This window comes from Brevibacillus centrosporus (assembly GCF_003710815.1).
In the GTDB taxonomy this organism is placed as follows: domain Bacteria; phylum Bacillota; class Bacilli; order Brevibacillales; family Brevibacillaceae; genus Brevibacillus; species Brevibacillus centrosporus.
Map to the genome: position 1 here is coordinate 1 of NZ_RHHP01000004.1, position 57,671 is coordinate 57,671.

General features: G+C 50.4%; 58 protein-coding genes, 1 tRNA gene, 3 pseudogenes and 1 riboswitch. Of the genes and pseudogenes, 12 read left to right on the forward strand and 50 right to left on the reverse strand.

The genetic code is table 11. From position 1 onward, the window contains the following. Positions 1-24: 24 nt before the first annotated feature. Positions 25-117: transfer RNA gene (locus EDM55_RS05850), tRNA-Ser, on the reverse strand. Between the two features lie 264 nt (positions 118-381). Between EDM55_RS05850 and EDM55_RS05855 the strand changes: the two genes are divergently transcribed. Beyond that, positions 382-627, forward strand: a complete 246-nt coding sequence (locus EDM55_RS05855) for a phospholipase A2 family protein (protein ID WP_092267912.1) — start codon at positions 382-384, stop codon at positions 625-627. Between the two features lie 436 nt (positions 628-1,063). Here the strand turns inward: EDM55_RS05855 and thiM are convergent, their stop codons facing one another. From thiM to EDM55_RS05910, 10 genes are all read right to left on the reverse strand, one after another. Next, a complete protein-coding gene (thiM, locus tag EDM55_RS05865; RefSeq protein WP_122959840.1) occupies positions 1,064-1,873 on the reverse strand; it encodes a hydroxyethylthiazole kinase in 810 nt (269 codons plus the stop codon). Between the two features lie 21 nt (positions 1,874-1,894). Continuing rightward, positions 1,895-2,377, reverse strand: a complete 483-nt coding sequence (locus EDM55_RS05870; protein WP_246071060.1) for a hypothetical protein — start codon at positions 2,375-2,377, stop codon at positions 1,895-1,897. 306 nt (positions 2,378-2,683) lie between these two features. Continuing rightward, positions 2,684-3,166, reverse strand: coding sequence for a hypothetical protein (locus EDM55_RS05875; protein WP_122959841.1), 483 nt, complete (start codon positions 3,164-3,166; stop codon positions 2,684-2,686). A gap of 178 nt (positions 3,167-3,344) precedes the next feature. Continuing rightward, positions 3,345-3,998 carry a YitT family protein gene (locus EDM55_RS05880; RefSeq protein WP_092267666.1) on the reverse strand — a complete coding sequence of 218 codons (654 nt, stop codon included), beginning with the start codon at positions 3,996-3,998 and terminating at the stop codon, positions 3,345-3,347. 276 nt (positions 3,999-4,274) lie between these two features. Further along, positions 4,275-4,841 carry a bifunctional adenosylcobinamide kinase/adenosylcobinamide-phosphate guanylyltransferase gene (cobU, locus tag EDM55_RS05885; protein ID WP_122959842.1) on the reverse strand — a complete coding sequence of 189 codons (567 nt, stop codon included), beginning with the start codon at positions 4,839-4,841 and terminating at the stop codon, positions 4,275-4,277. 18 nt (positions 4,842-4,859) lie between these two features. Further along, a complete protein-coding gene (locus EDM55_RS05890) occupies positions 4,860-5,636 on the reverse strand; it encodes an ABC transporter ATP-binding protein (protein WP_092267664.1) in 777 nt (258 codons plus the stop codon). 5 nt (positions 5,637-5,641) lie between these two features. Then, positions 5,642-6,679 (reverse strand): FecCD family ABC transporter permease, encoded by a 1,038-nt coding sequence (locus EDM55_RS05895; RefSeq protein ID WP_122959843.1) that lies wholly within the window; start codon positions 6,677-6,679, stop codon positions 5,642-5,644. A 1-nt stretch (position 6,680) separates the two neighbouring features. Beyond that, on the reverse strand, positions 6,681-7,667 hold the full coding sequence (locus EDM55_RS05900) for an ABC transporter substrate-binding protein (RefSeq protein ID WP_092267662.1): 987 nt from the start codon (positions 7,665-7,667) through the stop codon (positions 6,681-6,683). A 182-nt stretch (positions 7,668-7,849) separates the two neighbouring features. After that, a riboswitch (cobalamin riboswitch) is annotated at positions 7,850-8,009 on the reverse strand. 121 nt (positions 8,010-8,130) lie between these two features. Next, complete coding sequence (locus EDM55_RS05905; protein WP_092267661.1) at positions 8,131-9,078, reverse strand: MBL fold metallo-hydrolase; 948 nt, start codon at positions 9,076-9,078, stop codon at positions 8,131-8,133. 76 nt (positions 9,079-9,154) lie between these two features. Continuing rightward, positions 9,155-10,093 carry a phosphotransferase family protein gene (locus EDM55_RS05910; protein WP_092267660.1) on the reverse strand — a complete coding sequence of 313 codons (939 nt, stop codon included), beginning with the start codon at positions 10,091-10,093 and terminating at the stop codon, positions 9,155-9,157. A gap of 56 nt (positions 10,094-10,149) precedes the next feature. Between EDM55_RS05910 and EDM55_RS05915 the strand changes: the two genes are divergently transcribed. Beyond that, positions 10,150-10,728 carry a pyridoxamine 5'-phosphate oxidase family protein gene (locus tag EDM55_RS05915; RefSeq protein WP_092267659.1) on the forward strand — a complete coding sequence of 193 codons (579 nt, stop codon included), beginning with the start codon at positions 10,150-10,152 and terminating at the stop codon, positions 10,726-10,728. Here EDM55_RS05915 and EDM55_RS05920 read toward each other — a convergent pair. Both EDM55_RS05920 and EDM55_RS05930 read right to left on the reverse strand, forming a co-directional pair. Further along, positions 10,717-11,472 carry an SDR family oxidoreductase gene (locus tag EDM55_RS05920; protein ID WP_092267658.1) on the reverse strand — a complete coding sequence of 252 codons (756 nt, stop codon included), beginning with the start codon at positions 11,470-11,472 and terminating at the stop codon, positions 10,717-10,719. The genes EDM55_RS05915 and EDM55_RS05920 overlap by 12 nt on opposite strands. A gap of 319 nt (positions 11,473-11,791) precedes the next feature. Beyond that, on the reverse strand, positions 11,792-13,030 hold the full coding sequence (locus tag EDM55_RS05930; RefSeq protein WP_092267657.1) for an APC family permease: 1,239 nt from the start codon (positions 13,028-13,030) through the stop codon (positions 11,792-11,794). Positions 13,031-13,223: 193 nt separating this feature from the next. On the opposite strand from EDM55_RS05930, the gene EDM55_RS05935 reads away from it, so the two are divergent. Then, on the forward strand, positions 13,224-13,583 hold the full coding sequence (locus EDM55_RS05935; RefSeq protein ID WP_092267656.1) for a nuclear transport factor 2 family protein: 360 nt from the start codon (positions 13,224-13,226) through the stop codon (positions 13,581-13,583). 409 nt (positions 13,584-13,992) lie between these two features. On the opposite strand, the gene EDM55_RS05940 is transcribed toward EDM55_RS05935, so the two are convergent. The 10 genes and pseudogenes from EDM55_RS05940 to EDM55_RS05985 all read right to left on the reverse strand — a co-directional run bounded on the left by EDM55_RS05940 (position 13,993) and on the right by EDM55_RS05985 (position 22,576). Then, a complete protein-coding gene (locus EDM55_RS05940; protein WP_092267655.1) occupies positions 13,993-14,877 on the reverse strand; it encodes a hypothetical protein in 885 nt (294 codons plus the stop codon). Between the two features lie 158 nt (positions 14,878-15,035). After that, a complete protein-coding gene (locus tag EDM55_RS05945) occupies positions 15,036-16,007 on the reverse strand; it encodes an aldo/keto reductase (protein WP_092267654.1) in 972 nt (323 codons plus the stop codon). Positions 16,008-16,231: 224 nt separating this feature from the next. Next, complete coding sequence (locus EDM55_RS05950) at positions 16,232-16,690, reverse strand: DinB family protein (protein ID WP_373863345.1); 459 nt, start codon at positions 16,688-16,690, stop codon at positions 16,232-16,234. Positions 16,691-16,874: 184 nt separating this feature from the next. After that, on the reverse strand, positions 16,875-17,807 hold the full coding sequence (locus tag EDM55_RS05955; RefSeq protein ID WP_122959845.1) for a manganese-dependent inorganic pyrophosphatase: 933 nt from the start codon (positions 17,805-17,807) through the stop codon (positions 16,875-16,877). Positions 17,808-17,955: 148 nt separating this feature from the next. Continuing rightward, on the reverse strand, positions 17,956-18,375 hold the full coding sequence (locus EDM55_RS05960; protein ID WP_092267651.1) for a MarR family winged helix-turn-helix transcriptional regulator: 420 nt from the start codon (positions 18,373-18,375) through the stop codon (positions 17,956-17,958). A gap of 116 nt (positions 18,376-18,491) precedes the next feature. Then, entirely contained in the window at positions 18,492-19,226 is a 735-nt protein-coding gene (locus tag EDM55_RS05965; RefSeq protein ID WP_122959846.1) for an SDR family NAD(P)-dependent oxidoreductase, read from the reverse strand. 140 nt (positions 19,227-19,366) lie between these two features. Next, a complete protein-coding gene (locus EDM55_RS05970) occupies positions 19,367-19,903 on the reverse strand; it encodes a GNAT family N-acetyltransferase (protein WP_092267649.1) in 537 nt (178 codons plus the stop codon). A gap of 89 nt (positions 19,904-19,992) precedes the next feature. Further along, complete coding sequence (locus EDM55_RS05975) at positions 19,993-20,199, reverse strand: CLC_0170 family protein (RefSeq protein ID WP_092267648.1); 207 nt, start codon at positions 20,197-20,199, stop codon at positions 19,993-19,995. 35 nt (positions 20,200-20,234) lie between these two features. Further along, positions 20,235-20,993 carry a GerAB/ArcD/ProY family transporter gene (locus EDM55_RS31270; RefSeq protein ID WP_122959847.1) on the reverse strand — a complete coding sequence of 253 codons (759 nt, stop codon included), beginning with the start codon at positions 20,991-20,993 and terminating at the stop codon, positions 20,235-20,237. Beyond that, a pseudogene (locus EDM55_RS05985) lies at positions 20,941-22,576 on the reverse strand (spore germination protein). The gene EDM55_RS31270 and the pseudogene EDM55_RS05985 overlap by 53 nt, the downstream one beginning before the upstream one ends. Before the next feature lie 298 nt (positions 22,577-22,874). Here EDM55_RS05985 and EDM55_RS05990 point away from each other — a divergent pair. The 3 genes from EDM55_RS05990 (at position 22,875) to EDM55_RS30780 (ending at position 24,684) form a co-directional block, all read left to right on the forward strand. Beyond that, entirely contained in the window at positions 22,875-23,345 is a 471-nt protein-coding gene (locus EDM55_RS05990) for a GNAT family N-acetyltransferase (RefSeq protein WP_375371891.1), read from the forward strand. Between the two features lie 164 nt (positions 23,346-23,509). Next, a complete protein-coding gene (locus EDM55_RS05995; protein WP_122959848.1) occupies positions 23,510-24,166 on the forward strand; it encodes a hypothetical protein in 657 nt (218 codons plus the stop codon). Between the two features lie 386 nt (positions 24,167-24,552). After that, entirely contained in the window at positions 24,553-24,684 is a 132-nt protein-coding gene (locus tag EDM55_RS30780) for a hypothetical protein (protein WP_259676071.1), read from the forward strand. 48 nt (positions 24,685-24,732) lie between these two features. On the opposite strand, the pseudogene EDM55_RS30590 reads toward EDM55_RS30780, so the two are convergent. Next, positions 24,733-25,035 (reverse strand): annotated as a pseudogene (locus EDM55_RS30590) (hypothetical protein); the annotation flags it as partial. Between EDM55_RS30590 and EDM55_RS30785 the strand changes: the two are divergent. Continuing rightward, complete coding sequence (locus EDM55_RS30785; protein WP_375371892.1) at positions 24,980-25,387, forward strand: fumarylacetoacetate hydrolase family protein; 408 nt, start codon at positions 24,980-24,982, stop codon at positions 25,385-25,387. The pseudogene EDM55_RS30590 and the gene EDM55_RS30785 overlap by 56 nt on opposite strands. 96 nt (positions 25,388-25,483) lie before the next feature. On the opposite strand, the pseudogene EDM55_RS06010 reads toward EDM55_RS30785, so the two are convergent. Then, a pseudogene (locus EDM55_RS06010) lies at positions 25,484-25,872 on the reverse strand (VOC family protein). Between the two features lie 111 nt (positions 25,873-25,983). After that, a complete protein-coding gene (locus EDM55_RS06015) occupies positions 25,984-26,202 on the reverse strand; it encodes an HIT family protein (RefSeq protein ID WP_092267644.1) in 219 nt (72 codons plus the stop codon). A gap of 475 nt (positions 26,203-26,677) precedes the next feature. Here EDM55_RS06015 and hbs point away from each other — a divergent pair, with 475 nt between their 5' ends. Continuing rightward, the gene (hbs, locus tag EDM55_RS06020; RefSeq protein WP_092267910.1) at positions 26,678-26,950 is read left to right on the forward strand and encodes a non-specific DNA-binding protein Hbs; all 273 of its coding nucleotides are present in this window, start codon (positions 26,678-26,680) and stop codon (positions 26,948-26,950) included. A gap of 66 nt (positions 26,951-27,016) precedes the next feature. On the opposite strand, the gene EDM55_RS06025 is transcribed toward hbs, so the two are convergent. After that, the gene (locus tag EDM55_RS06025; protein WP_122959851.1) at positions 27,017-28,579 is read right to left on the reverse strand and encodes a sigma 54-interacting transcriptional regulator; all 1,563 of its coding nucleotides are present in this window, start codon (positions 28,577-28,579) and stop codon (positions 27,017-27,019) included. Between the two features lie 209 nt (positions 28,580-28,788). Further along, the gene (gene megL, locus EDM55_RS06030) at positions 28,789-29,994 is read right to left on the reverse strand and encodes a methionine gamma-lyase (protein ID WP_122959852.1); all 1,206 of its coding nucleotides are present in this window, start codon (positions 29,992-29,994) and stop codon (positions 28,789-28,791) included. Positions 29,995-30,173: 179 nt separating this feature from the next. On the opposite strand from megL, the gene EDM55_RS30175 reads away from it, so the two are divergent. Then, on the forward strand, positions 30,174-30,359 hold the full coding sequence (locus tag EDM55_RS30175; RefSeq protein ID WP_092267641.1) for a hypothetical protein: 186 nt from the start codon (positions 30,174-30,176) through the stop codon (positions 30,357-30,359). A gap of 322 nt (positions 30,360-30,681) precedes the next feature. Further along, positions 30,682-31,389 carry an SDR family NAD(P)-dependent oxidoreductase gene (locus EDM55_RS06035; protein ID WP_092267640.1) on the forward strand — a complete coding sequence of 236 codons (708 nt, stop codon included), beginning with the start codon at positions 30,682-30,684 and terminating at the stop codon, positions 31,387-31,389. An 80-nt stretch (positions 31,390-31,469) separates the two neighbouring features. On the opposite strand, the gene EDM55_RS06040 is transcribed toward EDM55_RS06035, so the two are convergent. From EDM55_RS06040 to EDM55_RS06080, 9 genes are all read right to left on the reverse strand, one after another. Next, entirely contained in the window at positions 31,470-32,246 is a 777-nt protein-coding gene (locus EDM55_RS06040; protein ID WP_246071057.1) for an ABC transporter substrate-binding protein, read from the reverse strand. Between the two features lie 12 nt (positions 32,247-32,258). After that, on the reverse strand, positions 32,259-32,972 hold the full coding sequence (locus EDM55_RS30790) for a helix-turn-helix domain-containing protein (protein ID WP_246071056.1): 714 nt from the start codon (positions 32,970-32,972) through the stop codon (positions 32,259-32,261). A gap of 319 nt (positions 32,973-33,291) precedes the next feature. Continuing rightward, positions 33,292-34,509: an MFS transporter gene (locus tag EDM55_RS06050; protein WP_122959853.1), complete on the reverse strand. Its 1,218-nt coding sequence runs from the start codon at positions 34,507-34,509 to the stop codon at positions 33,292-33,294. A 225-nt stretch (positions 34,510-34,734) separates the two neighbouring features. Then, the gene (locus EDM55_RS06055) at positions 34,735-35,493 is read right to left on the reverse strand and encodes an SDR family NAD(P)-dependent oxidoreductase (RefSeq protein WP_092267638.1); all 759 of its coding nucleotides are present in this window, start codon (positions 35,491-35,493) and stop codon (positions 34,735-34,737) included. 20 nt (positions 35,494-35,513) lie between these two features. Next, positions 35,514-36,863: an APC family permease gene (locus EDM55_RS06060; RefSeq protein ID WP_246071055.1), complete on the reverse strand. Its 1,350-nt coding sequence runs from the start codon at positions 36,861-36,863 to the stop codon at positions 35,514-35,516. Between the two features lie 181 nt (positions 36,864-37,044). Further along, complete coding sequence (locus EDM55_RS06065; protein WP_170184453.1) at positions 37,045-37,782, reverse strand: LytR/AlgR family response regulator transcription factor; 738 nt, start codon at positions 37,780-37,782, stop codon at positions 37,045-37,047. Between the two features lie 38 nt (positions 37,783-37,820). Then, positions 37,821-39,167: a sensor histidine kinase gene (locus EDM55_RS06070; protein ID WP_170184452.1), complete on the reverse strand. Its 1,347-nt coding sequence runs from the start codon at positions 39,165-39,167 to the stop codon at positions 37,821-37,823. Between the two features lie 208 nt (positions 39,168-39,375). Beyond that, on the reverse strand, positions 39,376-40,959 hold the full coding sequence (locus EDM55_RS06075) for a hydantoinase/oxoprolinase N-terminal domain-containing protein (RefSeq protein ID WP_122959856.1): 1,584 nt from the start codon (positions 40,957-40,959) through the stop codon (positions 39,376-39,378). Then, positions 40,956-41,315, reverse strand: coding sequence for a DUF917 domain-containing protein (locus tag EDM55_RS06080; protein WP_122959857.1), 360 nt, complete (start codon positions 41,313-41,315; stop codon positions 40,956-40,958). Before EDM55_RS06080 ends, EDM55_RS06075 begins: the two co-directional genes overlap by 4 nt. A 26-nt stretch (positions 41,316-41,341) precedes the next feature. On the opposite strand from EDM55_RS06080, the gene EDM55_RS06085 reads away from it, so the two are divergent. Together EDM55_RS06085 and EDM55_RS06090 are read left to right on the forward strand one after the other, a co-directional pair. After that, a complete protein-coding gene (locus EDM55_RS06085) occupies positions 41,342-41,908 on the forward strand; it encodes a PucR family transcriptional regulator (RefSeq protein WP_092267634.1) in 567 nt (188 codons plus the stop codon). Positions 41,909-42,011: 103 nt separating this feature from the next. Beyond that, on the forward strand, positions 42,012-42,680 hold the full coding sequence (locus EDM55_RS06090; RefSeq protein WP_092267633.1) for a tetratricopeptide repeat protein: 669 nt from the start codon (positions 42,012-42,014) through the stop codon (positions 42,678-42,680). Positions 42,681-42,763: 83 nt separating this feature from the next. On the opposite strand, the gene EDM55_RS06095 is transcribed toward EDM55_RS06090, so the two are convergent. The 13 genes from EDM55_RS06095 to EDM55_RS06155 form a co-directional block, all read right to left on the reverse strand. After that, complete coding sequence (locus EDM55_RS06095; RefSeq protein ID WP_092267632.1) at positions 42,764-43,600, reverse strand: M55 family metallopeptidase; 837 nt, start codon at positions 43,598-43,600, stop codon at positions 42,764-42,766. Between the two features lie 24 nt (positions 43,601-43,624). Continuing rightward, on the reverse strand, positions 43,625-45,058 hold the full coding sequence (locus tag EDM55_RS06100; RefSeq protein WP_122959858.1) for a serine hydrolase domain-containing protein: 1,434 nt from the start codon (positions 45,056-45,058) through the stop codon (positions 43,625-43,627). Position 45,059: 1 nt separating this feature from the next. Then, a complete protein-coding gene (locus EDM55_RS06105; protein WP_122959859.1) occupies positions 45,060-46,469 on the reverse strand; it encodes a serine hydrolase domain-containing protein in 1,410 nt (469 codons plus the stop codon). A gap of 4 nt (positions 46,470-46,473) precedes the next feature. After that, positions 46,474-47,301 carry a GNAT family N-acetyltransferase gene (locus tag EDM55_RS06110; RefSeq protein WP_122959860.1) on the reverse strand — a complete coding sequence of 276 codons (828 nt, stop codon included), beginning with the start codon at positions 47,299-47,301 and terminating at the stop codon, positions 46,474-46,476. 15 nt (positions 47,302-47,316) lie between these two features. After that, entirely contained in the window at positions 47,317-48,447 is a 1,131-nt protein-coding gene (gene menC, locus EDM55_RS06115; protein WP_122959861.1) for an o-succinylbenzoate synthase, read from the reverse strand. Then, on the reverse strand, positions 48,444-49,439 hold the full coding sequence (locus EDM55_RS06120) for an ABC transporter ATP-binding protein (RefSeq protein ID WP_122959862.1): 996 nt from the start codon (positions 49,437-49,439) through the stop codon (positions 48,444-48,446). Before EDM55_RS06120 ends, menC begins: the two co-directional genes overlap by 4 nt. Next, positions 49,436-50,422, reverse strand: coding sequence for an ABC transporter ATP-binding protein (locus EDM55_RS06125; protein ID WP_092267626.1), 987 nt, complete (start codon positions 50,420-50,422; stop codon positions 49,436-49,438). The genes EDM55_RS06120 and EDM55_RS06125 overlap by 4 nt, the downstream gene beginning before the upstream one ends. 28 nt (positions 50,423-50,450) lie before the next feature. Continuing rightward, the gene (locus EDM55_RS06130; RefSeq protein ID WP_122959863.1) at positions 50,451-51,338 is read right to left on the reverse strand and encodes a serine hydrolase; all 888 of its coding nucleotides are present in this window, start codon (positions 51,336-51,338) and stop codon (positions 50,451-50,453) included. Between the two features lie 33 nt (positions 51,339-51,371). Continuing rightward, complete coding sequence (locus EDM55_RS06135; protein WP_373863343.1) at positions 51,372-52,232, reverse strand: ABC transporter permease; 861 nt, start codon at positions 52,230-52,232, stop codon at positions 51,372-51,374. 67 nt (positions 52,233-52,299) lie between these two features. Beyond that, positions 52,300-53,220, reverse strand: coding sequence for an ABC transporter permease (locus EDM55_RS06140; protein ID WP_092267624.1), 921 nt, complete (start codon positions 53,218-53,220; stop codon positions 52,300-52,302). Between the two features lie 20 nt (positions 53,221-53,240). Further along, positions 53,241-54,875 carry an ABC transporter substrate-binding protein gene (locus tag EDM55_RS06145; protein WP_092267623.1) on the reverse strand — a complete coding sequence of 545 codons (1,635 nt, stop codon included), beginning with the start codon at positions 54,873-54,875 and terminating at the stop codon, positions 53,241-53,243. A gap of 26 nt (positions 54,876-54,901) precedes the next feature. Then, positions 54,902-55,771 (reverse strand): MurR/RpiR family transcriptional regulator, encoded by an 870-nt coding sequence (locus tag EDM55_RS06150; protein ID WP_246071052.1) that lies wholly within the window; start codon positions 55,769-55,771, stop codon positions 54,902-54,904. Between the two features lie 65 nt (positions 55,772-55,836). Next, the gene (locus tag EDM55_RS06155) at positions 55,837-57,306 is read right to left on the reverse strand and encodes a M81 family metallopeptidase (RefSeq protein WP_092267621.1); all 1,470 of its coding nucleotides are present in this window, start codon (positions 57,304-57,306) and stop codon (positions 55,837-55,839) included. Positions 57,307-57,671 lie beyond the last annotated feature (365 nt).

Consider the following 57,671-nt stretch of genomic DNA (forward strand, 5'->3'; position numbering starts at 1 on the left):
CCGCTTCACCAACGGGCCAAAATATGGCGGATGGAGTGGGATTTGAACCCACGAGACGGGTCGACCCCGCCTACACGATTTCCAATCGTGCTCCTTCGGCCGCTCGGACATCCATCCCTATTATTTTGCCAACTTGCTCGGCAAGAAATAATCTATCATATCTTTTCTATGATTTCAAGAGTTGTTTTAGAAGTTTTGGCTGATAAAAAAATGTCAAAATTCGGCTCCCTTTCCTCGGAGCAAAATGGAGATCTTTCTCCAAAAGAAGGGCATCCTGCCTAAAGCATTCCTGCCCCTGTTCCAATAATCTAACAGTAACTCTTACAAGCGTGGTGATGCTCATTGTTCAATAAAAAGCGCCGTCGAAATCAATTGCCTTGTTTGTATGGAAATTGGTGCGGCCCCGGTTGTTCTGGACCTGGTGCACCGATCGACGAGATCGACAGATGCTGCAAAAGGCACGATCGCTGCTACGAAAAGCGCGGTTATTTTTCTTGCAGCTGCGACAAGGAGCTGCTCAGATGCTTGGCAAGCAAAAAGCATGATCTCTCCACCGAAAAGGGCAGAGTAGCTGCCATGATCTCAGCTTATTTTACACGCAGTAAATGCATCCCAGATAACCGCTAAAGCGACCATTGACAGAATACTCTTTGTAGTCGATCTTCATACAAAAATCGGTAACAACTTGGACATGATCCTGCCACAAATTGTATGCATTTCCCAGTAATTATTTGGTACTCTAGTTAATGTCCAAGGAGGGTAGCACCGTGGAATTGCACATCTGCACGGACGCCAAGGTGGCAGTGGCGTTAAAGAGAGAAATCATTTGCCATGGAATCTCCCAGTTCTATTTACGTCCTTACGAAAATGATCAAGTCGAATTCATATTCCTCGCTCTTTCCGAACATCAGAAGAAGCTGCTATCATATGCGTTACGCAATTACAGCTACGCCCTAACATACTTAGCCTAGTCATAGTCCGGATCATTTTCTCCCCACTTTGGGGGGATTTTTTATTTGCAGGAACCAGTTGCTATGACGATGAACCTCTTTCAAGGAGGAGCTTATTCGAGGAATTCCAGCTGTCCTTGTCTATGCACATCATCTACAGTCATCGCTGCCAATTCGTTCAGAAATTGAATTTGGAAGCTGCCCGGACCTTCTCCAGCAGCTTTCGCGGCTGCTTTTTCTGCCGCTACCCCATAGCACACCAGTGCAGCAGCTCCTGCAAACAGTCTGTCCTCGCCTACTGCTGCAAACGCCCCCATAACCGATGTCAACAGGCAGCCCGTTCCGGTTACTTTGGTCAGAATCGGATGGCCGTTACGAATCACATAGGTGCGTTCCCCATCTGTGATTACGTCTTCCTTGCCAGTGATTGCGACAATTGTGCCCAGCCTTTTCGCCGCCTGTTTCGCCAGTGACACAGGATCTCCTTTACCTTCTCCCGCGTCGACGCCTTTGATTTCCCAAGACTCCCCAACTACATTCGCGATCTCGGCCGCGTTCCCTCGCACAATGGAAACGGCTACGCTCTTGACCAATTCCTGCGCTGTTTCCGTACGATAAGCGGTTGCTCCTGCCCCCACCGGGTCAAAGAGAACCGGAACACCGTGTTCGTTCGCAGATTTCCCTGCGATGTGCATGGCTTCCACAACCTTGTCATCCAAAGTCCCCATATTCAGCACGAGTGCACCTGCTATTTTCGCCATGTCCGCAACCTCTTGCTTGGCATACGCCATCACGGGAGAGGCTCCGAGTGCCAATAGTCCATTGGCCGTAAAATTGGTGACGACAACGTTCGTGATATTATGAATGAGCGGATTCACCGCTCTCACTTTTTCCAAAGCTTGTCCGACTCGATCGATGCTCATGAAAAAATGCCCCTTTCAGTATTAGGAGTCAGGAATGATTTTATGTATTTCCAGTACGTTTCCCAATTCTGCGTGTTCCCGCCCCACCCCTATGATGATATAGGATCTACCTACAAGAGGCAATTGTCTGGCACTTCCGATTACGGCTACCCGCTCCCCTTCCTTTGGCATGACGTAGCCATGGTAACGGGGATGTCCATCATCCGCTTGAATCAGCTCGTATTGCTCGAGAACGCCCGTGACTTTCGTCCGTTCATCCTCGTAGCCAATCCGATTTTCTTCGACCCACTTCTCCTTTAAATCATCCACGGATAAATCCTTCCAATTGACAAGGAAGGCCCAGTCCTTTGAATGGGGAAAAATATGTTTTGTTTCTTCTAAAAAGTGATTGTATTCCGTATGTAATTGATCAATATAATGATCTTCCTCTTCGGAGATGACACGGATGGAATCTTCTCCGCATGTATGAATATGATGGGCAAGGTATTTGAAGGATTCGATCATGTCAAAGTTCCCCCAACCCCATGCCTGTTCACCGAAAACTCCCCCGCGAGTTCGGCATTTCTGGCAACTGAAGTAGTAGTATGTAGGCATATGTTCCCCTGTCTCCCTTTTTCGTCTCTATTCTGGTATCGGATGTATATGTGATGGGATTTATGTTACATTGGAACCGATTTTCACGCGAGGACACAATTATTCTGCTATGGTTATCTCCTACTTATGCCTTGATTCGCCTTCGCTTCAAAGTCTCCCTGCATCACATTACTCACGTTTTGTCTAAAATACAGGATATTATGCCCAGTTTTTCCTTTAGGACGATCGATGTGCTTCGTATTTTTCCATGTTGTAGGCAAAAAGGCGTCGCTCAAACTTACCTTTGGCGCCGATTAGCTGGTACCACTTCTCCCCAATCAGCAGGTCCGTCGAAAGATCTTTTTCCAAAAAATATTGGATGTTGCGTCGAACAGCTTCTTCCTCTTCTTTCTGGTCTTTCCAAGATAATGCTACTACAAAATAAGTTGTCTTATCATCTATTTCCAGCAATTCCAGGCGAACGATCCCTTTCTTTTTTGCGTTGAGCTCCTCCACCACTTTTCTCAAGCTTTTCTCGGCGTCCAGATGGTATTTACTCGCCTCTCTCCAGCTTGAGATGCAGGAATCGTACAATGAGAAGGTGAGAATGTAATGAATCGAATAATCCTGTGGGACAAAGACCTCCTCAATTCCTTCCTCATTTTCTTCCATGGGGATGACCACAAATTCCTTGTAGTTTCCAAAGAAATTTTCGCTCATACGCATTTCCTTTCTTTCGTCCTACATAAGATGATGGCATTCCTATTCGATATTATCTACTCGCGCGCGAAATATTACGGTACCAAATATTACGTAAAAAAGACCTTGCCCAATCCTTTAGGCAAGGTCTTTCCCATTTTCTTTTCTATTCGCACGTCTTTCAACAAGAATCTCACTATTATCTGTGTGTCACGGATACACTTCCATGACCCTCTTCGCCTTCTTCGGCAACCACTGCATGGGAAGTCACTGTCCACGTAATGACACGACTGGAAATGACAACGGCCAAGATCGTAAAGACCATTTCTTTTACAGGCACATACCAGAAAGACAATGTCAAAACCATGACGTCCAGCAAGAGAAAAATGGTACCAATCGAAAGGCCCGTGTATTTGCTCAGCAGCAAGGACAAAATATCGTCCCCTCCGGTAGCTGCACCAAATCGCAGTACCAATCCCGTACCCAATCCAGTCAAAATACCGGAAAGAATAGAGGCCACAGGCATCATGCTGCTCAAGTCAACAACAAGCGGCGAATACCGTTCAAACAAATCATAGAAAACGGTAAACGACAGGGATGCCAAGATCGTATCCCCAATGAATTGACGTCCTCTTACCAGCCAAGCCACCAAAAAAAGTGGGATGTCGAGCAAGAGCATCACGGTCGCTGGAGACAGGTCAAAAGCGTATTTCGCCACCAGACCCAGACCAACGAATCCACCCTCAGACAGGTGGTTTTGAAAATTAATGTGATAATAGGTAAAAGCTAATAAACACGCGCCAAACAAAATCAAACTATACCGTCGGATTACTTGCAGCGCTCTCCTCATCATGAATTCCTCGCAATTTTGTCGGTTTTGGCACAGACGGCCAACCGACTATGGAGGTAATTCGCAGGTATAAGTCGCTACTCATACAAAAGACCTCGCTTCCGTAGTAGGTTGGTCGTCTAAAAGTGACGAACGACTACTACGAAGCTAGATGTAGGAGAGGTCAAAACGTTTCCAGATCGTCCTATAGGGACGCATGGTATCCTGATCCCTTCCATTGCTTTTCTTTTATTATACCACAAAAAGGACGAAAACGCGAACCTGCTTCAGGTCCGCGCCTTAGAAAATGAACTCCCTGCTTTTCAATTCAACCGGAATACCAGCCGTAACGAGAAAGACCCTATCGCATACCGCGGCAATTCGCTGGTTCATGACACCTGCCAGATCGCGAAACAGGCGCCCCAGCGGATATTCGGGAACGATGCCGTATCCGACCTCGTTGGTCACCAGCAGCAGGGTTCCGGGGAAGGCTCGCAGCGTATCCACAAGTAACGCCATTTGCTCATCGATTCGTTCCACTGCCCTGTCCTGCTCAAAACGCAGCAGCCAATTCGAAAGCCAGAGGATCAGACAGTCCACCACAACTACCGTCTCCTCCTCCCACAGCTTTGCGGCTGCAGCCAGCTCTCGTAGAATGGCATTTAACTCTTGCGGCTCTTCGATGGTATCCCATGGAATAGCTGCCTGTGCTCTGCGCAGCTGATGCTTTTTGATCCTCTCCTCGAGTTCTTCATCAAAAACGGGAGAAGTAGCGATATAGATCCCCTTTGCACCCAGACGCGCCGCATATTTTTCGGCGAATGAGCTTTTGCCACTCTTGGCGCCACCCGTAATCAGCACGACCATGTGGTTCCCCCTTATCTATCAAGATCCTGCTTGCAGAATGATCTGTGGACGATGATGCACGGGATGCTCCATTACGATTGGTTTCGTTCCGTACACTTGTTCAATCAGCGCGCTTTGCAAAATATCCTGGGGGTTCCCTACACTGATTTGATTTCCTTTGTGCAGCATCAGAATCCGATCACAGTAGAGCGAAGCCAAATTTAGATCATGCAGGACAGCTACGACTGTTACTTGCGTATTCTTCTGCCAGCTGCGGGCAATATCCATCAGCTGTATCTGGTACCCAATATCCAAAAACGTCGTCGGTTCATCCAGCAGCAGCACCCTTGGCTTTTGTACCAAAGCTTTCCCTAAAGCGACACGCTGCTTTTCTCCACCGCTTAGCTGGTCCAGCGTCCGCTCGGTAAGCTCGCCGAGTCCAAGCTTTTCAATGACTTCTTCAATCAAGGGAGTCGGGTCCTCTGGTTCTTCTCCCAACCAGTTCTGATAAGGAAATCTGCCCATCTCCAGCACCTCTCGCACGCGAAAACCCACGGGAGGGAGGGCTTCCTGCTCGAGGACAGCCAAAAGGCGCGCAAGCTCTTTGCGGGAATAGGAGCCCATTCGTTTGCCATTCAGGGAAATTTCACCGCCATCTGCAGGCACAACCCCTGAGATCATTTTCAGCAGGGTAGATTTTCCGCTTCCATTTGGGCCGATAATGCCAAAAAACTCGCCACGAGCTATGGAAAAGCGGGCGCCCTTCACGACCTGCTTGCCGTTGTACGATTTATGTACGGAAGCTACCTCAATCACTGGACTTATCTCCCTCCAACCCGCTTATTCTTTTTCAAAAGGTAGGCAAAAAACGGTGCACCCAGGAATGCCGTAACGACACCCAATGGAATCTCTGTCGGCACAAGCAGCATCCGGGCCAGCGTATCTGCCCAAAGGACGTAAATTCCGCCAAAAATCGTGGACATCGGTAAAAGGATTCGATAATCTGGTCCGACCATCATGCGTACGAGGTGGGGAACGACTAGCCCGACGAAACCGATAATTCCGGAAATGGAAACAGCTGCAGCCGTTAAAAGCGTTGCGACAATCAGCACGACGAGCTTCGTCCGATCCACATGCACCCCGAGGTGAGCTGCCTGCCTTTCCCCTAGCGCAAACAGATTTAGTGCACGCGAATACGTTGTCAAAATGATCAAGCCGACGAGCAGATAGGGAAACAACACATACGTAAACTGCCAGCCGCGAAAAGACAGGCTTCCCATCAACCAGAATACAATTTCATTGACGGTCTGGTCCGAGAGCGAGACCATAAAGGACACGAGTGAGCCGAGAAAAGCCTGAACGACAACACCAGACAATAGCAGCGTCTCCGTCTGCAGCTTCCCCTGTGTATTCGCCAAGCGCATCACGATCCACAAGCTGAGAAAGCCTGTAAAAAACGCTATAACAGGCGTACTCCACTCGCCAAGAAAGGAAATATGCAGGCCAAACAGGATCAGGAAGGCTGCCCCTACGGCCGATCCGGAAGCCACTCCCATGGTATACGGATCAGCCAAGGAATTTCGGAGTACTCCTTGAAACCCAGCCCCAGCCAGCGCCAGACAAGCACCCACCAAAATAGCCAGTACCACCCGTGGAAAGCGAACCTTCATGACGATCTGCTCGGCTGACTCAGGCCAGCTCACTGATACGATTTCGGAGAGGCCCGGCACCTGATGAAGCATGATCAGCCAGACTTGAGAGAGCGGCAAATTCGCTGCTCCAAGCGAAATGCTAATGATCACGGATGCAAGCAACAGCAAAAGGCCAGCCCCGCTCCAGATAACCAGTCTCCCTTTCATCCTATTTCACCAAATCTGGATAAATGGCTTTTGCGACTTCCTTCAAGCCCTGGGTAATCCGCGGGCCTGGGCGAGACAGCGTGTTTTGATCCATTCCGTAAATTTGCGACTCACGAATCGCTTTGATTTTTTCCCAGCCGCTGCGGTTCTTGATAATATCCTCAAGCTGCTTCCCTGTCTTTTCATCCGTGATGCCATTTGCATACAGGATCACATCCGGATCATCCTTGACGATTTTTTCCTCGCTGATCGGATTCCAGCCTACTGTATCCGAAGCAATATTCGTCGCACCGGCAAGTGAGATCAGTTCGTCCATGAACTCGCCTTTCCCAACGGTCCAGCCAGGAGAGAACTCCAGATAGACTTTTTTCCGGTCTCCCTGCTTTACGTTTTTCACGGCATCCTGTACGCGGGCGATGTCGTCCTTCATTTGCGCGACCAGTTTCTCTGCCTGCTCCTGCTTATTCGTAATTTTCCCCATCACCAGAATGTTGCCCATGATATCATCCAGCTTTTTTGGCTGTGTCACATAGACTGGCATACCCAACGATTTCAATTTTTCTGCCACAGGCTTTTCCATGGAGATTCCGCCAATGACAAAGTCAGGACTTTGGGACAAAATGGCCTCCTCGTTTGGCTTTACGACCCCGCCGACTTTCGGCTTCGACTTCGCAGCATCAGGATAATCATCGTAATCAGATACTCCGACGATCCGATCATCCAGCCCTAGTGCAAACAATATTTCTGTTTCCGCAGGTGAGGTCGAAACAATCCGCTCCGGTGCTTTTGGGAAGGTCACTTCTTTTCCCGTGGCATCCGTGACTGTCAAAGGATATACCGTTTCCTTGGCTGTCGCCTCTGCCGGTTTCTGTGCAGCTGCTTGCTCTTGTGCTGCAGGCTGAGCTGGCTGTGCAGGCTGATTATTTCCACATCCGACCAGGCTTACGGCAACCAGGAACGGAATGGACATTTTCCACAATCGTTTCATTTCAAAATCTTCCTTTCTTCTCTCGTTGACCTAGGCGAATCTGCCATAAGCGAGCGCAAAAAGACCCTTTACTCCTGCGTTAGAAGTGAAGGGTCGGCTTTTCAGGTCCCAAATGGCGAAATCGCATTGAACTTTATCTGCCATAGACAATCAATCCGGCCGATCCTTTCCGCGAAGGAACCCAGCAGGTAAGCATACAGGCAGGTCTCCTGGCTTTCGGGGAGAAACCCTTCTTTCGGGTTACACCCTTTTACAGTGGCGGGACCGCGCCGGATTTGCACCGACTTCCCTTTTCACCTCGTCCGTTTGTCAACGCGAGGCACCTGTTTGCGAGTACTCCTATCCAATTGTCCCATGCTCTCATACTTCCCCACCATGATAGCATTCCTTAGGAAAAAAAACTAGAAATCTTCCCAACACAAGAGCGGCTCCACCAGAGATAGCTGGCAAAGCCGCTCTTGCTTTATCCGTTATTCTTTTGCAGGTAATCTACAATGCCCATGGCGCAGACAGACAGATCGACCTGAATGATCTTGTAAATCTCATGCTCGTCTGCCACTCCCAATTGGCGCAAGAAATCAGTGACGCGATGCAGGAGCCTTTGCGCGAGATCGTCCTGCGTCAAGCCTTGTGCCAGCACATCTTCCCCTTCTCGAACAAAAACAGGCAGCCACTCACTGACTTGACGAAATGCGTCTTCTACTTGGTCAGTCATGCCAAAGTGTCCGAAGTAGAGCCTGTCCAGCTTTCGTTCCCGATATCGTTCGATAGAAGCCAGCATTTTGTCTGGATTGAACTGATTGGGTGACGTGGATGGCAACACGAAATGGATCCCTTCCTGACGCAGCTGAGGATAGTGCACGCCAGCGGTATCCCCGGTAAACATGCCGTTGCTGACCGGATCGTAAATACTGAAGTGGTGATTGGCATGCCCTGGAGAATCCATGAACTCCAACGTGCAATTCGGCCCAATCTGAAGCGTCTCTTTGTCTGCTTTAATCATCAGTCGGTCTTCTGGAACCGGAACGATCGGGTCGAACAGCTCGTCAAACTGGTCACCGTACACGGCATGTGCACCTGCTATCAGTCTACTGGGCTCAACCAAGTGACGCGCTCCCTTTGGATGAACCACGATGGTCGCATTCGGACATTCCTGCAAAAACAAGCCGGCACCACCCGCATGGTCCAAGTGTATGTGGGTCACGATCACGTATTTGACTTGCTCTGTCGAATACCCTAGCTTTGCCAACCCTTCCCGAATATAAGGAACGGAAGGGCTTGGCCCCGTTTCAATCAAAGTCAATTGTTCTTCCTCAATGACATAGGTGCCTGTTCTCTCTGGCCATCCCATGTCGAAACCGTCAATCAGATGGATGCGCTGCCCCAATTGGAGTGGCTCTTTTGGCTGCATTTCCGCTCTTGCCTCCTTATTGGATAGGAATATTTCCACTTTACCATAAGAAGGGAACAGGCGAAAACCAATCACCTCACCTAGCGACTCGCTCCACCAAGCTTTTGGCATATTCTTCGAGACGATCAGCGATCAAGGCATCGGTCAAGCCTGTAAAGCCCAGTGCTGTCCAGCCGGCATACACCTGAGGCGGTCCAAACAAAATATCAGTCAAGGAAACGAGGTCCCAGTACGGGTCATACCTAAAAGATTCTCCTGCTTCCTGCTGGTACGCCGACAAAAACGCATCAGCCGTTTCTACGTCATAGAGCTGGGCAAGGTTGACTCGACAGTGACCTACATCAACGCCCACTGGTCCTGCGCAAGCATTCACCCAATCGACTACCCCACTTACCTCTCCATTTGCCCAAAGAACATTGGTCGGGTGATAGTCCCTGTGAATAAATCTCGGAGGAAATACCGGGCGCGGCTGCTTTACAAAGTCGATTACCTGCTGCCACATGGCTCGATCCTTTCCCCAACCCGGAGCCTCCAGTGTTTCGAGGCTTTGGTATGTAGCGTACTTCCAGGGGAAGTCGTCTGTATCGCTGTTGTGTATGGTGACGAGCGTACTCGCCAGTCCATTGATCCATCCCTGCTTGTCACGGGGCTCTAGAACAACGGAGCCGTTCAGGTGAGACATGAGCACTGCAGGAACATTGCCATGCTCTCCTGTTTCGTCGTAGGCGATCAGCTTTGGCGTCGGTATCGCCAATCGCTCCGCATGGCGAAGACTTGCCGCTTCATGCCATGCCAAGTCCGGCTCTTCCCGAAGCCAATCCTCGTTGTTGAACTGCCGGATAACATAGTTCTGCTCTACCCCCGATCGTCGCAGCGTGATACGATGAATGAGGGAGGAAATTCCTCCCTGAAGCTGTTGAACGTGGAGGACCTCAGAAGCTGCTTCCACGGATGCAACGATCCATCGCAGGACCCGCTCTGGCATATCCATTTCCTTTGTGCGGTCGCTTGTCATAAGCAGTCCTTCTTTCGCAGATTTCCTTGTACCCATTTGATAGGGAGGTGTATGACTTGGGAAAACAATTTTCCGAGATCTTACCTGAGCATGAAGCTTTCATCAAAAAGCAGCATCTGTTTTTCGTCGGCTCCGCTCCATCTGATGACCTCGGCCATGTAAATCTGTCACCAAAAGGCTATGACACGCTGCGAATTCTCTCCTCGACAGAAGTCGCCTACCTCGACCTGACCGGCAGCGGCAATGAAACAAGCGCCCACCTCGCTGAGAACGGGCGCATTACCATTATGTTCGTGGCCTTTGAAGGCCCACCCATGATCCTGCGTCTGTACGGAAGGGGACAAGTCGTTTTGCCGGATACTCCCGAATGGAATCAGCTTGCCCCTCACTTTGAACTGCTCCCAGGAGCCCGGCAAATCATTGTGGTGAACGTGCAGAGCGTCAAGACCTCGTGCGGCTTTTCAATCCCGTATTACTCCTATGAAGGGGAACGTGACACGCTGCAAAAATGGGCGGTAGCCAAAGGGGAGGATGGCCTTACCGAATACCACCGTGAGAAAAATACCACCAGCATGGACGGACGCGTCACCCCGCTAGGAGAACGACTTCGAGATACTACGGGTTCAACGACGTAAAAAGGCACCTTCCGAGTTGATAACCTGCCCTGTTATCCACTGCGCTTCTTCGCTGGCCAGAAAAACCGCCAAGCGTGCCGCGTCCTCTGGCTGTCCCATACGCCCGAGTAAAAACCTGGGCACGAGCTCTTCCTCCAAAGCAGGGGACATCCAGCCGGTATCGGTCGGACCCGGGTTGATCGCATTTACAGTAATACCGAGCGGCGCCACCTCCGCAGACAGAGTCAGGGTAAAGGCAGAAATGGCTCCCTTGCTTGCCACATACGCCAATTCCCCGAGCATCGGGCCCTGACCTTGTCCAGACGTGAGATTGATGATTCTTCCCGTTTCCCGGTGGTCTTGCTTGATGCGCCGGGCGAATTCTACACTCAGCAAACAGGTTGCCCTGACATTTACGGCATAGTGCGCGTCCATTGTCGCTGCATCCAATAGCTCGAAGCCTTCTCTCGTTGAATAGGCGGCGTTGTTAACCAGGATAGTGGGGGCTCCGATTGCAAGCGCAGCCTTGTCGAGCAGCTGCCTGGGCGCTTCTGGGTCGGCCAAATCGATGGACATCCCCCCGCAGCGTACCCCGTAACCCTCGATTTCTGCTTGAAAGCTGTCTGGCCACTCTTTCTCCGCCTGCCAATGAGCGAAAAAGACATCCGCGCCCTCCTTTGCAAAGGCGCGAGCAATCGCTGCCCCTATGCCCTTTTTATGACTCACTCCTGTAATGACGGCAACGTTCCCTTTGAGCCTCTCCATCCTATCCCTCCTTCGTCGATCAACCCTCTTTTCATTTATTTGGCTACCTTCTTTCCAATTCCTGTTTTTTCGTTATATTACCCTCGTAAATGAAACAAGACTGCCGGTGAGGCTCTACAGTCTTCTGCGCAAGCTCTCCTGCCGGATCCTTCGTTTCCATTGCTTTCACCAGTGTCTGCAAGATCTCGTTTGCCAATCCTCCAGCCGGGCATGCTCTTCCTCTGTCATCCCTTTGAGCTTCTGGTAGGACTTGTTGATTTGCTGCTCCCCGTACTTGGCCCGAATGCCAATCTCGTCGTAGTATCGGAGCGTCCGGGTACTAACGCCCGCCAGGAGCCCCAGTTTTTGTACGGTATATAGCCCAACCGAGAAAAGGGTACAGACCAAACGAGACGATCAGGGAAATCCAGGCGCAGAGTTTGCCCAAGCGAGAATCACGCAGCAACCGCACTCCCGCAAAGCACCCTCCAATGTAGGTCGCAAAAAATGTGGCATTCGGCAATTGAATCAGTTGGGCAAACGAAATCACCCCGCTCGCCAAGAGAATCAACACCACGATAAACGCCATTGAAATGAATGTAAGTCCTCCAATGGGAGTCTTGTATTTCGGATGCAAGATGCCGAACCACTTCGGGGCAATTCCTTCCTGCGCAAGTGAATAGGCGATGCGCGAGGCGGCGCTTCCATAGGCATTCGCCGAGGCAATACAGATGAACAATGCCGTTACAGCGACGATCCATCCGCCGATCGGTCCTAGTGAGAGCTGTACCATAACGCTCAGGGAAGCCGCTGACTTCTGGCTTCCGTAGCTATGTGTCGCAACGGTCAAAAACGCGACGGCAAAGTAAAGCAGGGCAACGACTCCCGCACTCCACAGAACACCGCGAATCGCGTTTTTTTGTGGATTGACAAACTCCTGCGAGAGATGGGTGACCGCTTCCCACCCGATAAAGCACCAAAACAAGAGGACCGCGGTTTGCATGACACTGTACCAGCCGTTTGGCATGAATGGGGTAAAGTTAGCCGCGTCATAGTGAGGAATGGCTGTGAATATGGCGAGCAGCAGGATGGCGATAATCAGCGAAACGACGATCGTCTGTACTTTGCCAGCCAGCTGCAAGCCGAATACGTTCATCAGGAGAACGATGAAGAAGATCAGGGCTGCCATCATGTAAGTCTCACTATCTCCCCAATGCATCAATATCGCAAAATACTTGGCTCCCGTCACTCCCAGGATCGGACCGCCTATCGGCACAGACAAAAGAAAAAACCAGCCTACCGCGTTGCCAAAGCGATCTCCGTAGGCCAGACGGACGAAATGAGAGACTCCTCCTGAGTGAGGGTGCCTAACCGATAACAGCCCCATCGTGATCACCATCGGAAGGACGAGAATAGACATGACCAACCATGCGAGTATCGAAGCAGGACCAGCCAGCTCGGCGGTCAGTCCCGGGATGAGTAGAATTCCCGAGCCAACGACCGCTCCCACATAAAGCGCTACAATTTGAGGTAACGATAAAATCTCTTGGAAAGCGGATTGCACGGGCGTTTGTTTCACGGTAAATCCTCCCTTATGGCCAATACTCTCATCTTACTTAGAATTTGACCTGCTAAAAGGGGCAGTTTTCTGCAAACCAAGAAGGTCAGTTTTTCATCTTGATTGCTCGCTTTTCCCCTCTTCTGCTACCATAGAAAGGAATGAGAATACACCATCATGCTTGCGAACGAGCAGAACTCAAGGAGGCAGTCACATGTCAGAAAAGAAAACACCCGAGCAAGTCGTCCAGTTGCAGTTGGATTACTATAACAAACAGGATGTAGCAGGCTTCGTATCGACCTACACATCCGACATCGAAATCACGGAGCACCCGAGTGGAAACGTGCTCGTGCGGGGAGAAGATGAGCTGCGGGAGCGCTATGCCAAAATGTTTGCAGCCAATCCCAACAATCGTGCGGCTATCCAAAATCGGATTGCATTTGGTTCATTTGTCATCGATCTGGAGGAAGTCAGCGGCCGGGACAACCGGGAACCGTTTCAGGCTGTAGCGATTTATGAGGTAAAGGATCAGTTGATCAAGAAGGTAACGTTTTTGGAAAAAGAGCAAGAATAACCGCTTCTCATTCTCAGAATCCTCACGTTTTTTCAACAGACGTGCCTTTTTTAAGATAAACAAAACGGAGAGGAGCGCCCATGGATTCTATCACGCATACCTTGTTTGGGTTGGCGCTGTACGGTGCAAAAGAAGAAGGATAGCGCGACCAAGAGCATGAAGAAAAGTCTCTTCTTCATGGCACTGGTGGGCAGTCAAATCCCGGATATCGACGTGCTCAGTCAATTCACAGCTACAGGTGAAGTGATGTATCAGATGCCCTTTGTCGTTGTCGTCGATAACGAAGAAGCGCTGGGCATCTATGACCACGCTTTTACCGGAACGGGGAATCCTTTCTATACGAAGCGATCGAAAAAAAATAGAGCGGAGTTCTTCCTCCGCTCTTCTCTCTATTTCCTCGCGCAGGGCACTATTCGCCCAACGTTTTCCAGTACTCGTAAGAATGCACAGCAATCCCGCCATAGGATGCATGCTCAGCCATCAGGATCGGAAGCTTCGTGATCTCTTGGTTCAGATACGCTGCACCTTCCTCATAAAAGGAAACAAAATTGCCTTCGCTGCTCTCTTTGGTTTCTACGCCAAGCATGATCTTCTTCCCAAGGGCATCTGCGTACCCCAGCTCTTGCACGACGAGAGAGGCAATACTGTTAGGTCCATCTACCCTATCCCGGTAGGACATGATCGCCACATGGTCGTGCTGGGCAATCATCCACTGGCTGAGTGTCATGTCTGGAGGGTCCGGCAGCTCGTATTTGTCCAGCCAAAAAGGAATGTCACAGCCAGTCTCAAGCTGAGGGTCCTCATGGGCTAGGTCCAAATAGGCCTTCACATTCTCCCGCCATTGGCTCATGACGTCAGCCTGATCACTCTTCCACTCTGGCAGCAGATACGGCTCGATATCCACATGCACGCCGCTGATTTTTTCTTCTTCCAAAACGCTTTGGTTGTATTGATGCACCCAGCTTACAAAGGCTAACACCTTCTGCTGATTGGCTCGCAACCCCCAAGCTGGGCTGCCGCTGAGCGCATGCACCTCGATGCCGTCCCGGCGAGCATCTCGGATAAATGCTTGATAGTACGAGGGCTTTTTCGTGATGTCGATTTGCAGATACAGAAGGTTTACTCCTTGCTTCTTACTGAATGCGAGAATCTCGTCCGGCTCCGAAGCAACCAGAGACGTGTGCCACAGCCAAACCGCTTTGCGTGGCGCTTCTTGCGGTGATGAAAACCCCGTGATCAAAAGAAATAATGATAACAAACAAACATATGCCGACAATCGTGCTGCAGCTTTCAATTTCCTTCCTCCAAATGCAATTGAGGCAGAATGCCCTGCCCCCAACCACTGTAGTATTCCTTCCTTTTACTCATATCGGCGGCTTTGGCAAATTTTATAAATCAAATATGGAGATCGAGAAAGAAAAAAGCGGCACAGCTGCGTGCCGCCTCCCTTTCCTATTGATTATTCAAAGCTGTTTCGGATACTTCAAAGTCTCCTGCGATCTGACTGGCAATCTCGTTTATGCGGATCAGATCGCCTGCTGACAGATTCACGTTCAAAGCTGCTATATTCTCAATGAGATTTTTGCTCTTTCTGGTCCCTGGAATAGGCACGATATCTTTCCCTTGATGCAGCACCCAGGCCAACGCAACTTGGGAAGCTGTCACTTGCTGCACGCGGGCGATTTCTTCCAGCTGGGCAACAATATCCCTATTTTTCTGGAAGTTCGCTCCTTGAAAACGCGTGAAGTGTCTTCTGATGTCTTGCGCGGAAAAATCCTCGTACCGCTTAATAGTCCCTGTTAAAAAGCCTTTTCCCAGTGGACTGTAGGCAACGATCCCTACCCCAAGCTCCCGCAAAGTGGGAAAAGATTGCTCGATCTCACGTCCCCACAAGGAGTACTCGACTTGAAGAGCTGCAATGGGATGGACTTTCACAGCCTTTTGCAAGGTTTCCATCCCTACATTGGAAAGCCCCAAAAAACGAACTTTTCCGTTCTGTACGAGCTCGCTCATGGCACCTACCGTTTCTTCGATCGGTACCGTGGGATCCGGCATATGCTGATAGTACAAGTCGATATCATCCATGCCAAGTCTTCGCAGGCTTTCTTCAACAGCCTTCTTAACATACGCCGGATGTCCGTTGATTCCGAGAATTTTCCCCTCAGCATCGCGCATCACGCCAAACTTGGTTGCCACAATGGCTTGGGAACGGCGATTCTTTAGCGCTTTGCCAAGAAGGATCTCGTTTGCCCCTCCCACTCCGTACATATCCGCCGTGTCTAGCAGGTCAATCCCTTCATCCAATGCTCGATGGATCGTTTCGATGGATTGTTTATCATCTGCTGCACCATAGAACTCGGACATCCCCATGCATCCTAGACCCATGGCAGATACCTCTAATTGACCCAGTTTTCGTTTTTCCATTTCAGCTCTCCCCTATTGGTCCAATGAATGTTTGAAGTTGCTCTGCTCCGCGGTAGCAGTACCAAAACTATAGAGGATATCCGCAAATAGAAATAGACTTTTTCTCTCCGTTGATTTATTCTGAGGATAAGGTGCGCCCCAAGGAAGATACACGATGCGTTCGTGTTCTGATAGAAAAGAAAACCGTCCATCAAGGTCTTTTTCATCCCTGATGGACGGTTTTTTTATGATTGCGTTGCCCGATAGGCGTCTCTTACACGCTCAATTTGAGCGAGGTGACCGCGAATATGCTGGACTCGGTATTCCAGCAGCTGTTTAAACGTAAATCGCAGTCCATCTGGATACACGCCTCCCCGCTCGGCTTGCTCCTCAGTCAGATGATCCAAAATCGGCTGCATCGAGAGACGAAGCGATTCGAATAGCTGAAGATGCTGTTCGCGATCCAGCACGTCATACCTGAGCTCGTCTACCCATTGATCTTGATCAAAGGAATACAAGAGAGGTTCGTTTTCTGCCAATACCTTTCTCATCCGATGCGTGGACAAGATTTCCGAATCCGTCACATGGATGATGATCTGATGAATGCTCCAATGATCTGGCGCGGGCTTAAACCGGAGCTCTTCCTCGCTTATCCCCTCGATTGCCTCTCTAAGCATCTTGTGTCCGCGACCGTATTCTTCCATCCATGCTTTCACGCATACCCCTCCTGGTTTTCGAGCTTTGCTGCTTCCCCATTCCCTATCGGAACAAGTCTTCTCTTGCCCTCCATTTTACCAAAAGATGGTTTTTCCGGAGAGACCTTTTACACGCAAAAAAACTGCCGGCTACAATTGCTCGGCAGTTTTTTCATCAAAGGACCATTCACCCTTACAGGCTTGCGAAGGTGTCAGTCAGTACAGGTACGATTTGTTTTTTGCGGGAAACGACGCCTTTGAGAACGGCTTTGTTGTCCACCAGGGTCACATTGTACGCCTTCTCTACAGCATGTGCTGCTTTACCGATCGCAACACCTACAGAATCGTTGTTTAAAATGTCGGTTACCGCGAACAGGAACAGGTCCAGACCTTTTTCTGCCACGATCGCAGAAATAGCTGCTTCCAGCTCAGCTTGACGTCCCAATACATCGTTGACGTCTACTGCGTTCACCTGCGCGATTTCTACTTTTGCGCTGCCCATCTGGAATTCTTTTGCATCCAGAGACAACAGCTGTGCGATGGTTTTGTCGCTCAGGTCAGCACCAGCCTTCAGCATTTCAAGACCGTACTGCTCCAGGTTCACACCGGCGATTTCAGCCAGCTCGTGCGCTGCTGCCACGTCTTGCTCCGTGCAGGTCGGAGATTTCAGGAGCAGCGTGTCGGAGATGATAGCCGACAGCATCAGACCCGCGATCGCTTGCGGAATCTCTACGCCGTTTTCTTTGTACATTTTTTTCAGGATGGTGGTCGTGCAGCCAACTGGTTCTGCACGGAAGTAGAGTGGATTGCTCGTCTCAAAGTTCGCAATACGGTGGTGGTCAATGACTTCTACCACTTGCACCTGCTCAATATCGTTTGCGCTTTGTTGGCGCTCGTTGTGGTCGACCAGGATGACTTCGTTTACTTCATTCGCTACGGTTTCCACTTGGCGAGGAGCCGCTACTTTAAAATAGTCCAGTACGAACTGCGTTTCGCTGCTTACCACACCGAGGCGAACCGGCTCTACGTTTGCCCCCAGCTTTGTTTTCAAGTCTGCGTATACCAATGCAGAGCAGATGGAATCCGTGTCAGGATTTTTATGACCGAAAATGAGTTTTTTTTCCATGCTTCATACTCCCTTAGTCTTGTTTTGGCGTCAAAATTATACCATAGGCTTTAGGATATTCCCAAGTAACATTATAGGTTCAAACGCCTTGATTGGAAATAAGAATAGCAGCCCGAACGAAGAATTTGTCCAGACTGCCCTTGTCTTCTTACTGTGACGCATTCAGCTTTTCGTATATTTTTAACAGCTGCTGTCGTTCTTCATCCGTCAGCTTTTCAAACAGATTTCTGCGTAGAGCCTGCCCCTCCTGATTGGCCCGATTCACCATTTCCACGCCTTTATCGGTAATTCCCAAATAAATAATGCGACGGTCGGACTCATCGATAATCCGGATGGCTAATTTTTTTCGTACAAGTTTTTCCGATAAATGAGTGAGCGTAGGAGGAGTCAATCCTAGCGCCCTCGCAATATCGGACGGGCGGCTTCTTCCGCTTTGCTTTAGATGTCCGAGAACAAGTATATGAGAGACACCAAGATCTTCATTGAACATTTTATTCCACTGGATGATCAAGTTGTTTGTAACTTTGTCCATGTTATGGATGATCTCAAAAATCGTCTGTTCCTTCATCAGAGTCGATCCCCGCTTTCTACTAGAAAACCTCTATCGCTGCCGACTCCCGGACAGCTCCCTATACGTTAGGAAAAGCCCCTAATCCAACATTAGGGGCTTTTCTATCATACATGCTATTGAGCGGAGAATCCACCGTCAATCACCAATTCAGCACCAGTGATGTACGCTGAGTCATCAGATGCGAGGAACAATGCCGCTTTGGCAATGTCCGCAGGCTGACCCAAACGCTGCAGCGGAGTCGCCTGAATCAAGCGTCCGAGAAGCTCCTTGGATGTACTCAGCGCTTGTGTCATGGGTGTTTCAATAATTCCGGGGAAAAGGGCATTTACGCGTATCCCGTCACTTCCAAACGCAGTAGCTGCTGCTTTCGATATCGCACGCACAGCGCCCTTGGATGCAGAGTAATGGTTAAAGCCTTGTCCGATCTGCGCCGTATAAGAGGAAATATTGATGATGGAGCCTTGCTTTTGGGCTGCCATATAAGGTGCAACATGCTTCATGCCGGCAAATGGACCAAAACCGTTGATCGCAAGCATTTTCTGCCAATCATCCAGATTGATGTCCTGATACGGCTTCTCCGATGAAATCCCTGCATTGTTGACCAGAATATCAATCTTGCCAAAACGCTCGTTCACTTCTTTTGCCAGGGAAGCCCAGTCTTCATCCGACGAGACATTTAGCTTCATCCCAGATACATTTTCCTTTTTGCTGACGGCTTCCAGTGCGGTTTCATTGATATCTGCTGCAATGACGATGGCGCCTTCCTGACTGAATAGATCGACCATGCATTCCCCAATACCCGATGCTCCACCCGTGATGATGGCTACTTTATTCGCTACTCTTCCCATGTCCAATACCTCCTAGCGTAATTTAATGGAGCCGCCGCTCGTGGCAGAGCCACTCCTTTTATAAAAACTGGCATGGCTCACATGAAAAAAGCTTCCACCAGAATAATGGTGAAAGCTATGCTTTGTATGCTCGGTTATCCTCAATGCTTCCAAGTCAAAACTTCATCCGGATTCGCCACTTCCCTGCCATAAAAACGGTGCGAACGGAAATTATGAATCTCTCGGCAAGCCTTGGCCATATTCTCCAGGATCTCCTTTTGCGGCACCCCATCCGGACTCCAGTAGTACACGATCATCTCATACGGCTCCCCGTTTTGATCCTCCCGCTCGTATTTGATCCGATCAGCCTCCACAAATCCGTTTTTATCGTAAAATCGAGCTCTGCGCACAGTATCCTCATCCTGTTCATCGACCGGCTCCACTTCCAGGAGAATCGTTTTTCCTTTCTCCTTCAGCTTGTTTAAGACCTTTGTGCCCATCCCCTTGCCTCTCGTATTCGGATGAATCAGCAAGTAGTCGATAAAGAGAAAGTTCTCAAACTCCGCGTACAGCAAGAGGTAGTCTTCTGTCTCTTCTTTATGGTACGCATCTTTATCCTCGATCAAAGCACGAAATTGGCCGGGATCCTTCATTTCATGCTCGGGAAAATACTCATTCAGGCGCTCATACCACTGCATGCCGCTCCCCCTTTTGGCAAACACTTCGATCCAGGATTAGCATCTCCGAAAGCCAAGCGTTCCACTCATCGGTCTTTCTGGGATGACCTTCACCAAATTTGGAGCAGCGAATTCACAAGCAAAAGCAAAATACCCAAAATGAGATTGAACCACCCAAGAAATTGGGATGCCTTCTTTTCTTTTTGCATGCCAGGCAGGGCATACCTTTTTACATCCACTTTTAAAATGAGCAAGCCTGAAAGCAATAACATTGGGATCACATAAACAGAAAAACTGATGCTGCCCCCCGTAATCATTCGGCTGATCCTCCAAACGGCAAAAGACTTCTTCCCTATCTCGCTTTCATGCCCACGCGTCGAATTTCGATATTCACCTGAAGGTCCACGGTAATGTCTTTATACATCTCTTGCCAGCGCTCTTTCGTTTTTACTTTCTGGTTCCAATACTGCGGCTCCATCGCCCGCACGTATTCACCGAACCCAAAGATATCGGCGCTTTTTGCTTGCGTTTGCTTGATGAGCCCCTCATAAAACTTCACAGCTCCCTGCTCATCCTGACGCTCAATTTGTTCGAGCAGAGCGGAAGTGATCACCAGACCTTTTTCATTGCTTTTTTCTTCCAAAACAGGCACTAAGAGGAACGGAAAGTAAAACTGATGGATGTAGGTAAAGGTAAAAATATCGCTTCTCGTAGAAATGGCAGCGAGGAGCAGCATGACAATCACGGTGATTTCCACAGGCGTTGATTTTAGTACGGCCGTGACGACGACCTCCCCAAACTCTCGCGCCGTAAGCGAGGTCAAAACCGCAAAAAAGCCGATCACAAGCAAACTGCCAATCCGTGCAAGCCACTTGCCGATAATATCTTCGCTGTAGATGATTATCGTCTTGCTGGGATATCGCTTCCCTAAAATCGTAATGATGATCACTCCGAAGAAAGCGAGACAAGTACCGAGGAAAGTGACAAACGGCGCCCCCGAATCTGCCGTCCGCACGGCAAAGAGCGGCAGGGCCAGTACCCCTACGCCAATGATGGTGCTAACCAGTATTGTCACCACTTGAATCACTGTTATTTGTTGAGGAACCTTCACCGGTAATATCCTCCCTTCCCTTTTGAGCTCGCGAGGAGGAATCCATGTGATCGCCAGGGGTTTTCAGTTTTTCTACGACGGATTCATCCAGCCTCCGCAAATCCTTTGGCTGTAAAAAAGCAGGTCTGCTTTTCAATGACCACAATGGCCCGCGTGTGAACAAATCTTTCATCCCCTGAAAACTGCCTGGTACGAGCGGACTCAAATACGGTACTCCAAACGATTTTAGCGACAGCAGGTGATTCACAATCAAAATCAAACCGACTACAATCCCGTAAAGTCCGAAGACACCCGCCATCACGATCAAAGGAAAGCGGAGAAAGCGAAGTGCCAGTGCTGCATTGTAAGCAGGCGTGGCAAATGATCCGATAGTGGTCAGTGCGATGATTACCACGGTAATCGGGCTTGCAAAGCCTGCGGCAACGGCTGCTTGACCGATGACGAGCACGCCTACAATCGACAAGGCTCCCCCCACTTGCTGCGGCAACCGGATCGTCGCTTCCCGCAAGACTTCCATGGAAATCTCGATGACGAGCACCTCGATCACCGCTGGAAAAGGAACTCCCGCCCGTCCACCTGCTACAGCCACCGCAAACTCGGTAGGAATGAGCTCTGGATTATACGAGATGATCCCGACGTAAAGAGACGGAAAAACGAGTGAGAACATCAGCGCTACGAGCCGTGCCAAACGAATGGCACTCATCAGGAGAAATCGCTCCGTGTAATCTTCCACCGTTTGATAGAACTGGTTGAAAGTCGTGGGTACAACAAGCGCCAGAGGCGAACCATCGACGAGGATGGCCACTCTGCCCTCCAGCAAATTGGCAGCTACTTTATCCGGACGCTCCGTATACTGAACCTGGGGAAACGGAGACAGATGGTTGTCCTCAATGAACTGCTCCAGGTACCCGGAATCCAGTATCGCATCAATATCGATTAGGGACAGCCGCTGCCTGACCTCTTCCACGAGTTCCGGATTGGCGATCCCTTGCATATGACAGATGGCGACCTTTGATTTTGTCCTTTGCCCGATTTCGAGCGTGCGCACATGTAGATCCGGTGTCTGCAAACGGTAACGGATCAAAGCAATGTTTGTCCCCAACAGTTCAATAAAGCCTTCGCGAGGGCCGCGTCCCGATCAGAAACGCGTCATCCAATCCCTCGACAACGACCACCGTCTGACCGCGCAGAATACCCTCAACAAGCATGGAGAGCTGACTTTCCAGCACCGCTTCGCTATGATAGAGAGTTTCGTTTATCAGCACATCCTTCATCCGTTTGGGATCAACATTTCCCTTCTTCATGCGAGGATTGACCAGCATCAGCGGTTTTAAAATGTCGGTATTCAGGTTACCCTGATCAATCATGTTGGAGTAATAGAACATAACTGCCGAAAATCGTCCAAACACATGAAAACGACGCATCGAAAAATCAGAGTTCTCTCCGAAAATATGTCGGATGTACGAAATGGTATCTTCCACATTTCCATTTATTCTTTCGTCGTTGGAATCGTTCTTGTTTTGATCGGACGTTGTGACCTGGGGCTGTTTCATCTTCTGGCTGAACCATTTGGAAAATGGCATTCTTCCACCGCCGATTCCTCTAGCAAATTGGCCCGAAACGCTTCATCGCTCGGTTGTTTTTCATCATCATTGACATTTCAGCCCCAGTTTAAACGAAAGCCCGCTAGGTTCAACTGCTTTGGACGCTTACATGGACGCATCCAGAGACTTCCCCGTGCTTCATCCCATCTTGCAATCTTTATAATTGGAATAATTATCTATTTACTTCTTTACTTAATTTACTACGATATGGTAATTTTTCGCTTGCCTTACCTTGTAAAGGAGGATACCAGGATGGGACGACGTATTCCTGCGAGGGATTGAGGGGTACCGCCAAAAGCAGCAGCCCAATACGCTGTCCGCTCTATCGATTTCAATCAATCCTGCTTACCGCGGACTTGGTCTCAGCAGGCAGATGGTAACAGCGATGAAAGAGATCGCTATCCAAAATGGACTGACGTATATGCTTGCTCCTGTGCGCCCCTCCTTCAAGCACAAGTATCCTCTTACGCCAATGGAAAAGTACATCCGATGGCAAACACCAGAGGGAGCTCCGTTCGATCCATGGGTGCGCACGCATTGGAAGCTGGTGGCCAAAATCATGCAGGTCGCCTCTGAATCGATGTTCATCAAAGGGAATGTCGCCCAGTGGGAAAGCTGGACAGGTATGAGGTTTCCCGAATCGGGAACGTACATGATTCCGGATGCGTTAACTCCCGTGCAGATTGACGTGGAGAAAGACGAAGCGTTGTACATCGAACCGTATATCTGGATGCAGCACTTTTTGTGAGGCTCTTGTTCCTGCCTGTGCGCTCTTCGAGGACGGAAAAAAGGGTGAATTATGTCGATTATTCTGGAAATCATCCGCCTAGTATCGTATAATTTCCCTGTAATAGTCCTTTGGTCCCCGTACTATTTACCCTTTAAATTAAACAGGCAACGGAGAATATAACGATGAAAAAAGCGGCAGGAATCACGATTATGGTAGCGTTGCTAGGTTTCAATGCATACCTGTGGCCAACATTGATAAAAGAAGTAAAAGCCGATCAGAAAAACGAAAAAGGCGTTCAAACCGCCACCATTTTACCAGCTTCAACTCCCGTCATGGATTTGTCCAATCAAGGGCCTCGTCCAGCCCATGTATCAGCGTATCCGGTCGAACAGCCGGCGGGTCAGCCGAGCTCAACTGCGCTAGCAGCAAGCAAACCCGGCACGGATTCGAAAAAGCAATCGTCGGCAAAGGCCGTACAGACGGCTTCCAGTAAACAGCCAAAGAAAACGGCCCAAAAGCCTTCCACCCCATCGAGACAGTCGGATGGTCCAGACGTTCAAATCACCTATACTTACGAGCCATCCACGATTCATTATGAAGAGACGACCTATACAACGACGAGCAGCTACGGCGGCGGTTCGTTCAATATGCCGCTCGAATATAACCCGTATACGGGCAAAGTCCAGGAATCCGTCAAAATTTATCGGGGCATGGAAGTTCCTGCTACCCCGACGTTAAACAAACAAAACTTCGGCATCCCGCAGACTGTAAAACCATATGTCCCCCCTGAGAAACAAGATCAACAGCGACTCGCCCCGCAGTCTTACCCAGGCAGATAAGAGAATATGGATTGTCCGCTCATTTGTTCCTCCGTGCAGGAACATTTTTTTTTGCCGAAAATAGGTGGGGCTTGAATCTACTTTACTAGAATATACTCTCTGCTTTACTACGCGCCTTTCAAGAAGAAGAAGAAGAAGAAGAAGAAGAAGACGCATCCCGTGGTTTGCGGAGGATCTACAAAGCGAGCTGATGAGACAAACGCACGCCTCTTCCTCTCCACCCCAAATGAAGTCCAAAACGAGCGACTTTGACCTTTGCTTAATACTGTCGGGACATCCTATAATTAGCTCATACGCACTCGAAAAGCAGGCGTGACAAATAGAAGGAGAAACGATTTTCGTTGGAATCAACGCTTTGGAGAAACGTCTTTTTTTGAATCTATTTTATGGTGACCATGCAAACCGCCATCAACTCGATGGTGACATTGGAGGTCCAACACCCTACACGTATCGTGACAGTGGCAGCTACAGCCGCAGCAGCGCAATCAGCCACCAGTGAGGCAGCTGTGAAAAAGTAAACAGTATAACCTATGAAAAATACAGATACGTACACAAGCAAGGGCTCTCTACCCAAAAGTAGAGAGCCTACCCAAAAGTAGAGAGCCTACACACAAGGCGGCGATTCCGTAGCGTTCGCCTCGTCTCCTCATCTGATACAGCAGCGTGACGAGAATACGCGCACCCGTCGCGCCCAGAGGAAGCCCCAATGCGATGGCTCCCCCGTTTACATTCACGCGGTCCAAATCCAATGACAGCTCACGGATGACTGCCAGTGCCTGCGCAGCAAAGGCTTCATTGCATTCGATCAGTCCAATGTCAGAAACCTTTTTTCCTGTTCGTGCAAGCAGCTTCTGGACGGCACGCACAGGACATACGCATCAATGGGGGCCGGGCAAAAACTTCGAGGGAACCGGAGCATTCGGACCTTGGATGGTCACGCGGGATGAAATCGGCGACGGAGAGATTTTGACTCTCGAAACGCGGTTGAATAGCGAGGTCATGCAGCACGCTACGACCGACATGCTGCTCTTCCCGATCCCTACCTTGATCAGCTACGTGTCCAGCTTCACTACACTCGAGCCAGGGGATGTCATCGTGACGGGTACGCCAGGCGGGATTGGTATGAAACGGAACCCACCCGTTTACATGAAGGCAGGCGATGTGGTGGAAATCGAAGTAAGCCGCGTGGGAGTTTTGAGAAATACGATTGTAGCTGAATAGGTGCGTAATGAAAAAAGATAGCTTCGGTTGGAGGCTATCTTTTTTCTCGTTCAGTGGCTGCAGGCATCAAACGAGCCAGAGGCCACACAGATGCTTTTACTTCATTCTTTTCGAAATCGGATGATCTTCTTTAAGCTGCAGCAGATCCCAGAGGTTCCCGTACAAATCCTTGAACACGGCAACTGTTCCGTAGGACCCCTCTTGCGGCTCCCTCACAAATTCGATCCCTCTTCCAACCATCTCCTCATAATCTCTCCAAAAATCATCTGTATTTAGGAAAAGAAAGACTCTGCCGCCAGTCTGATTGCCTATATAGCTCTCTTGCTCAGGATTAGATGCTCTCGCTAGCAAGATCGTAGTCCCCACTGAGCCCGGAGGAGACACAACCACCCAGCGTTTATCCTGTTCGGGCTGATAGGTGTCTACTCGATGGCCTCATCGTAATCTTTGACGACGAGAGCAATGTGTACGATGGACTGGATCATTTTCTTGACTCCTTTGTTTTGAGAATTCCGAGCATGTGTAAAGTATCGATGACCGTGATCCGCAAACCCCAAAACTCGCGTACAGATGTTGTGCCTCAAGGACGCTAACGGCTATTGCTGCGTTCCCCCACAATCTATTGCTTTTTCATTCATTCTTTTATGTTGAACGCCCCCCTTGAATATTCCCCCATTTTCACAAACACTTACCCCTTCTACAGGAAATACTTTTTTCAGGGCAGTGGTAATTTTCTGAGAGGCTTTCATGATTTCCGTCGCCGTCCCGATATCCAAATCAACCAAATCGGTGAAATGCTTTTTCGGTAAGATCAATGCCGATATTCCCTAAATTTCCGCTATATATTCTCTTCCAGAAACAAAGCAATCTTTATCCGGCTGACTCCCGAACAAAGGTTGCTTTCGCTGCCTATCTACTCACGATCTCCTTGGCAAGGAGAATCATTTCACTACATCTTCATTGGAATGATCATAGACGATCTCAAAATCACGATGCTATTCTATAAAGTACGTGTACGTCCAGCAGTTCGTCAATGGATGATTTCTATTTCTTGTACCATGCAGCTTTTATGCCATTATCTGTTCAACCGCTTATCGGGCAGAACCAAAGAGCCATATCCATTCTTGCATGATTATCTATTTTTGCATAAATAATGGTGTGCTGGAGGGCTCCATTCTCGAGAATCTCCATATTTTTTTCAACATAGGAAACGAATGTTCTCTCACACTCTTCCATTTCCTTCCCAACTCAAGTATTATGTATTTTATATTGAATGAAAGGGTGTTACTCATGAACAAAACAGAACTGATTGCAAAAGTAGCAGAAGCTACTGAACTCACGAAAAAGGATTCTACCAAAGCTGTAGATGCGATTTTCGAAGCGATTGCTGGTGCACTCCAAAACGGAGAAAAAGTATCCCTCATCGGTTTCGGTAACTTCGAAGTGCGCGAACGTGCAGCTCGCAAAGGACGCAATCCTCAAACAGGTGAAGAAATTGAAATCGCTTCTGCAAAACTCCCTGCATTCAAGCCAGGAAAAGAACTGAAAGAAATCGTAAAATAGATTTCGGTTACATAAAAAGACGCCCGCTTTGGGCGTTTTTTTGTTTGGCAACGCTTTAGTCCCCGCTTACAACTGGTATTTTTTCATTTTCTGCAGGACAGCTGTATGGCTAATGCCTAAATAGGCCGCGGCTTGCCTGATGGAAGGATGCTCTTTTAACGCACGAATCAATATCGTTTTTTCGTAGTAATCCATTTGTTCTTTGAGTAGCTTTGGGGTGGAGTGTGAAAAGTCTTGGTCGCTCTCGGCACGATCCTGCTGTGTATCAAAATACAAATGCGCCGCCCCAATTTCCTGTCCAGGACAAAGGTATACCGTTCGCTCCATCACATTTTGCAGCTCACGTACGTTGCCCGGCCAATTGTGACTTTGCAAGGCGCGAATAGCTGAGTGAGTGAGCGGAATCATCGGCTGATTCGTTGCTCGGCATACCTTTTGAATAAAGTACTGGGCCAGCATCGGGATATCACTTTTGCGCTCTCGAAGCGGCGGAATCACGATCGGGATGACGTGCAAGCGGTAATATAAATCTTCGCGGAACAGTCCTTTGCTCGTCATGTCTGCAAGATTTCGATTCGTAGCTGCGATAATGCGGACATCGATGGGAAACGATTTGTTCCCGCCGACTCTCCGTACTTTTCGCTCTTCCAATACGCGCAGGAGCTTCGCTTGCAGATGCAACGGAATATCCCCAATTTCATCCAGAAAGAGTGTTCCACCCTGCGCAATCTCAAACAGCCCAAGCTTGCCTCCCTTAAGCGCCCCCGTAAACGCTCCTTGCTCGTACCCAAATAGCTCGCTTTCCAGCAGAGCATCTGGAATGGCGGCACAGTTAATGGGTACAAAAGGCCCGGCAGATCGATTGCTCTCAAAGTGAATCGCTTTGGCAAACAGCTCTTTTCCCGTACCGCTCTCCCCTTGTAGGAAAACAGTGGCTTCGCTTTTCGCCACTCGCTTTGCCGTCTCAATACACTGTCGCATATTCGCACTCTGCTGAACGATTTCGTCAAAGGAAAATCGCTCACTTCGCTGTACGGTGGACAGCAATTCTTGAATTTGTTTATTGTCGCGCAGCACAATCACGACACCTTGACGCTCGCTCTTCTCGGCAGGAATAATGGGATGATAGCTGCAAATGTAAGTCATGCGCTTTTTTTGTCCGGTAAGCAGACTTACCTGAACGCTGGGCACCTCAATCGCTTCCTCCAGGCATCGCCTCACCTCGACTGCTGCTTCTCCCCACAGCTTTTCGATCGAGTCATGCAGCAGCTGTACCGGCTCCATTTTCAGCATCGCTTGAGCTGCACGATTGATGGTAGTGATCCTCAGCTGATCATCCAGCAGGAGAATTCCTTCCGAAACCGTTGTAAGAATCGTATGAATGCGGTTTTCACGCTCTTCTGCAGGTAGGTATGGGATCATTTTTACCTGCTCGATGCCTTTCACCTGCCTAATCCATTGCATGATCGTCTCGACCTTGCTCGGAGCCACGGTAGGAATTTTCAAATAAATATAGTGAGGCCGAACCTCCATCCCGATAATATCGATCTGGTTCGCTGCAAAGCAGGCGATGACCTCATGTGTGATGCCAACCCGGTTTACGCCATTGATTTGAAAGGTAATACCCATGAGCGCAATCCCACCTCACCCGTCAAACGGTCTAGTTCTCTCCATCCATCATAATGAGAAAAAATGGCTACGCCAAGTTTTTTGGTGGAGCCGTCTGATTCAAAGGGCGCAAGTCTTTCTTTTTTGTATGTATGCTGGATCAGATGCTTGTCCATCGTTTTCTATAAAGAAAAGCCCGGTGCGTTTCTGCACACGGGCCATCGGAGATATCAAGCAAAGGCAAGCGCTGCTTCCAAATCGTCGAGGATGTCCTCAATGTCCTCGATCCCTACGGACAAACGGATCAGTCCATCTGTAATCCCCATTTTTTCTCTTTCCTGTAGCGGAATGATCGAATGGGTCATCGAGGCGGGATGCTGAATAAGTGAATCCACATCTCCCAAACTGACGGCCCGTTTGCACAGCTGTACGTTGTTCATCATGCGGATCCCTGCTTCCATCCCGCCTTTCAGCTCAAAGGCGAGCAGGCCGCCGAAGCCATCCATTTGCCTGCAGGCCAATTCATATTGAGGAAACCGCGACAAGCCCGGGTAATGCACCTTCGCCACTTTCGGATGCTGATCTAAAAACTCCGCAACCTTTTGGCCATTTTCACAGTGGCGATCCATCCGCACGCCCAGCGTCTTCAGCCCTCGGATCAATAAGTAAGCATCAAACGGACCTATAATACCGCCTATATCCTTTAAAGAGGTCATGCGAATCGTATCCATAATCGATTGAGGACCTGCCGCAACACCTGCAATGACATCGCCGTGTCCGCCAATGAATTTCGTTGCGCTATGAATGACGATATCACACCCATGCTCGATGGGCCGCTGCAAGTAGGGAGACATAAACGTATTATCCACGACGACGCAGGCACCTATCTCCTTGGCAATTTTTGCGACCAGCTTCAGATCGACCAGCTCCATCGTAGGATTGATCGGCGTTTCGACGTAAATCACTCGGGTAGTGGGCATCAGCTTTTGACGGATGGACTCCTCGTCTGTCATGTCACAGAGCGAGTACGTGACTCCAAAACGGTCTTGCATCAAATTCAGTAAACCGTACGTGCAGCCGTACAATCCTTTGGTGCCGAGGATATGGTCCCCGCTTTTCACGAGGGCCATGAGAACCGCCGAAACCGCGGCCATCCCGGATGCAAAGGCAAGACCAGCCTCCGCCTTCTCCAAAGCAGCAATCTTCTCTTCCAAGACAGTGACCGTCGGATTGCCTAAACGAGAATAGACGTAGCCCGCTTCTTCCCCAGCAAAGCGCCGAGCCCCTTCCTCCGTTGAGGCAAAGACAAACGTCGAGGTTTGGTAAATGGGTGTCGCCAATGCGCCTGTCTGTGGATCAGCATGGTAACCAGCATGGATGGCAGTCGTAGATCTCCCTTGCTTTTTCTGTGCCTGAACGGTTTGATTGTTATTCATCCAAGAATCACCCCATCATTTCATTTTGAAAGTGTATTCTTGCACAATGTATGCCAGCGTGAAAAGCTGATTGGGACTACGTTATTTAGAAAGAAGCAGAAGATAATGGAAAGAATTCTTGCCATTCGGAATGATAACTTACCATAATGAGAGACAAGTACTGGAAGGAGGCATATGAAATGAAATTAACCAACATTCCCTTTACAGTAACAGACTGGAGTGCCATCGAGCCTACGGAGCAGGAGCCGCCTATTGGAGAACGCAGCATTTTCATGACATGCGGGTTCGACTTGTCGAATACAGATGATACCTCTCCACATCGCTCTGCTACCAAGTTTGGAGCAAAACTGTTTATTGTCGATTAACAGGCAGCGCGAGGAGCCACGTTCTTCGGCTTGGACTGGGCGAACAAGGAAGCGTCCATCTTAATTTGCAAGCGCTGCTCCTATATTTTATGGTTCATGGATGAGCCCGCTAAGAAATAGATTCAAAATTTTCGGTAAAAGGTGTGTGACAGCGTGGAGAATGGGTATGCGATCTTTTTTAATCGTCGTCTGGGTCAAGTTTCCGAAAGAGCAAAGGTAAGCTCCCAGCTCCCTATACTCTCTGCAGACGAATAACAGAGCAACATTCCAAACATCTCCTCATGGTATAACTAACATGAATTTCAAACAAGGAGATGAGAACATGAGCAAGCTGAAGGGCAAGATTGCGGTTGTGACGGGTGCAAGCCGAGGAATTGGTCGAGCTATCGCACGGCGTCTGGCACAGGATGGGGCGTTGGTAGCCGTACACTATGGGACGAGAAGAAAAGATGCCGAAGAGGTTGTCCAGAACATCGAGAGAAACGGCGGTTCGGCCTTCTCGATCGGCACTGACTTGCGTGTCCATACTGGAATTGGCGATTTCTATACGCAGCTGGACGAGGAGCTTCTGAAACGTACGGGAGAGACGCGGTTTGATATATTCGTAAACAATGCGGGGATCGGACAAATAGCAAGCTTCGAGGAGACTACGGAAGAATCTTTTGACGAGGTCATGAACATGAATGTCAAAGCGCCTTTTTTTATGATCCAGCAAGCTTTGCCTCGTATAAAGGAAGAAGGCCGGATTATTAACCTCTCCTCGTTCGTTACGCGGGCAGCCTCTCCAAGTATTTTCGCCTACAGTATGTCAAAGAGCACAATCAACTCGCTAACCCTCATGTTGGCCAAACAGCTTGGGAGGCGCCAAATTACGGTGAACGCGATCCTCCCCGGTATCATCAACACGGATATGAATGCAGGCACCTTGCAAAGCCCTGACGGACAAAAGTATGCGGCTTCGCTCTCCACCTTCAACAGATGGGGAGAGCCCCAAGATGTAGCCACCCGCCTGGATTCGCGAAAAGCTTGATGCGGGATGCGGGCTCAACAAAACAGCGGCTAGCCTCGTCAAAGGCAGCCGCTGTTTCTCTTATCAGGATATCCTGCTATTTACTTCACTACGGATTTCAAAACGTCATCGATCATGTGACTGTTGGCAATCGCTCCGGTGTACAGCCAGCTCGAGCTATCATCAAATACGTACACATGCCCGTTCTTTACAGCCGGCATTTGCAACCAGATTGGATCCTTTTTCATTTCATCTCTGTTTACGCCTTTTCCTTGTACAACAAACAAATGATCAGCGTTTAACTCCGCCAGCTTTTCTGTCGAAAGGGGCTTCCAGTTGGCATCATTTTGCTTGGATGCTTCCTTCACGACTTCTGGGATTGTCAGCCCTAGGTCTTTGTAGAGCAAATCACCGCTGGATAAATGCTCATCTACGACGAATACGGCTTTCCCTGTGACCCAGAGCGCTGCAGCTGATTGTGTGCCTATTGCTTTTTTCAATTGCTCCCGAGCGTCCTTTGCTTTTGCTTCGTAGTCAGCCAGTACTTTTTTCGCTTCCTCTTTCTTGTTCAGAACGTCTCCGACTGTCAGCAGTTCTTGACGCCAGTCGTTGTTTTTCTCTGTCCCTACAGCAATGGTGGGCGTGATTTTCGCATATTGGCTGTAGCGGTCCCCTGCTACCATTTCGGCACTGTCGACGATAAGCAAATCTGGATTGTAGCTCATGACGACTTCCGGCGGCAGATCATGAGGAATCAAAGGTACTCCCGCCAGATCTTTTTGCAGGTACTGCTGTACAACGTTTCCTTTTACCGACCATTGCGCAACGGGTTTTACTCCCAGCACGATGAGATGATCCTCCAGATATGACGCGATCACTCGCTGTGGCTGCTATGGTACCTTCATTTCATGTCCCAATGGGTTCGTTACAGTTCGCTCAGTAGATACTGGTGTCTCTGCCTGTACATTGCCATTCGGTGCAGCAGTATTCGGTGTACCCGCACAAGCACTAACCAGCAAGCTGAGCGCTACGATCAGTGCGGAAGCCATCGACTGTGTTGTCTTTCTATCCACTTGCCTAATCCCTCCGAAGACTTGTTGAGAATTGTTTTCATCAATATACCTTTGGATTTCCTGTGCGGCAATGGACAATTCGGTCTTGTCATAGGGACGATATGGACCTTTTCGCTTCGTGCTTGCCCGCTTCTGATATTGATTCGAGGTCATTCCCGTATGCTTTTTGAACAGTCTTGTGAAATAGAACGGATCGGCGTAGCCCACACTGGCCGCGATCTCCTGGAGTGTAGCGTCCGTCCCTTGCAGTCTTTCTGCTGCTTTTTGAATTCTCACCTTGATCAAGTAATCGATGGGACTATATCCGGTCTGCATTTTAAAGATGCGGGTCAAATAGCGCACGCTGTAATGGAACTGCTTGGCTAACAAGTCAAGAGTGATCTGCTCTGCGTGATGCTTATCCAAATAAGCCATGACTTGCTCCACCAAGGTTGGTTTTTCTGTTTCCGGCTGTGCTCCCTGCAGCTGCTTTTGGAGCAAATGAGCGTGCACAAATTGATAGAATATCGCTTTGACATGCAGCCGTCCCAATGCTTCTGGCTGCTGCCATTTTTACTCCATTTGGTTTGCCCACTCGAGCAGCGGTACCGGCTCTTCCAGGGAAAAGCCGTATACTTCCTGAAACGAGTTCCGGCTATGGTATCTGCTTTGCCCTTTCCGCCATGTAGCAGGAAAAAACGTTGAGAGACATACTCTCTGCCTGCCAGTGACAGCCGTGCGTACCCTCTAAACGCGTAGAGAAAACAGCTCGTCGGAAGCTGATAGGACTGCCACTTTTCCGTTTCGTGCAGGACATATCGGCGCACATCAAAACGCGTTATATCGGATCGGAGCCGTCCTGACAAACCTTCTACTTTTCTTGTGCGTGGCCAATCTTTTCCTGCTGTCTACGCGGAAGGATGATCGGCAAAAGCAACAGCGCACCGATGAGAAACAGGAACCCACTGAACGTATACACGGCTCCGAGGGTAAGCAGGTCCTTCACGACCCCTGCGGCAGACATACCGACGACCATCATCCCCATGAAAATCGGAGTCATGGCTCCCCCTACCCGCCCGATGAACTCGACCTGCGTATTTTGCATGATCATCGTATTGATCCCCACTTGAATACACGGATAGATCAAGCCGCTCACAGCTTGCAAGAGCAGCGTAATCCCTACGCTATGTGACAAGCCTACCCAGATAGTCGTCACGGTGCTCACTGCCAAACCGAAGGCGAGCAAGCTCTGCGGCTTCACTTTCTTTGCCACTCCCATAATGAGGGCGCCGCCAACCAACATCGCAGCTCCATTGATCATGAGGGGCCAGCGTATAAATTCTTTATCCATCCCCAGATTCTCAATCGCTACGAAGATCATGAGCGGCTGAATAATACCGACAGCCAGCCCCGCTGCCGCAAAGGTGCCTCCCAGCGTCCTCAACGTCCGATTGTTCCATACGTATTGCAAGCCTTCCAACAGCTCTTGCTTGAAATTTGCCCGTTTCCCCGCTGCTTCCTGGACTGCAGCGTCCCTCGGAAGAGAAATGAGGGTAATTCCTGATGCGAAGAAAAGAAGCCCTGTCAAAATGAGCGAGACATGTATTCCGTATTTTTGGTACAGGTACGTGCCTACAACCGGCCCAATCACCATGAAAATCGCCATCAACGACTGAAACATAGCCATCACGCTTTGCAGCTGCGCATGCGGGACATGCTGCTTAAATATTTTCATCGCAGACGGCTGGGAAAATTGCGACATGATCGATGAAAACAAAGTAGAGAGCAGCAAAGCGTGCCAAGAACCATAAACGAGAGCAACCAGCACTGCAAACAAGGAAAGACTCGACAATAGATCACAGAGAACCATGGTGCGCTTCGGCCTCCATCGATCAGCAAATGTTCCTCCGATAATGGCGAACAGAAAGATCGGTGCATACTCAACGACGGAAATCAGCGATACATACAGCGGGTCATTGTGTGTCAAATCGCTTACGTACAAAAGGATAGCGAAATTGCGAATCCAGACGCCAAGCTGCAAAAACGTGCGGGAAAAAATAATGGTGCGGACGTAACGATTGTGTAACAAAAGAACAAGCTCCTCTCCATAAAGTAAACAACCAAACAAATCATCTGATTATTTATAGACAATTTAATTCATTGTCTATTATTTTGTCAACGTATTTTAATTTCGTCTACGTCCTTCTGATACTCCCGGAATGCAAAAAGCAAAAAAAGCCTCGCCGTTTTACCGGCAGGCTTTACTCACGAGGACGCGTCCCCACACGCAAGATTCGATTCCTTCTACAGACCACTATTTGGACGTCAAACCGCCATCCACAAGCACAGCACTTCCCGTCATCGCCGAGGATTCATCAGATGCTAAAAATACGGCCACATTGGCGATTTCAACCGGTTGGATGGTTCGACCGATGGGCTGGAACTCACTAATGCTTTTCAGTACGTTTTCACGGCCGCCAAACAAGTCGGCATGTGCATCGTTGAAAGTCGTGTCTACCCATCCTGGGCAAATGCAGTTCACACGTACTTTTTCTGCCGCAAAATCCAGCGCCATCTGTTTCGTCAGCATATGGATGGCTCCTTTGGAGGTGACGTACGCAGACAAGCGCGGTTCTGCTGCGAAACTATTCGCGGAGGCCATGTTCACTACAGAGCCGCCACCTGCCTCGATCATTTCAGGCACAATGTATTTGCCAGTCAAAAACATCGATTTTACATTGACCTCCATCGTACGGTCCCATACCTCTTCTTCAAGCTCGATCACAGATCCCGGCACGTTAATTGCAGCGTTGTTGCACAGGACAGTAGGAACACCATACGTTTCCTTGGCAAATGCGAGGAGTGCTTGCACGTCTGCTGCTTTGGACACATCCCCCTGGAAAAAGACAGCCTTTTGGCCTTTCGCAGCAATTTCTTCTACGACCTCTTCTCCTGCTGCTGCAATATCCGTCGCCACGACCCAGGCTCCCTCTTCGGCAAAACGCTGGGCAATAGCAGCACCAATTCCTCTGGCTGCTCCTGTGACGATGGCTACTTTGTTCTGTAAGCGCATATTTGTATCCTCCTTTGAATTTACATATCTTTGAGTACTGGGGCTACTTTTCGATAGCCATTGGACTTCACATAGCCGACTACGACTCCGATCAATACCCATCCAAAACCAACGGAAAAGGTCGTCCAGTCAAATCCAGACCAGACATAGCCTGTGATCAGAAGTCCAATGAACGGAGTGAGCGCGTAGGTAAGGAAACCTTTGACTCCTCGCCTGCGTTTTTTTCCGTAAAAATAGACGATGATGGTAGCATTCAACATCATGAAAGCCGTGATGGCACCGAACGTGACGAACTTGTAAAGCGTCTCGATCGACAGAGACAAAGTGACGACGACAGATAGCAGCGCGCAAAAGATCGTCGCGTTGACCGGCGTTTGAAATTTCGGATGGATCTTGGATAAGGCCTGTGCAAAAGGCAGCAGGTTTTCCCGGCTCATCGAGTACAGCACGCGGGCAGTTGCCGACTGCACATTCAGCGTAACCGCTATCCCTACTGCGACGACATTGATCAGTATCAAGATCGTATAAAACACTGGCCCACCCGCTTCTCGCGCAATTTCAAAAAAGCCCATGTCCGGGTTGAGCGTCTCAAACTGCGGATGAATCAATGCCGCCATGTACACTTGAATGATAAACAGCAATCCACTGAACAGGATGGACAGGACCGTTGCCTTTCCGACTGTTTTCACAGGGTCCTTTGCTTCTTCTGCCAAGGTACTGATGCCATCGAAGCCGAGAAATCCGAGCACGGCGATGGACGTCGCTGTCGCGATAAAACCAAAATCCACATGGTCTGTCTGATACAATGGCGCCAGACTAAAGCCACCCAAGCCATGTCCGTCGATGAAAACAAACTTGAAAGCGATTCCTAAAAACACGACAAGCGTGATGATCTGCATCCAAAACATGATCAGATTCGCTCGAGCCGTCATCGTGATTCCACGGACGTTGATCAGTGTGTTGCAAATTACGAAAAAGAGCGTCCACACAAAGGCGGGAACCTCCGGCAGAATCCCTGCCATCCATACCCCTGCAAAGGCATATAACAAGGCCGGACATAGAATATAATCCGCCAAAATCAACCAGCCTGCGATGAAGCCCACATGTGGATTTGCTCCCCTGCTCACATACGAATAGACTGAGCCCGCGTAGGGAAACTCTTTGCTCATGTGGCTGTAGCTAAACGCTGTGAACATCAGAGCAATGACCCCGATACAGTAGACCAGCGGCACCATGCCAAAGCTTTGTTGGGCGACAGCGCCGTAGACTTGCATCGGTGCGAGCGGTGCCATAAAGACCATCCCGTATATGACCAAATCCCGAAACGTAAGCGTCCTTCGCAGCTCTTGTTTGTATTGCGTACCCTCCATATCGAACTCCCCCTTTACCAATTAGTAAGAATAAGAAAATAGTCCTGCTTTCATCTTAGCTTTTTATCAAAAAATTCCGAAATACATTCCGTCCCAACAAAAGCGCTTTGGTCTGAACCGATTTTTTTTGACAGAGAAAAGCCATTCCTCTGGTCGCGTGAGGAATGGCCCGTTTATTTGCTTACATCCATTTTTTCAAATTGTTCCAGAAGGAGGCGATCTCCTGTATTTTATCCTCCGCGATCAGCGCCTGCTTGCCTTCCCGTGCCTGATGAAAATAAATCGTACTCCCCTCGATGTGACTGATCTTTTTCATATTTACGAGAAAAGAGCGGTGTGTCAGGTAAAAATAGCTGTCCTGCAAATAGGACTCGTATACCTTGATCGGGATTTTGCTTTCGTAGGCATCGCTGGCGGTATGGACGAGTATTGTTCGGTTGATCGATTCGATGTACAAAATATCATCAGGTGTCTTTTGCAGAATTTCCTCCGCAAAGATCGGGACGTAGAGCCCCCCCGCTTTCACGAATGATTGATAGTCGATATGGCTCTGCAGCTTTTCGATCGCCTGCCCGAGGCGCTTAGCCGTATACGGCTTTTCCACGATGTCGACAATTCCCAGGTCGTACGTAACGCTGGCGTGTGGCGCCATTCCCGTGACGAGAATGGTAGGGAGCTGAACCCCTCTCATCTTCAGAATCGAAAAGCTTTCCAGCCCACTTCTTCCCTCCCCCAGATGGATATCGAGGATCATCGCCGACAAATCCGTCCGGAGTGTCGCCTGAGCAATCAACTCATCGCCGGACTGCGCTCTTGCTGCAATTCGTATATGTTCGTGGGTGGCCAGATACCCCTCCAGCACCTCTAGCTGTAGCTCATCATCTTCGGCAATCAATACGTTGATTGGCTCCTTCCCCATGGTTCTCTCACTCCCTCCTCGCATCGTTTGCGAAATAACTAGCCTGCCACTCTTTTGTCCACTACTAACAAAATTGAGAAGCATGTCCTTCCACGAGCAGAAGTAACAGATAGCTCGCCCTCATATTTTTTCACGATCTCCTGCACGATGCTAAGGCCGTAACCACGCGCCCCACCCGCTTCCGACATTTTGGTCGTGAACCCTTCCTGCGTCAGCTTTTTCACGTTTTCTGCCGGAATAGTCACACCCGTATTTTCGACCGTAAACTGATAGGTGTTGCCCACTTTTTTCAAATGAAGCGAAATGCTTCTCTCCCCGGTCGGATCTGCCTCCGCTGCCTCGATAGCGTTATCCAGCAGGTTGGAGAGAATCTTGATCAAATCGGAAGAAAGGACACCCTCGAAGTTTTCCTCGGGAGAAACGTCAAAGTCCATCTCGATTTGAGAAGCACGCGCCTTTTCCACTTTGGAATGAAGCAGCACCAGCAAGGCGGGATTGGCAACTTGCTGTGTAAGGGTCACGACCTGCAGATCAGTTTGCAATCCGCGCAAATACTCCTGTGCCCGCTCTACCTTACGCAATTCCAGCAGCCCAAAGATCACCTGGAGATGATTGGCGAAGTCATGCTTGATCGACTGAATCGAGGTAAGGATGGAGCGAAATTCCTTTTGAAAGGTTTGCTCCGAATCCCCTACCACACGCAGCGTCTCTTTTTGATACCACCGACGGATGAGCGTGTAGCTCACCACGATGAGTACGAGGACCACTAAATTTGCGAAAAAGTAGAAAAGACTATTTTTCAGAGCGTTGTTTTCGATCTGTTCCAACACTTCCACGCCGGTATCGATCCCCACAATCCCGACCAGCTTCCCTGATGTGTTGAACAAAGGCGCGCCAGTCGTGATGTAGACTCCGTATTTGGGATCGTGAATGATTCCCGTATGAAACGTGTCACCATGATACGCTGGCTGGACCTCTTCCATCGTCAGCGTGCATAGCTCGCCGATATACGTGTGGGCGGTGTCTCCTGGAGGAAGACCGTTAATCATGACACGACTGTTTCCTTCCGCATCCATGACGACGATATACACATGCTTTGCCCCGATTTTCAGCCGATAGTCGTTGAGAAAACGGTTGAGCATGATATAGTCCGCACTATCCTCCGTAGGCTTTTGCAGAAATCGCTCGAAGCCCTCGACATCTACCTCGCGGGCAATATCCGCGGCTGTCTTCATGCTTTGCGTCGAAATGGAAATCTCCACCGTTCGAACCGTACTGTCATACGTGAGGAAAATATTCGCAAGCATGAAGCACAAGCTCAGAAAGATTGCGACCATGATGATCATTCCGACCTTTTTGTTGGTTCGCGCAGCGATTATTTTCATCGTTCTCTCCTGACCTTTCCGTCCAGACATGGCGTGTGCAACCATTTCCCCTCATTTTAGCACGAATTTTGTCGGATGGGTTTGGGGAAGCGTTTTGGTTCACCTTTCACTACTATCTCAGAGCACATGTTAAAAAAGGCAAAACCCTGTCGCCGCATTCGGACGAGGGTCTTGCCCAACTCATCATAAGCACAAATTCAAACTCTAGTTAACCCCTGATAGCTCGTGCCGCCACAGGAAAAAGCTCCCCAACCGCCTTTGCTCTCATCCGCACGGCGTTCCCGCTCAGATACGCCAGCGGTACTTCTTCTTCGATATCGACGATTTTTACCGTCTCAGGAAGGGCGCCGGCACGCACTGCCTCGGCAGTCGCCAGCTGCTGGCAATCTTCCAGAATCTCTTCGCACGTTCGCGTTTCATTGGCATAGATCCGATCGATTTGTCCGCTGACCTGTGCGATGGTCACACCGATGGCATTTGCGACCTCATAGTTTTCCGGTCGGATGACCTCGGAGACTCCTTGCAGCTGATCAGGGAGAAGGATGCTTCCTCCACCGACGAGGATGGCAGGAACCGGCTCTGCCGAAGTTTTCATCCGGTCGATTGCTTCTTCTACCATGACCGTCATTTTTTGATAGACACGCTGGACATCGTCCGCAGGCAGATGCGCGACTTTTTGTGCATCCCCGATCTGTGCTTGTCCCACTGCAACGGCGACATCTGATGCCGTCAGCACCTCACCGCCAAAAATCAAGCCTTCTTTGGATAGTCGATACCCGACACTATCCGGGCCGACTTGCGGTTCTGCTCCCAGCCCGCGAATTCGCGTACCGCCGCCCAGTCCAAACGACAAGAGATCCGGCATCCGGAAATTCGTGCGAACACCGCCGATCTGAGCGACGAGGGAGGACTCGCGCGGAAAGCCTTTGGTCAGGACGCCAATATCGGTTGTCGTTCCGCCAACGTCTACGACGAGCGCATCTTCAATCCCGCACAAAAAGGAAGCGCCGCGCACACTGTTTGTCGGGCCTGAAGCGATAGTCAGGACAGGGAACCTGCGTGCGTACTCAGCCGTCATTAACGTCCCATCGTTCTGACTCAGATAAATGTGGGCATTTTCAATTCCATTCACGCTCAGGGATTGCTGAAAGCCGCTTACCATTTGCTGGGCTGCTTCTGTCAGAGAAGCATTCAATATCGTTGCATTTTCCCGCTCCAAAAGGCCGATATTGCCAATTTCATGCGATAAAGAGATCGCCACCTCTGCGCCTAGCTCTTCCTGCAGCAGCTGCTTGGCACGCAGCTCGTCCGACGCATCCACCGGCGAGAAAACGGAGGTCACCGCTACGGCTTTCACTTTTCCTCGCCATTGTGCGCCCATGCGGCGAATTTCTTCTTCATCCAGCCGGGACAAGCGTTGGCCGGTATACTCGTGCCCACCGTGAACAATCGTCGATCCGGCAAAGATCACTTCCAGCAAATCCTGTGGCCAATCCGAGTACGGAGGAATAGCGTCTGTAGCCGGTGCTCCAATGCGAATCACGCCAATTTTGGATAAGCGCTTCCTCTCCACGATCGCATTGGTGCAGTGTGTCGTTCCCAGCATAGCCGATGCAATCTGCGCGGGCTGGATGCCACTCTCCGCAAGCAAGACACGAATGGCCTCCTGAATCCCACCGCCGACATCCTCTGTCGTCGCCACTTTTGTTTTCGCATGCAGCACGTTTTGCTCATCCAAAATGACTGCATCCGTATGGGTTCCACCTACGTCAATTCCAATGCGGTATGTCATGCCCCAGTCTCTCCCTTCAACGGACGATATTCCAAGTCATAGCCGAAATAACGCGGTCCTACCGTCTCGATTCCTTTTTCGGTTCTCCACTTTACATTGCAGGGAAGACCGATGACCGCGATCCGGTTCCCATATCGCAAGCCTTCTGTCGTGATCGGGAGACCTGTTTCAAAATCCAGCACGGAAATGAGATCAGGTGTAGTCGCTACCACTTCATCGCCGACCGTCGCAATCAGGAACTCATTTTTGAAATCCAGCCTTGCTGTTTGACCGAGGTATTGATCGATGCCGTCCAGCTTCACTTCCCCTTTGGCAAACCCCTCTGTCGTGCGTCTCTCAAACGCATTCGGCGCTATTTGGCACCATCAATCGGGATATCACGATGTCCGCGCTCGAGTACAAAGAAGGCTTCCTGTTCCTGGTTAGCTACAAGGACGGTTCAGCGGGCGCCGAGCAAAAGAAAATCGACTATGTGATCGAGACGATCAATCGCTATATGCAAGACTGTGTGATTGGCGTCAGCAGCAGCAACAGCCTCCTCGACTGTGGCAATGCCATCAGCCAAGCCATTACGGCTGTCAACTCCCATAGCATCAAAAACTCCAGCGTCATATACTACAACAACCTTGGAATCGTCCGCTTGCTGAAGCTGTTCAGCGGGCACAAGGAGCTGGATCAGTTCTACAGCGATATTCTTGGCCCCATCTTGGAGTTTGACCAAAAAACAAACCAGTCCAACCTGTTTGAAACGATGGACTGCTTTATTCAAAATGGACGCGATTTCCGTAAAACAGCGAAAGCTCTGTTTCTTCACGAGAATACGATCCGCTATCGGGTAGCCAAAGTACAGGAGCTGGTTGCGCCAAAGTGCTCCAGTGATGATGTTCTGGAGGACCTCTCGATTGCGATCAAGATTTACAAGCTGCGGAAGGTGGAGAAAATGGTGTGATCGATCCATAGCCAACTAGCTATCAACTAACAATATTTGACAGTTGCTAGGCATGGATCTTATAGTTAGGAGGAAAAAACACAGAGGATCGAGGGAAAATAAGTTGGGGAAATTTTTCTTGTTTTCGATTTTATGGTGGCTTACAGGGAGTCCTTTCGCCGCACTGATCATCATTTTGCTCGTGCTCTACTTTTTGGATCTTCGCTTTGTCCGCCTGCTTCCGGACATCACCAAGCCTTATCGGCGATGGAGACGGCTATCCGCTCTTACGAACCTGCTTCGTCTCAATCCGCATGATACCACCGCTAAACTCGAGGCTGCCCGATTGCTTATGGAAAAAAAGCAGTTCAGTGTAGCTTTGTCCTATTTGGAAGAAGTCGCATCCGTCATGGAGGATTCTCCAGAATATTTGTGCGACAAGGGTACCTGCCTTCTGAAGGTGGGGCGTGTAGAAGAGGGCTTGCGGCTAATCGAGCAGGCATTAAAGGTCAATCCGCGGGTCAAATATGGAGAACCCTATCTTCGCGTAGCCGAGGCGTATGCGAAGCTTGCACAGATGGAAAAAGCGCTAGCGAGTCTGGAAGAATTGGCGAAGATGAACATGTCATCGTGCGAGGTGTACTACAAACAAGGAGAGCTGTACGCCGAGCTAAACCAAAAGGAAAAAGCCAAGCAATCGTACCGGGAAGCCGTTGAGGTTTATCGCGTTTTGCCTCCCTACAAGCGCCGCTTGGAAAGGCGCTGGGCCTTGCTGGCATGGCTGAAAAAGTAACGCAAAACAAATCAGGCAGCAGCAGTCCAAGACGTTCGTACTTGTCTTGATTCTGCTGCTGCCTTTTCTTGATTCTTGGCCTATCAGCCTGTAACCATGCGATTGACTTGCCCTGTAAGCATCAGCATCGCTTGCAGCACAGGCATCATGCTGACCACATCAGCGGATTGATAGCGAACCGTACGCCCTTCCACCAGCTCGACTCCCGGCATCCAGCTAACGGCCGTGGCGAACTGCGATTTGGTGAACTCCACTTCGAGCGTATTTTCCGATTGCTGAGCGAGTGGCTGTACCGCACTTCGGTTGATCAAAGCCTGTTTCGCCTGCTGACGGATCATCTCACGTGCGCGGACAGGGTGAATCGCTTGGGAGGAAAGTCCGGTTATACCCGTTTTCACCGCTACCGTAAAGACCCCTGGTATATCCTGCTCCACTTCCTGTGCCGTTTGGGAGTCTCCAGTCACCAGTACGACAGGTACGCCAAAAGCGCCGGCTACCGCAGCGTTTAATCCGGCTTCGCCCACTTCTTTTCCGTTCAGCACGAGGCGGTGGATCGCCACACCGGATAGCGTATGATTGAGCACGGCATCGCCAACGCCCGCTTTTCCGTGATACCCGACAAAAAAGGCGGCATCGTACGTGCTGTCGATGCCTTGCATCATGCACAGAGGCTTGAAGAAACCGCGAATGACGTCTGCCTGTGGATGCAAGTCCTCGAGAATCAGATTGTTCATCGGTCCATGCGACTCATTTACCACGATCTGCGTCGCTCCTGCTTCCAGAGCACCCTCGATGGCGGCGTTTACATCCTGGGTCAGCAGCCGTCGCCCCGCCTCATAATGCCGCCGCCCCGGGATCGTATCTTCCCACTCCGTGATCCCAGAAATCCCTTCCATGTCCAAAGAAATAAATACCTTCATCCGTGGATTCCTCCCGCCCTAAAATTACGCGTTTACGACCTCTACTTTTGGCAGCTGTCGCGAAAACAAGGCAAAGCGTTTGACCTCTCCCTCCGTATTGCGCACGAAGTGAACCACCGTATCGATACCGCGGCGCGTAAACACAAACGCATCCTTTTCGATTGGACGAAGAGGCAGTTCCGTTTTATCGAGAATCAGCACGAGCTTCCCTTCGTTTTCATCGAAGCGAACCTTTACTTCATCTCCTTCGCCGGACTTGAAGGTGCCTGTGCACGTCTGCAGTTCGGCGAGGGAAGCTTCATAGTTCGCAAACGTAGCGTACTGCGTATCGATGGGGCGTTCAAACACACTGTTCAGCAGACCCAAAGTCAAATCGGTAATTGGCGCATCATCCATATTTGTCAGCAAAATCCCTGTAATTCCCTCTTCCGGGATAATGAACATCTGCGCAGTAATCCCTTTCAGGCCGCCGGTATGCTGTACAAGGGTACGACCTTCGGAAAATGGCAGGATACCAAGCCCGTATCCATAGCTGCGAAGTGGATCAATTTTGGCATGAGGGGTTACCATCTGTGCCGTGCTTTCCTCCGAGATGATGCGCGTCCCCTTGCCAAGTCCTCCGGTACGGAACAGCTCCGCATATTGCAGCATGTCGCGAGCAGATGCTTTCAGGAAGCCCGCAGCACGCATGGAAGGAGAATCCCACCAGAGCGGTGCCCGCAGCACTTCGCGAACCCCCTCTTGTACTTGCGGAGTGTACAGCATCGCGCAGTTGTCATCATCACCCAATTCCTCGACATGAAAGACAGAGCGGTCCATTCCCAGGGGCTGCAGGATGTGATCCTTGACATAAGCCTCGTATGATTTTCCTGTAACACGCTCAACGATGGCACCCAGCAAGCCGAACGCGTCGTTGGAATAGCTGAACTGTTCTCCCGGCTTCCCGATCAGTTCAAAGGACAGATCGCCAATGTAGGCCATCAGCTCTTCAAAGGTATCAATCGGCTTTTGGCATTGCGCTTCAAAAGCCTTCAGCAGGTCGGCCGCTGTCGGGTCCGCCTCCAGGCTTCGCTGCATAGCGGGAATCAAGGAAGGCAGCGGCGGAAAACCAAGCGTATGCGTCATAAAATGATGGATCGTAATGGCTTTCGTCTGTTCTTCATCCGGCGTGCGGAATTCTGGCAAATAGGTCACTACCGGATCATGAACGGAGAGCTTGCCCTGCTCCTGCAGCTGCATGATGGCGACACACGAAAACGACTTGGTAATCGAGCCGATTCCAAACACCGTATCGAGATTCACAGGCCATTGCTCTTCCCGATCCCGATACCCGAACGCTTTTTCATAAAAAAGCTCGCCATTCTTCGCTACGGCTACCATCGCCCCTGGAACCCGGAATTCATCGATCAGCTTTTGGGCATACGCTTCAAACGGTACTGCCCATCCTTGTTTTCCCATGTTACGCCTCCTTGCTCTGCTTGATTAATTGACGGAAGTGAAACGCAACACGGCTCACTTGACCGGCTTCATCACGAACAAAGCGAATCCATTTTTCCAAGCCAGTAGGCATTTGGAAGCTGAAGGCATCCGCACCCACGGAGCGCAGCGGGTAATCTGCTCCTGCAAACGTGACCACGAGCCCAGTCTCTCCGGAAGAAACCTGTACCATTTCCCCTTCGCCAGAGCGATATTCCCCGAGGAAGTCCTGCAGCGTGTCAGCTGCGACAGGATAGTCCGGGTAAATCGCAATCGGTTCATCCACGGGCAGAGACTGCACAGTATTGATGGTGGCTCCGAGAAGCTCGGCAGATGGTGCGCCATCCAGATTTGTCAGGACGATGCAGGTGATCTTTTCCTCAGGCAAAATGCACAGCTGTGCCGCAATCCCTTTTAATGCTCCGCCATGCTCGATCAAGGTTCCGCCGCGAAACTGTGGCGTCACCATAAAGCCGAAGCCGTAATGACGAGCTGGCTCCAAGCCGGCGTAGTTGCCAATCATTTGCTGCACGCTCTTCTCCGAAAGAATCCGCGTCTCCCCAACCTTCCCGCCTGTACGGAAGATTTCCGCATACGCGAGCATGTCACGTCCTGTGGACTTTAAAAAACCGGCAGCCCGCATCGCAGGGGCATCCCACCAGAGCGGTGCAGCAAACACGACCTTGCCCTCTTCTGTCTTTTTGCTCGTGTAGAGGGTCGTAATGTTCTCGTAATCCCCCAAATCTTCCGTCAAAAATACCGTGTGCCCCATTCCCGCCGGATCCAGCAGATGCTCCTTGAGATAGCTCTCATACGTTTGGCCGCTGACGCGCTCGATAATAGCACCCAGCAGGGCATAGCCATCGTTGCTGTAGGAAAATTCAGTCCCTGGCTCTCCCAGCTGTTCTACATCCAGCTCGGCGATAAAGGCCATCAGCTGCTCGTATGTATCAATCGGTTCGTGAGCAGTAAGATCAAAATTTCTGTCCGATTCCTGCAGAGCGGGATCAATCTCCATGCTGCGTCGCATCGCAAAGTAAAGCGTGGGCATCGAAGGCATTCCGGATGTATGCGACATCAGATGGGCAATCGTGATACGCTTGCTGCTCTCCGCATCTTTCGTCCGAAACTCCGGTAAATATTGGACCACAGGATCGTCCACAGACAGCTTTCCAGCTTCCTGCAGCTGCATGATGGCTACGCAGGTAAAGGATTTTGTGATCGAGCCAATCCCAAAGACAGTATCCAGCGTCACCTCTGCCTGCTCTTCAGCATCGCGGTAACCGAAACCTTTTGTATAGACATGCTCCCCAGCTTTGGCGATCCCGATAAATGCTCCAGGCAGCTTGGCCGTCTCCATCAATTTCCCTACATAGGCTTCCAGTTGTTCCATGTCACTACTCCCCCTTTGGGCTTCGTTTTAGGACATATGAATGCACTGTCTGATCACTCTTTAACAGACCAACTACTTCATATCCTTCTGAAAAGGCAGTCTGACAAGCTTTTCGCAATGCAAACCGCCACTCTTTTGCAAGCGGTAGGTGTTCTTGCTTCATCGCTTGAATGTTCGCAGGCACACTCAGCAAAATTCCTGCGGTGTCGTCGGTCAGCGCTTGGCGAGCTACCGGACGCGGCTGTTCATAGAAAAGCTCCCAATCCAGCATTCGTGGATACTCGCTCCACTCGCTGCGTTCATTCGAGATGCCCTGCTCCCGATTTGCCACCCGCTTTGCTTGCAAATCCCATTCTAGCAGGAACCGATCCGTTGGCATTCCTGCGTTGATGCCATCGTTCATTTCGCCGTAATAGGATTCGATGTACGTTCTTACGGAACCGCCCAGCTTGTTCAGATTCAAATTCGCATTGCGCGTCTCGAGTGGATCATACGTCCAGGTCATTTTGTCATAACCGTACGCAATCGCCCATTTGCGCTGCTCCCATTTCAGCTTTTCACCAATTCCCCAGTCGCGGTACTCCGGAACAATTCCGAGCATATGCGAGCAGAGATGGGCTTTGCCATCCTTGAAGCCGGCAAAGCCGTAGCAAAAGCCAACGGGCCGATCCTCGTGAGAAGCGGCGATGACGACTCCCCCATTGTGAACAGCCGCGATCAGCTGCGTGACCGGAGAAATGTTTTTATCAGCCCATACGATCCTTTGAAGCTCTTCCACTTCGATCATCTCTGCAACTGTCGTCATGATGCGATAGTTCAATTCTGGCTTCATCTGCCACCCACCTCGTTACCCAATCGTTACGTTTTCTGGACGAAAACTTTTCTCTAGTACCTGCAAGGATTTTACGACTTCCCAGTTTATTTCATAGCCAATCCCTGGTCCTTCTGGAACCGCGAGTACACCTGGCCTTAGAAACTCGACTTCAGGCAGCACGATGTCCTGCTTCCAATAGCGACTGGAAGCGGCTGTATCCCCAGGGATCTTAAAGTTGGACAAAGAAGTAATCGCGATATTATGCGCACGGCCGACGCCACTTTCAAACATGCCGCCGCACCAGACCGGAATGTTGTTCTCCTGGCAAAGATCGTGAATCTTCTTGGATTCAGTCAATCCTCCTACCCGGCCCACTTTGATGTTAATAATCCTGCAGCTGGAAAGCTCGATCGCCCTTCTCGCATCTTCAACGGTATGGATGCTTTCATCGAGGCAGATCGGCGTTTTCAATTGACTCTGCAGACGAGCATGATCCACGATATCGTCGTGTGCCAAAGGCTGTTCGATCATGATCAGGTTGTAATCGTCGAGCTGTTTGATCAGATCGATTTGATCCAGGGTATAGGCTGAATTGGCATCTGCCATCAATGGCAGGTCGTCGCCAAAACGTTTGCGCAAAGCATCAATCAGTGCGATATCAAAGCCCGGCTTGATTTTTACTTTGATTTTTTTGTAGCCCTCAGCAACGAATCCTTCTACTTTGGAGACGACTTCTTCGACAGTAGGTTCAATCCCGATGCTGACCCCTACATCGATCTCCTTGCGCTTGCCGCCCAGTGCCTGTGCCAAGGAAATCCCTTGCTGCTTCGCATACAGATCCCAAACGGCACCTTCCAAAGCTGATTTTGCCATATGATGACGGCGGATCGGCGCGAACAGTCTGGCTACATCCTCCGGTCGCTCGATCTTGTTTTTGAGCAGCATCGGGATCAGCAGCGCTTCCATCATGTAAAGTACCGTTTCTGTCGTTTCTTCATTATAAAAAGGCAATGGCATCGCGACGCTCTCGCCGTAACCGGTTTCCCCCTCGCTATGGACGCTGATCAGCAAAAAGTCCCGCATCGTCTGCTGTCCGATACTGGCTTCAAAGGCTTGCTTGAGTGGTAAATGCAATCGTCTCATTTCAATTTTCTCGATTTTCATGCTTGCTGACTCCTTTCGTCATGCGCGTACAGATGACAAGCCACGATATGATCTGGCCCCATCACCGTCTCCGTCGGTCGCAGCGTCGTACATAGTTCTGTCGCGTGGCGGCACCGTGGATGAAAAGCACAGCCCACTGGCGGATTTGCCGGGCTCGGTACATCTCCGCCCAGCACGATCCTCTCTTTTTTCTTTTCCGGATTGGGGACAGGTACCGCCGAGATCAAGGCTTGCGTATAAGGGTGGAGCGGATTTTCAAACAGGCTCTTTTTATCTGCAATTTCCACGATTCGCCCCAGGTACATGACCGCGATCCGATCACTAATATGGCGAATGACGCCCAGATCGTGGGAAATGAACAGATAGGTCAGCCCCATGTCCTCCTGCAATTCTTTCATGAGATTTAAAATTTGCGCCTGGATCGACACATCGAGGGCCGAGACCGGCTCGTCAGCTACGATCAGCTTCGGCGAAACAGCGATGGCACGCGCGATCCCGATACGCTGCCGCTGCCCCCCGCTAAACTCATGCGGGTAACGATCCGCATGCTGCGGATTCAAACCGACGAGCAGGAGGAGCGCAATGACCCGCTCACGCATGGGACGGGTATCCGATGGCGACGCTCCCACTGATAATGCCTCCGCTAAAATGGTAGCCACGGTCAAACGCGGATTCAGCGACGAGTACGGATCCTGAAAAATGATCTGCATCTGGCTGCGCATATCACGCAGCTTTGCCTGTGGCATTTCGATGAGCTCTTCCCCGTGAAAACGCACAGAGCCCGCGCTCGGTTTTATTAATTGCAAAATGCTGCGACCTGTCGTCGATTTCCCGCAGCCGCTCTCCCCCACGATGCCGAGTGTTTCGCCTCTCTTCACTTTAAAGGAGACACCGTCTACCGCTTTGACATGCCCCGATGTTTGTCCGAAGAGCCCCTTTTTCAGAGGAAAGTAGGTTTTGAGGTTATCGACGACCAAGAGATCCTCGCTCATATCGCCACCTCCTTATCCTGATAGACCCAGCACCGGACAGAGTGCTTGCCTGTCAGCACGACAGGTGGTTTTTCGCTCTTGCATTTTTCCACGGCATGATCGCAGCGTGAATAGAAAGGGCAGCCCGCCTGGACTTCACCCAAGATCGGAACATTCCCCTCAATCGGTTTCAGCCTGCTCGTTTCCTCCTCGATGCTTGGAATGGACTGGAGAAGCCCGATCGTATAGGGATGCTTCGGATTGGCGAATATCGTCCGTACATCCGCTTCCTCCACGATCTGGCCGTAGTACATCACCATGACGCGGTCCGCCATCTCTGCTACGACACCCAAATCATGGGTAATCAGCAAAATGGCCGTCTGCGCCGTCTGTTTCAGGTCGTTCATCAAATCGAGAATCTGCGCCTGAATCGTCACGTCCAGCGCTGTCGTCGGCTCATCGGCGATCAACAGGTCCGGCTCGCAGGCCATGGCTATCGCGATCATGACCCGCTGCTTCATTCCCCCGGACAGCTGATGCGGAAACTCATTCACGATGCTCTCCGGCCGCGGGATGCCCACCTTGCGCAGCATCTCGATGGTTTTCGCACGCCGTTCCTGCTTGGTCAGATTCGTATGCAGGCGGTACACCTCATCGATCTGCTTGCCGATCGTATGAACGGGATTCAGGGAAGTCATCGGCTCCTGGAAAATCATCGAGATATCTCTGCCGCGAATCTCCCGCATCTCACGTTCGCTCAGCCGATTCAGCACTTTTTCCTTGAAGCGGATACTGCCCCCAAGTTCGCCTGTTTTTTTGGAGATCAGGCCCATGATCGAGAGCGAGGTCACGCTTTTCCCGCAACCCGATTCACCGACCAGTGCTACCGTCTCTCCAGCCCCAATCTGAAAGCTGACCTGATTGACTGCCGTAAAGGTTCCCCGCTCCGTTTTCAGCTTTAGAGAGAGCTGATCGATATCCAACACGGTTTCGTTCTGCTTCATCGCCACGCCCCCCTCTCCTTCGCTCGTTTTACTCGCCGACGAAATGGTCATAGGCGGTTCGTGTCAACTGCGCAATGATGCGTTCTCCTGCCTTCATGGATTCATTCCCATGCGAAAACGCCGCGATGGCAAACGCACCTTTTCCTTCGGGCAGGTAGACGATCCCCACATCATTTACGACACTGCCAATCGTCCCCGACTTGCAGGCAATGATCGTCTTGTCAGGCAGCAGATAAGGAATGCGATTGCGCAGCTGCTGCCGTTTCATGACGTCCAGAATGCCGTCGCAGGCTTCCTGGGAAACCAGCTCGCCTGACGCGATCAGCGCAAGCAGCTGGCACATGTCATCCGGCGTCGACACGTTGTTTTCGAGCGTCGCTTGGAAAATGGCGCTGTCCGCATCGATCCCGGTCGTTTGAAAGACTTCATTGAGCTTGTCGAAGCCCTCTCGTCCTTTTTTCTCTCCAGCCAATCCACCACCGATGCTCAGCAGATCCCAGCAGCTATTTTGAATGGAAATATGAGCGAGGCCCAGCTCCTTCATAAAAGCGTCTACCCGTTCAATTCCTACCAGCTCGAGCACTTTATCTGTCCCGAGGTTGTCACTGACGATAATCATCAAGGTCGCCAAGTCCTTCACGGCTACCTCAGCGCCAGGCAAAAACTCCTTGAGTACGCCAGATCCGGAGACCAGATCGTCTTCCGTCAGTCGAATCCGCGTCTCCAGGCTCAGCCTTCCCTCTACCACATCGCGAAAGAGCGTCGCCAGGATCGGAACCTTGAACGTACTGGCCATTTGGAAGTATTGATCGCTATTGATTCTCGCCTCTTCGTTTGTATCCAGATGCTTGACTGTTACCCCAAAAGTTGCGGAGGTTTCGGACAGGACTGACTCCAGCTTTTTCTGCAAGCTCATTTCGGATTACCCCTTTCACCATAGAAAAATGAATTATTTCGGATCAAGCGCATCTCGCAAGCCATCCCCTAGCAAGTTGAAGCCGAGTACGACCAGCATGATCGCGAGGCCAGGGAAAATAGACATCCACCAAGCCTGCCCCAGAAACGCTTTTCCGACGTACACCATGGCTCCCCACTCTGGAATAGGCGGCTGGGCGCCGAGTCCGAGAAAGCTGAGTGCCGCTGCAGCCAAAATACTTCCCCCGAATTGTACTGTCATCAAGACGATGATCGGTGACAAAATATTCGGAAGGATATGCTTGGCTAAGATGACCCGATCCTTGATCCCCAAAGCCCGCACAGCCTCGATGTACTCTTTTTCCCGAATCGAGAGTACGGATGCCCGAACGATCCGGACATACGAAGGAATAACCGCGATTACGATGGCAATCATGGCATTGGTCAATCCTGGCCCCAGCACGGCAATGATCGCGATCGCCAAAAGCAAGGCGGGCAGCGCGAGCAAGATATCCATGACCTGCATGATGTAAATCTCCAAGCGCCGATAGTAGCCAGCGATGACACCCAGCGTCACTCCGATGGCGGATGCCACTGTGACGGTAATCAGCCCAGTCAAAAGCGAGATTCGGCCGCCGTACAGCAGCCTGGAAAAAATATCGCGCCCGAAGTCGTCAGTGCCGAGCAAATGCTTGGCTCCCGGACCCATCATGCGGTCCTTGAAGTTCATTTGATCGATCGGATACGGCGCGATGATCGGTGCACAGACACAGCCGATGGTAAAGATCAACAGGATCAATGCCCCCGCCATCGCCGTTTTGTTGCGAAACAGCCGTTTGGCCACCTGCGACCAGTAGGATGGTGATGGAGTCACCGGAGATTCGGCCGCGCGCAGCGGCGGGTGCGTTTCATGCCCCACTTCCAGTTGGCTCAAGTTTCCGCTCACATATCCTCACTCCTTCCTACTCGTATTTGATTCGTGGATCAAACCAGCTGTAGAGCAAATCGACGATCAGGTTGGTGATCGCGAACAGAAAAGCGACGAAAAAAACAAGTCCTTGAATCGTAGGCAAATCCCGCTTCCCGATGGATTCAATCGCGAGTGAGCCGAGGCCTTGCAAGGAGAAGACTGTCTCTGTGACAATCGCTCCAGCCAAAAGTGCTCCGAACTCCAAACCAATCAGGGTAATGACGGGGATCACGGCATTTTGCAAACCGTGCCTGAGTATCATCCACAGATGCGGGGCGCCTTTTGCCTGCGCAGTTCGCATGTAATCCTGCTTGATGACATCGAGCATGCTGGATCTCGTCATCCTAGCAATCAGCCCTGCTTCTCCCATCGCGAGCGTGATCGATGGCAGGATCAGGGAAAAGAAGCCGTCGTATCCGGATATCGGGAAAATAGGCAGCTTGTAAGCAAAAATCCAGATGAGGAATAACGCAATCCAGAAGCCAGGAGCAGAAATACCGATCAAAGAGAAAAAGACCACGAGCCTGTCGACCCATGTGTTTTGCTTCACCGCGGAAATGACACCTACCACGATTCCGATGACCGTAGCCAGGATGACACTGTACAGCGCCAGTTGAAAGGTAATCGGGAAGCGCTCCACGATTTCCTGCCATACCGTATAGCCTGTGATGTACGACGTTCCCAAGTCTCCCTGCAAAAGCTTGCCGACAAAGCTGGCGTACTGGACGTACCAAGGCCGATCCAGACCCAGCTGCGCATTGAGTGCCGCGATCGCTTCATCCGTGGGGTGTTCCCCGAGCAAATATTGCACGGGGTCCCCTGGGATCAGATGAACTAACAGAAAGATGAGGATGGTGACGCCCAGGAGCGTCCCCAAGAGCGACAGCAATCTGCGAATCAGGTATCGTTGCAAAACGCCCCACCTCCCTTTCGTTATTTGGTAATGCGAATGTCACCAAACGGAATGTCACCGGTGAACGGATTGAGCTTGTAGCCTTCGATATTGCGAGTTGCGGTTACAGACTCAGCCACATAGAGCGGTACCCATGGCGGATCTTTCACGAGAATTTCTTGTGCTTCCTCGTATACTTTCATGCGCTCTTCCTCGTTCATGGTCGTGCGTCCTTTTGCCAGAAGCTCATCCACTTTTGGATTCGAGTAGTGAACGCGCTTGGAGTTGTCGGTTTGCATCAACAGATAGAGAATATCCGGATCGTTCAGTCCGAAATAGAGCAGGAACAGCTCATGATTTCCTTTGATGGCTTTATCTTTGAGCGTAGCGATATCATGCACTGCGATCTTGGCTTCGACCCCGATTTCTTTCAGCTGGCTTTGCACGATTTGCGCTACGCGCTGCAGCGCTGGATCTTCTGGAAGGAGCAATTCAAAGGAAAGCGGTTTGCCGTCTTTGTCTGCGATGCCATCGCCGTTGGTGTCGGTATAGCCTGCCTCTGCCAGCAGCTGTTTGCCTTTTTCCACGTTATGTCCGTACATATCCTTCGCCATGTTCTCGATCTTTTCGCTATAGCCAGGGATGGTTGGCGGAAGCGGTCCGAAAATCGGCTGTGCAAAGCCCGACAAGGCAACTTGCACAATCGGATCACGATCGATTGCCATCGCGATGGCTTGCTTGATCCGTACGTCTTTGAAGATTTCCTTCTGGTTGTTAAAGCCCAGATATTTCATGCCTTGTTCCATGGATTTCTCGATTTTTGCCCCCGGAATCGCTTGCAGCTCCTGTACATAGGTGCTCGGCACTTCCTGCAGGATGTTGATCGTTCCCTTTTTGAACTCGAGAATGCGCGTGTCATCGTCCTTCAGGAAACGGAAGGTGATTTTATCCACATAGGGAGCTCCTTGATTCTCTGCGAAAGGCAGTGCCCATTTGTAATCCGGGTTTTTGGCGTAGGTCACGGACGCTCCACGCTTCACTTCCGGATTCATAAAGGGTCCGGTCGCAAGCGGTGCTTCCCCGAACTTGTCTCCTTTTTCTTTCAAGCGCTCTGGATCAAACGGAGCGAGGAAGGTTCCTACCAGCATGTTTGCAAAGGGAGCAAACGGCTCCTTGAAATACACTTTTACGGTTTGGGCATCGACTGCTTCGATCTTGTCAATCGGCCCTGCCAAATCCTTGTTAGGGGAAACCGCCGCGAACCGCTCGATGGACGTTTTGACTGACTCTGCCGTCAGTGGCGCGCCGGACTGGAACTTGACGTCCTTACGCATGACCAGTGTCCACACTTTTCCGTCCTCGGAGACCTGCCAGGACTCAGCCAGATGCGGCACGAGTTTTCCTTGCATATCCCGGCTCAGGATGGAATCGTAGGGCTGGTTGTTTGTATTGTCCAGCCAGGTCGATTTCTGCGGATCAAATGTATCTGGCTCAACAGGTGCCGCGACCACAAGCGTACCGCCCTCGGTTGCAGCTGGTTGAGCAGCCGCTGGCGCATTCGTTGTGGTGCCTGAGGTGTTTGGTGCGCTGGTGTTCGTTGTCGAAGAGCATGCTGCGAGCAACAAGGACAGGCTAAGACCTATCGTTGTCAAGCTCGATAAACGCCTTTTCTTCATGGACAATCCTCCTTTTTTTGCTTCCCCTAGTTTTCTTGGACAAACGGGTAAAATTGCTCACTCGTCTTGTCATACTTCTGTATCCTTTTTTTCACCCGCTCCCGATCCAGCTGGGACACACCGCTCACCACTGCATTCAGCAGCGTGAAAATCGAGGACATGCCGCGCAGCGTCGTCGGAGAAGGTGTCGTTACTTTGAGCAAAACGTCTGCCAGAGGCCCGATCGGGGAGAGCTCATGATCCGTAATCGCCAGAACCTTGGCTCCTTTATCCTTCGCCGCCTTGGTGAAGTAATAGGTGTCCTGCAAATAGCGGGGAAATACTAGGGCTATCATCAGCCAGTCTTCATTTGCTTCCGAGATCAAATGGTTGGCATCGTCGATCTGGCCTCTGTACAGCAGCGTATCCCCTTTGACGATATTTAAGGCATACGATAGCCAATAGGCAGGAGCAAAGCTGGAGCGTCCGCCGACCACGACGATTTTCTTCGCCGAGACGATCGTCTGAATCGCAGAATCGAACAGGTAACGGTCCAGCGCATGCAAGGTCTTTTGAATAAAAGCGAGATCCTGTTCCAGCGTGAAGGAAATGACATCGTCGCTGTCGTTGAACTCGTAAGTGGTGTTGTGCAAGGTTTGCACCACGTTCTCTCGGATGACGGGAAATAGCAGCATCTGGCGCAGCTCGTTTTGCAGCTCGCTAAAGCCGGAATACCCCAATGAATAGCAGAGGCGAATCACTGTCGTTTCACTCGTCCCGCTGTATGCCCCAATCACCTTCGCCGGATGGAGAGCAACTTGATTCGGTTCATCGAGGATGTATTTTGCTACCAACTTTTGCTGGTTCGTCAAGTGCTCATATGATTTACGAATTCTCTCGTGCACGCTCTCCGTCAAATCAACAGCCCTCCTTTGACTGGTGTAGCCACTAGCTGCTGGCTGCCCCATTCATGAGCGATCTTTTAGGAACGCGTGATTTCATCCAAAGGATACACCGGTCGATTCAAGCGTTTGTAGTCAAAGGCCTGGAAGCGCAGCGTCGTCAGTCCAGGGGAGTCTACGGTGATGATCTGTGCTGCAATCGGCTCGAAGCTCGCTCGGAAATGCTGGCTGGATTTCAGAGAAACAATTTTGAATTGCGTGACATCAATTCCGTGAAGAAGGTAGACCTGCTCATCCAATACCTGTGTTTTGACCGAGCAAACGAGGATATCCACACCGTTTGCCTGTAGACGAGCCGATTTGCCGAGGTTTACCGGCTGCCCTTTTCCCATCGGAGAAGACGTAATGAACGCGCCATCTGTAAGTGATTTGACATAAGCCGTCAAAGCGATCGGCTCACCGTGCAAATCATCCGTTTTTCCTCCCAGCTGCACCTCGATCGTCGCGCCTACCCCTTTTTCATGGGCGATTGCTGCCACTTCCGGATCGTAGATGAATCCGAAGCAGGCACTGTCCAGCTCCGCTTCCAGCATGGCACGCAGCAGATACGTTCCATCTCCCGGCGTCCCACCACCCGGGTTGTCAGACGTTTCGTTGATCACGACCGGAAAGGCACTCGCTGCTTTTGCCAACGCAAGTCCTTCTTGTGGCGTTACCACGTCTGGGGCAAACTCTTCACGTTTTTCCCAAATCAGATTGGCGATAGCTTCCGCTGCCCTTTTGGCGAGCGCCTCATCGTTGTTTGCCACCGCGACTACTGTTACCCCTAGTTCGGGAATGTCTGTATACGGAAAGCCGTGAAAGAACGCACAGTCTACCATTCCAGGCTCTTTCTCCCATTTGTAGCAGGCTTCATTGATATCTTTTGCCGGAGATAGATTTGTCGTAGAAGTAGGAACGATCAGTGGGAGCTTCGCGAGGTGCATTCGCGGGACCAGCTCGCCTTTCACCATTTTCTCCGCCAGCTCTACCGCTTCCAGGCCTCGCTCGTAGCAGTCCGTGTGCGGATAGAGATGAACTCCTAGCAAAATATCTGCTTCTTTGACCATTTCGTCTGTAATATTGCCGTGCAAATCGAGGGTGACGATCACTGGAATCTCGTAACCGACCTGCTGGCGGACGGCTTTGATGAGGGCTCCCTCCAGATCGTCTACGCCTTCCGCGACACCTGCTCCGTGCAGAGACAGGCAAATCGCATCCACTTCACCGGCTTCGGCGATCCCTGTTAGCAGCTCATCCTGCAAGGAAAGAAACGTTTCTCTCGTGATCGTACCTGCCGGATACGCATTGGCCGCGAATGCACCGACGACTTCAATGCCCCGCTCTTTGGCGCCATCGATCATTCCTCCGAGAAAATCCCGCACACCCGTATGATTGGTCAAAATCTCGTCTCCGCGCGCCCATTCCCACAATTCAAAAAGCTCGCGTGTCGTAGGGACATTCGAGAACGTATTCGTTTCGTGCATGACTTCTGCAATTACGATTTTCATCACCGTTCACCCTCCATTTTTCATGTTTACGTTACTTTGAAGTATACACTTTAAAATAGATCAATGAATGAAGTCATAACTCTAGTTGCATTATAAGATGCCAATCGAAAAAGCTCAACATTAATTTCAGAAAATTATATTTTTTGTTTATTTTCTCGGTAAAAGATTTTCGGTTGAATGTATGAGGAAAAGTGTGCTGTAGTCGTGGGGCGGAAAAGAGAGAAAACGCTCTGTTAGTAGGGCCACTTGCTTGGGGTCATCCCTGCACGGCTCCATTGCAAAAGCTTAAGCCCGCGTCCAAAGTAGTCGGCTCTGAGATGCTTGTTCAGAGGTGGGCGCTAACGACAGCTTCCGCTTTCTCCATT

Bases quoted from the DNA above. Each gene is read 5' to 3' on its own strand.
- hbs (WP_092267910.1), top strand. From the start codon at position 26,678: ATGAACAAAACAGAACTGATTGCAAAAGTAGCAGAAGCTACTGAACTC.
- EDM55_RS05965 (WP_122959846.1), bottom strand. From the start codon at position 19,226: ATGGGAAGAGTAGCGAATAAAGTAGCCATCATCACGGGTGGAGCATCG.
- EDM55_RS06145 (WP_092267623.1), bottom strand. From the start codon at position 54,875: ATGAAGAAAAGGCGTTTATCGAGCTTGACAACGATAGGTCTTAGCCTG.
- EDM55_RS05945 (WP_092267654.1), bottom strand. From the start codon at position 16,007: ATGGAAAAACGAAAACTGGGTCAATTAGAGGTATCTGCCATGGGTCTA.
- EDM55_RS05975 (WP_092267648.1), bottom strand. From the start codon at position 20,199: ATGATTACGGGGGGCAGCATCAGTTTTTCTGTTTATGTGATCCCAATG.
- EDM55_RS05870 (WP_246071060.1), bottom strand. From the start codon at position 2,377: ATGATCGAATCCTTCAAATACCTTGCCCATCATATTCATACATGCGGA.
- EDM55_RS06085 (WP_092267634.1), top strand. From the start codon at position 41,342: ATGTCCGCGCTCGAGTACAAAGAAGGCTTCCTGTTCCTGGTTAGCTAC.
- EDM55_RS05920 (WP_092267658.1), bottom strand. From the start codon at position 11,472: ATGGAGAGGCTCAAAGGGAACGTTGCCGTCATTACAGGAGTGAGTCAT.
- EDM55_RS06060 (WP_246071055.1), bottom strand. From the start codon at position 36,863: ATGGAGGGTACGCAATACAAACAAGAGCTGCGAAGGACGCTTACGTTT.
- cobU (WP_122959842.1), bottom strand. From the start codon at position 4,841: ATGGTCGTGCTGATTACGGGTGGCGCCAAGAGTGGCAAAAGCTCATTC.
- EDM55_RS06120 (WP_122959862.1), bottom strand. From the start codon at position 49,439: ATGAGCGAGGATCTCTTGGTCGTCGATAACCTCAAAACCTACTTTCCT.
- EDM55_RS05895 (WP_122959843.1), bottom strand. From the start codon at position 6,679: ATGAAAGGGAGACTGGTTATCTGGAGCGGGGCTGGCCTTTTGCTGTTG.
- EDM55_RS05970 (WP_092267649.1), bottom strand. From the start codon at position 19,903: ATGCAGTGGTATGAGCGCCTGAATGAGTATTTTCCCGAGCATGAAATG.
- EDM55_RS06095 (WP_092267632.1), bottom strand. From the start codon at position 43,600: ATGAAGGTATTTATTTCTTTGGACATGGAAGGGATTTCTGGGATCACG.
- EDM55_RS05960 (WP_092267651.1), bottom strand. From the start codon at position 18,375: ATGAAGGAACAGACGATTTTTGAGATCATCCATAACATGGACAAAGTT.
- EDM55_RS05875 (WP_122959841.1), bottom strand. From the start codon at position 3,166: ATGAGCGAAAATTTCTTTGGAAACTACAAGGAATTTGTGGTCATCCCC.
- menC (WP_122959861.1), bottom strand. From the start codon at position 48,447: ATGAAAATCGAGAAAATTGAAATGAGACGATTGCATTTACCACTCAAG.
- EDM55_RS06100 (WP_122959858.1), bottom strand. From the start codon at position 45,058: ATGGGAAAACAAGGATGGGCAGTACCGTTTGAAGCGTATGCCCAAAAG.
- EDM55_RS05955 (WP_122959845.1), bottom strand. From the start codon at position 17,807: ATGGAAAAAAAACTCATTTTCGGTCATAAAAATCCTGACACGGATTCC.
- EDM55_RS05995 (WP_122959848.1), top strand. From the start codon at position 23,510: ATGAAAAAAGCGGCAGGAATCACGATTATGGTAGCGTTGCTAGGTTTC.
- EDM55_RS06105 (WP_122959859.1), bottom strand. From the start codon at position 46,469: ATGGAACAACTGGAAGCCTATGTAGGGAAATTGATGGAGACGGCCAAG.
- EDM55_RS06035 (WP_092267640.1), top strand. From the start codon at position 30,682: ATGAGCAAGCTGAAGGGCAAGATTGCGGTTGTGACGGGTGCAAGCCGA.
- EDM55_RS06155 (WP_092267621.1), bottom strand. From the start codon at position 57,306: ATGAAAATCGTAATTGCAGAAGTCATGCACGAAACGAATACGTTCTCG.
- EDM55_RS05900 (WP_092267662.1), bottom strand. From the start codon at position 7,667: ATGAAACGATTGTGGAAAATGTCCATTCCGTTCCTGGTTGCCGTAAGC.
- EDM55_RS06055 (WP_092267638.1), bottom strand. From the start codon at position 35,493: ATGCGCTTACAGAACAAAGTAGCCATCGTCACAGGAGCAGCCAGAGGA.
- EDM55_RS06075 (WP_122959856.1), bottom strand. From the start codon at position 40,959: ATGACATACCGCATTGGAATTGACGTAGGTGGAACCCATACGGATGCA.
- EDM55_RS05905 (WP_092267661.1), bottom strand. From the start codon at position 9,078: ATGCAGCCAAAAGAGCCACTCCAATTGGGGCAGCGCATCCATCTGATT.
- EDM55_RS05950 (WP_373863345.1), bottom strand. From the start codon at position 16,690: ATGGAAGAATACGGTCGCGGACACAAGATGCTTAGAGAGGCAATCGAG.
- EDM55_RS06110 (WP_122959860.1), bottom strand. From the start codon at position 47,301: ATGAAGCCAGAATTGAACTATCGCATCATGACGACAGTTGCAGAGATG.
- EDM55_RS05910 (WP_092267660.1), bottom strand. From the start codon at position 10,093: ATGACAAGCGACCGCACAAAGGAAATGGATATGCCAGAGCGGGTCCTG.
- megL (WP_122959852.1), bottom strand. From the start codon at position 29,994: ATGAATAACAATCAAACCGTTCAGGCACAGAAAAAGCAAGGGAGATCT.
- EDM55_RS05880 (WP_092267666.1), bottom strand. From the start codon at position 3,998: ATGATGAGGAGAGCGCTGCAAGTAATCCGACGGTATAGTTTGATTTTG.
- EDM55_RS30175 (WP_092267641.1), top strand. From the start codon at position 30,174: ATGAAATTAACCAACATTCCCTTTACAGTAACAGACTGGAGTGCCATC.
- EDM55_RS30780 (WP_259676071.1), top strand. From the start codon at position 24,553: ATGGTGACCATGCAAACCGCCATCAACTCGATGGTGACATTGGAGGTC.
- EDM55_RS05935 (WP_092267656.1), top strand. From the start codon at position 13,224: ATGTCAGAAAAGAAAACACCCGAGCAAGTCGTCCAGTTGCAGTTGGAT.
- EDM55_RS30785 (WP_375371892.1), top strand. From the start codon at position 24,980: ATGTCAGAAACCTTTTTTCCTGTTCGTGCAAGCAGCTTCTGGACGGCA.
- thiM (WP_122959840.1), bottom strand. From the start codon at position 1,873: ATGAGCATCGATCGAGTCGGACAAGCTTTGGAAAAAGTGAGAGCGGTG.
- EDM55_RS06070 (WP_170184452.1), bottom strand. From the start codon at position 39,167: ATGAAAATAATCGCTGCGCGAACCAACAAAAAGGTCGGAATGATCATC.
- EDM55_RS06065 (WP_170184453.1), bottom strand. From the start codon at position 37,782: ATGGGGAAGGAGCCAATCAACGTATTGATTGCCGAAGATGATGAGCTA.
- EDM55_RS06130 (WP_122959863.1), bottom strand. From the start codon at position 51,338: ATGAGCTTGCAGAAAAAGCTGGAGTCAGTCCTGTCCGAAACCTCCGCA.
- EDM55_RS06025 (WP_122959851.1), bottom strand. From the start codon at position 28,579: ATGGGTATTACCTTTCAAATCAATGGCGTAAACCGGGTTGGCATCACA.
- EDM55_RS06125 (WP_092267626.1), bottom strand. From the start codon at position 50,422: ATGAAGCAGAACGAAACCGTGTTGGATATCGATCAGCTCTCTCTAAAG.